The sequence below is a fragment of the Pseudomonas sp. BF-B-15 genome (assembly GCF_019946675.1).
GTDB lineage: Bacteria > Pseudomonadota > Gammaproteobacteria > Pseudomonadales > Pseudomonadaceae > Aquipseudomonas > Aquipseudomonas migulae.
In genome coordinates this window covers 1-50,164 of sequence record NZ_JAGYFZ010000038.1, presented here as the reverse complement: position 1 = coordinate 50,164, position 50,164 = coordinate 1, and the positions used below count along the sequence as shown (strand labels likewise).

The following is a 50,164-nucleotide window of genomic DNA, read 5'->3' as shown; positions in this document are numbered from 1 at the left end:
TTCAAACATCTTTGGGTTTTTAAGAAACCCTAAACTTGGCTCAGCAATCGTTGGTTACATCTTTGATTTCTCGCGGAGTAACTTGTGATGCTGATAATCTTGTTGACTATCAGTCTGACTCCACAAGCACCCACACGAATTGCTTGATTCAGTTGTTAAAGAGCGGTTGGTTAAGATCTTTCGTCTCAACCGAGGCGCGCATTCTACAGCGCCTTTCATCAAACTGCAACCTTAAAAGTTGATGATTTTTCTTAACTAAATCAACAACTTAAACCAGAACCAGCAGCGAACTGCTCGTTAGCGGGAGGCGAATAGTACAGTATTAAAATACGTGGTCAACCCCTGAGTGGAAATTCTTTTTCCACACCAAAGATCCCTGGCTGCCACCGTCAGCCCTGGCCCGATAATCGTCTTATATAAGAAGCAGGAAGGTTCAGTCACCCGTGAACAACAGGGGGCCTCCTGATCGGTTACAACGCACCGCATCGGAACGACTAAGCTTTTTCGAATGAACCTCGTCTTTCAAGGGTGACTCCATGAGCAGCGCCCCCCTGTCTGAACTCGATGCCGCTCTACCCGGTCTGGCTCGCAAGATCCGCGTACTGAATGCCCTGTCCTGGCCGGATGGCGTCGAGGACGTTTTCCTGGCGCATTGGCGTAACGGGAAAGCCGAATTGCCCAAAGTCGAATTGTGCCCCCGCGACCACAGCGCCGACATCGCCGCTATGGAAGCCTTTATAGGACGCTGCGATCAGGGGCACCCAGCCGGGCACTATCTCGCCATGACTGCGCGCAGTTATGCCACGGCCGGACGCATGCTGGGGGCGATTGGCACTCCCGCCTTCACTCAATACTCATCCGCGTTGTACCGACGCCCGGATTTCTATTATCCGAGCCAGAAACTCAGCATGCTGGACGCGGCCAATTTTTTTCTCACCACCACCGACGCCCTATTGGGTGGCGCCCGGATTCCACCGACTCAGGCTGAGATCCCGGCCGAGGTCTTCGCCGCCTGGATGCAGCCGGAGCTGGACCGTTTCTTCGGTGAGGGCCGGGTCACGGTCGTGCTCGACCCGACGCTGGCTGCCAAGGCAATCGCCGGGGCAAGCCGTATACGCCTGCGTACCGGTGCCCTGTTCTCTGAACTGGACAAGAATCAGTTATTGCAGCATGAGGCCTTCGTGCATGTTGCTACCGCACAAAATGGCGCGCTCCAGCCCAACCTCAAAAGCCTGGGTTTGGGGGCTCCACGCACGACCCAAACCCAGGAAGGCATTGCCACACTGGCAGAACTGTTCACTGGCAGCATGGACATCAACCGCCTGCGCCGCCTGGCCCTGCGCGTGCTTGCGGTCCAGCAGGCTTTGGACGGCGCCGATTTCATACAGGTATTCGAGGGGTTTCTCGCCGCAGGCCAGTCACAAGAGGAGTCCTTCCGCTCAACCCAACGGGTCTTCCGTGGCGCCGACCTGCGTGGTGGCTCGGCGTTTACCAAGGATGCCGCTTACCTGACGGGATTGCTGGGCGTCCATACCCTATTGCGCATCGCGATCCGCGACAATCGACCGGAACTGGTGGGTCATTTGTTTGCCGGACGCCTCAGTCTGGCCGATACCGTACGCCTGGCGCCTCTATTTGAATCTGGCTGGCTCCAGGGCCCCACCCATCTACCGGCCTGGGCCTGCGATTTACGTCTGCTCGCCGCCAACCTGGCCTTCTCCGCTTTTATTGCCCAGATAAAACTGGATGTGCTCGATCTGGAGGTGCTCATGACATTTGCAGACGAACACGAAAACGATGCCAGCGCCCTGTGATCATGGGGCACCTGCCAATTGACTCGATTGAGTTTCACGAAAATATCCTGACCGCGGCGCAGCAATCGGCCAGAAGCGGCCGGTGGTCGTTGCACTTCGCCAGTCGCCGGCGTGTGGCTAAGCTTAATTAATCGGGGTGAATTGAAACCTGAGAGATAGCGGCCATCAGCGAATCTGGACAGGCATCAAGACGGCGCCCCATAGGAGACGACTATGTATGCGGTGATAAGAACCTACTTGGGTACTGGAGCAAAACAGCTTTTCGAGCTTTTGGAAGAGCGCAAGACCGACGTTGAAGCGACCCTGCGGACAGTGCCGGGCCTCGTAAGCTACACGCTGCTGAATACGGGTGATGGTGGTACGTCGGTAACGGTTTGCACGGACAAGGCCGGCAGCGATGCGAGCTTGAAAGTCGCAAGCGAGTGGATCAAGAAAAACGCATCAAGTATCCACGCGTCCCCGCCGATCGTAACGGAAGGTCCGGTCATCGTGCAGATCAAATAACGCGCCCTTGCGATTGATCTCGCGACACCGTCGCTGTCGCGGGGTTTGTATGCTTGCCTGGCGCAAATGTGATCGTCCGCAAACCATCAGATTGGGTTTGATTGCGGTGCAAGCCCCTGCCTCACCCCTAGGCTTCTTACGCAAACCTCTGCCATCATTCAGGCATTCACAAGCCGAGTAGAAATACATGAATCGTCAGAAAAAAATAAAGCAGCTATTAAAGGCTCACGCCAAAAAGGCCAGTGCCAAACTGGCACCGCAAAACAAGTCTAAATACATCAGCAAAGCCGACCGATTGAAACTGGCCGCTGAATCCGCTCAAGACGCAATCACGCCCTCTGAGGGCTGATCCAGCCCCTAACGAACCATCAACGAACTCGCCAACAACGCCTCCAACCCCATCGGCTTCGCAAAGTAATAACCCTGAGCCTGCCCTGCGCCCATTTCGCGTAGCAAGACCAGCGTTGCTTCATCCTCGACACCTTCGGCCACAACGCTGAGGTCCAGCGATTCGGCCATCCGCACAATCGCCCGGACGATCGCGCGACTGCGAGGGCTGGTGGTCAGTTCGAGGATGAACGATTTGTCGATCTTCAAACCGCTGAAGCGGTACTGATGCACGTAGCTCAGGGATGAAAACCCGGCACCGAAGTCATCGAGCACCACCGACATGCCGTTGTCGGCCAATTGCTGCATGGTCAGTCGGGCAATCGCCGGCTCCGCCACCAGTGCCCCTTCGGTCAACTCCAGGCAGATCCGCGAGGGCTCGACCCCGTATCGCGCCAACAGCGCAAGCACATCATTGGCAAAGTCCGGGCGCGTCATGCTGTAGCTGGAGCAATTGACGTGCACCGCAGGCCAATTGGCGTGTTCGGGTTGGGCGAGGATCGCGGCGATGCTGGTCAGCATGTACAGGTCCAGTCGGCCAATCAGGCGCAGACCCTCGACATCCGGCAGAAACTCGCCCGGTGCGATCACCCGGCCGCCCGGCTGATGCCAGCGGATCAGTGCTTCAAGGGCCAACAGCTCACCGCTTTCGACGCTGACAATCGGCTGGAAATACGGCAACAGTTCGTCGGTACGTTTGAGCGCGTTGCGCAAGGCCCCTTCCCGCTCAACCTGGTCCGAGACTTCACGGCGCACTTCCTGATTGAACACTGCGTAGCTGTCGCGCCCGGCACTCTTGACCCGGTACATCGCCGCATCGGCATCACGCAGCAAGTCGGCGGGTTCCTGATGGAACTGACTGTCTGCGCTGACAATACCGATACTGCAGGACGAAAACACTTCATAGCCATTGATCAGGAACGGCAAGTCGAACGCCACCAGAATCCGTTCGGCGATGTCGATTACCACCTCCAGCGGCGCCTCGGGAGCCAGCACGGAAAACTCATCGCCCCCCAGGCGCGCGAGCATGTCGCTGTCGCGCAGACAACCGCGCAAACGGTGGGCGGCCTGCATCAACAGCAGGTCGCCAAAATGGTGGCCGAGGCTGTCGTTGACCATCTTGAAACGGTCGAGGTCGATGAACATCACTGCCAGGTGCCCGCCTTCGCTGCCGAACTGCGACCAGGCCAGATTGAGGCGCTGTTGCAGGTAGGTACGATTGGGTAGCCCGGTCAGCGCATCGTGGGAGTTTTCGTGTTGCAACTTGGCATTGGCGTGATCGAGCTCGCGGGTGCGGTTCTGCACCCGGGCTTCCAGCTTGAGGTTGGCGGCATGGATCGCTTCGGCGGCCGTGCGGCGCGACAACGCGGTGTCGATGTGCCGGGACACGAACGTCAGCAGTTCCTGGTCGCGCAGGGTATAGCGCACTTGCGAGGTATAGCTTTGCACCGCGAGTACGCCACGCACCACATCGCCATCGAACAATGGAATGCCCAGCCAGGAGTAGGATCGGAAGTACGCTTCGGCCAGTTCGATGTCGCCGTGCGCAGACAATCGCTCAGCTTCGTCGGCGTCAATCAGGCAAGGTCGACGCTGACGGATAACGTACTCGGTCAAGCCCCGGCGCCCTCGCCGTGCCACCGGGCAGGCCGTCTGCCGCTCATCGACATAATACGGAAAGGTCACTTCAGTGGTCGCGTCGTCGAACAGCGCAATATAGAAGTTCCGCGCGAACAGCAGATCACCGACGATGCCATGCAAGGTTTGAAACAATTCAGCCATGTCGCCAGGCCGACTGGAAAGTTCAGCGATCTGAAACAGCGCGCTCTGCAGATGTTCGGCGCGCTCTCGCTCTGCCACTTCCTGCCTCAAGGCGTCGTTGAGCGCCGAGAGCTCCAGGGTACGACGCATCACCGTCGCTTCCAGATCCTCGCGGTGCAGAATCCGGTCCAGCGCCATGGCCACGTGGCGGGCCACCACCAGAAACAGCGCGCGGTCTTCAGCGCTGTAGGTACGAGAAACGTCGTAGACCTGCATGGCAAGCATGCCAAACACCTCGTCCGAGGCATTTTTCAACGGTGCGCCCATCCAGAATTCGGGACGATCACCCACGCAGTAAAAACGGTCTTCGGCCTGAGCCGCGAGGATGCCGGCGGCGTCGATCAGCAACGGCTGGCCGCTGGTCAATACCTGGCCGGTCAACGAAAGATGCGAAGGGTCAAGGTATTCGTAGTGCGAGGACTCCACGGCATCAACGTCAATGATGTCGACGTAATACGGGTAGTCGATCTTGCCGCTGTGCGGGTCATACAGCGCGAGATAGAAGTTCTCGGCGTCGATCAGGCTCGCCAGTAACTGGTGAACCCCCACCAGGAACACTGACCGGTCACGGGTCGAACTGGCCAGGTAGGTAATTTCATACAGCACACGTTGAGTAATCTGCGCGCGGGCCAGGGTATTGGTCTGCACCTGAAGGCCCAGGCGCTGGGCAAAACCGGCGAGCGCCGGTTCTTCGGCCTCGGCGATTGGCGCAAGCAGCCAACCCAGCACACTTTCGCCGCTGCCGGTCGGCCAGCGGTGCAAGTGCCGGGTCTGGCAAAAGGCATCGAACTGTTCATTCGCAACACTTGACGGCCACTGCGCCTGAGGGTCGCCCTGCCCGACCAAATGCATCTGTTCACCGGCACGGTAAACGACCCACGCGGTGGTGTGCGTCCAGTTGCGCGCCGAGTTCAGTAAGTGTTCGATCGTATCCTCGTTGCCAGCGCAGGTCATGCCGACAGTATCCGAATTCCCTTTAAGCTCAGAGGCGACAATATCGCAATCGTTCGATTGCCGCGGGAAGTCGGTCAAAGGACGAAAACTCATCAACGCTCCCTGAGCCAGAAACTGGCGATACTCACTTACTGGTTACTAGCAATGCGCCAGTGAGCTTCCCGTTTATAGAGTTTTTATTCAATAGGTTTTTTCGAATTGTGAGTTGCTTGCTCAACAGGTCATTCTGTAAGGGCGCCAACTCGGCAAACGACTGACAAGTGTGCCTCTGCACCCTTATCCAAGTAGTTCCACCAGGAAAAGGAGCGTCCTTATGGAGACCGTCACAATTCGTACCCTGCAAAACACTGATGCTGAGGCATTGCTGACGTTTGAAAGGGACAATCGCGAGTGGTTCGAGCGCCACATTGACGCACGTAATGCTGCTTTCTATTCGGTGCAGGGTGTCACCGAGCACATTGCAGCCTATTTATCCGATTATGCCGCTGGCACCTGGCACCCCTTTGTCATCGTAGACGCTGACGGAAAAATAGTGGGCCGGGCGAACCTCAAAGACATCGACACGTCCGCGCGGTCGGCAGAAGTCGGCTATCGGATCGCTCAAAGTGCTTGCGCAAAAGGACTGGCAACGCGGGCGGTGAGGCATTTGATCGAGCAAGCGCAGTTGCGTTGGGACCTTAATCAACTGGTTGCCAACGTTTACGTCGACAATATCGGCTCGGCAAAAGTGCTCGAACGCTGTGGCTTTGTAATTGAACAGACATCTCTGCAAGCAGGCGCAAATCAGGAGTATCGGTTTGGCCTTTCGATTCAGACGAGTGAATGATGGGTCAATAAAAGTCCCGAAAACGTCTCAAGATTCAGGCCGCAAGGCGAGCTAACGCTCGACCTCGTTGTTTGAGGGTGTATGCGTTCCCCTGTAGGAGCCGGCTTGCCGGCGATGGACTCAAGTACCCCGCGTTTAACCAACTCTTACGCGTTATCGTTAACGACCATCGCCAGCAAGCCGGCTCCTACAGGTTTTGCGCTTATCCCAAATCCAGTTCAGCTAAACGACGTCGAATTTGCGGGAACTAGTATTTCGCCGTTCTTGTTTCTGTCCCCGGGATTTCGTGTAGAACAAAAAAAGCCCCGCAACCAAATGGGCTGCGGGGTAAAAAATTGGTTGGTTGCGGCCAACCAAAGGAGCTCTGTAGAAAGCGTTACGGGCCGGGGTCAGATGCAATCCTGTGCGGCGCGTTCAAAACTTGAAGGCAGCAGGTTTGAGGCCAGCAAGTGTCGCTCGTAGATGAACACCTTGCCGCCATTCCCGGCCTTGTAGGCTTCCAGCACGTTGTCGGCCGAGACTTTGCTCGGCACCACGATCCGGTAGCTGCGCTGGGTTTGCGAGACGGTCGGGTTCAACGCATGGCTCTGCAATTTCGGTACGACGCAATCGGCGTATTGGGCTGGGGTCTTGCTGGTCTGCAAGGTCAGGGTCGGGTCGTTCGGCGCGGAGGAGCAACCGGCCAGCAACAAAGAGCCAATCGCCATGGCGGGTAAAAATAAAGAGCGCATCGGTCTTATCCAGAAAATAAAAGCTTCGGTTTATCCAGCAGCGGGACTATGTCGCTGTGCGTGTTCGTTGGAGGTGATTTTCCGCCTATAACCAACAAAGCAGAACTTGTGTTTCGTAATGGTCACTATTACCTCTAGCAATAGTTGCGCGCCGTGCAGATGGGTACACACTCTGAATCACCACTAAAAAAATTGATGAGGACCTATCCTTGAGAACTTTTGACCTGATCCGCGATGCCGTTTTGCCCGATTTCCGCGACCGGGTGGCCGAGTACCTGGTCCAATACGAAACCGTATTGTTGGGCGAACACGCGCCCGACCCGGAACTTGTGCGGGCCACCGCCAATCAGTTGCGCGGTTATTTACGCGGGTTGAACACCACGCGGGTGCTGGGCATGGCGGACTGGGAGGAACTGGATCGACGGGTGGTGAACACGTGGCTTTAGCGCCGCACGCCTCGACCGGCGGATCGGCATCCATCGAATGACTTTCTATACTGCTGTCGAATCCGGAAAGACGCAGGATTTGCCGTCATCGTAGTCGTGGTTCTCTCTGGGTAATGTCTCCCGATAGTTCTCAAGCAAAAAAGGAGTTTGCGTCATGACCGACGATCCAAAAGTAAAAGGACCCGCGTCGTACTTTCCCTCTATTGAAAAAAAGTATGGGCAGCCAATCACCCACTGGCTAACCCTGCTCAAGACAGTCAACGGCAAGAAGCATATGGAGATGGTTGCGTTGCTCAAAACTGAACACGGCATGGGCCATGGCCATGCCAACGCGTTGGTTGCGTACTTTTTAGCGAGCACTAAAACCGACTGACTAGACTGATGTAGCACAGGGCGCTCGATGCACCCGCTTGCGGCTCAAGCCAACCGGGCGCCATACACCTGACTGTTGCTATCAAATCCACCTCCACTGTATCTGCTTCAACCCAATGACTACGGTTAGCCTTGTTTCTCATCCAGGGGAGTTTGCGCTATGCCGGACGCCACCAACCTTTACCTGTTCACTGTCGCCGCCCTGCTGTTGCTGATCGTGCCTGGCCCGAACATGGCCATCGTCACCAGCCATGCCGTTGCCCATGGCTGGCGTGCCGGTTTCGCCGCCGCATTGGGAATAACCCTGGCCGACGTGCTGATGACCGCCATGGTCAGCGCGGGGCTCGGTGCGCTGGTGATGAGTTGGGCGCCGGCATTTGATTTGCTGCGGTGGGCCGGGGCTTGCTATCTGATGTGGCTGGCGTGGAAGGCATTGAGCACTCCACCAGCGGACGCGGATGCTCAACCTGCATTGGCATCGCGGCGCAAGATCTTCATCCGGGCGACCCTCAACAGCCTGTTGAATCCCAAGGCGCTGTTGTTCTACATGGTATTCCTGCCGCAATTCGTCACCCTGGGAACCAGCAGCGTCACGGTGCAACTGATGGTATTAGGTGTGTTGCTTGCGCTGATCGCTTTGATCTTTCATTCCCTGCTCAGCGTCTGTGCCGGGCAGCTACATGGGCGCCTGCGTGGGGGCAAAATCTCCAGCCGCCTGGGTGCTTATGGCTTCGCTGTCGTAATGACGGCGCTGGCGGTACGTTTGCTGGTGCTGAACCGGACAGTCTGAAGCGGTCGCATCGAAATCGCTCAATAGTTGTCTCACTCGCCGAGGCCGCCTTTTACTGCGCCATCCAAAACCTGCACACTTGTCGGCTTTTTTCGCGACAGGAAGTCTCCCCCATGCAACGGATTGTCATTCTGGGCAATGCCGGTAGCGGCAAATCCACCCTCGCCCGCGCCCTCGGCAAGCACCTGAACCTGCCCGTGGTACACCTCGACACGCTGTTCTGGGAACCCGGCTGGGTCGAACCCGACGCCGAGCAGTTCCGCGCACGGGTCCGCAAAGCGCTCACACCAGAGGCCTGGATTTGTGAAGGCAACTATGCGCGGCGAACCTTCGACCTTCGCCTGCCCCGGACCGACCTGATCATCTGGCTCGATACCTCGCGGCTCACCTGTTTCACCCGGGTAATCAGGCGCAGCGTCATGAACCGCCCTCGCGCTGACCTTGCAGCAGGCTGCACAGAGAAGCTCGACCGGGCATTCCTGACCTTTCTCAACTTCGTGTGGAATTTTGATCGTGGCTACCACCCAGGAATCGAGGCGGTGCGCCTGGCCATCGGCCCGCAAATTCCTGTAGTGCACTTGCGCGGTTCCCGACAGATTCGCGCCTTTCTCGATAGCTTGCCCGTAGCGTCGGGCGTCTGCCTTGAATAAAGGGAGGGGGACTTTCGCTATCCCCGATTACGAACGTGAGCACAGGCAAACCTGACGGTGAATCAACCGACTCTTTCCAAAACGGAAAACAGGCTGACGAATGCCAATGAAAGTTTATGGCGTGGCGTCAGATGGATCACGGGCTCCGACGCCTTCATGGGGCTCACGCGCAAACCTCAAAGAGGCCGAACACTCAGGCCGTTGGCTAATTAAACAGCTGCGCTCTAGAACTTTTCCCTATTTACAGGTCTATGTGGACAGGCACATTCGCTCGGTAAGCGCTAACTCGCAGGCTTCCCGCAGCCAGATGGCTACACATCAACATGTCAATTCAGAGGTTGTCTTCGCTCATGAAATTCCATGACCTACGGATGGTGCTCTTCGGCCTGTTCGCGTTCGCGGCAGTGGGCTCGGCATCAGCAACACAGATGAAGACCTCAACCCCTGTTTTCGCAACTGAAGTGGCGGCCGTTCAGGCGCCGGTCCAGGCTGCCGGCAGCCCTTGGCCGACCGTGGCCAGTATGGCCGGCAACCAGCCAGGGTCGTTGCTTGCCCATGATGACCGATACTGGCATGACGACCGTTGGCATGATCGTAGAGACAATTGGCGCCGAGACGACTGGCGTAGAGAACAGTGGCGTAGAGAGCAGGCCCGCCGGGATGCCGAACGCCATCGTTATTGGGAGCGTCATCAGGATCGGTCCATGCGGCACCGCTACGAGGACGATCGCCGCTACTATCGTCGCTAAATCTGCCTGTAACACCAGGCTGTAGAAATCAAGCTGAGAACCTCGACGAGGTACGAATCGGATATTCGCTCAGTGCTTCCCAAGTGAAGCCTGAGCGTCCGCAACCAATGAAGGTTTCGACCAAGCGCATTCAATACTGACCTTTGAAATGACCGTTAAGCCCTGCGCGTGGAGCAATACTCCACGATGAGCTGAGTAACCGCCGCCACCATCGCCTGATCCGCTTCAGGCGAGGTAAACAGCCGAAACTCTGCATCCGGCAACTCCGGCAACCCTTGTTCAGCCCCAAGAACCACCAGCCCTTGCCCCAACTGACTGAGTGTCATGGGCGCAACCGCGAAGCCTGCAAGCGCCGCCGCCCGCAACCCGGCGGTGCTGCTGCATAACATCGCGGTGCGTTGGGCGATCCCCGCCTGAGCCAGTCGCTTCAACGCAACCTCGCGATAAGGGCACGGCTCGGGGAACAGGGCCAGCGGCAACGGCGTCGGTAACCGGGTGACGGGTTGCGCCGACCAGGCCCACACCAGCGGCTCTTGCCACAACAATTTCCCCGCTTCGCTGGTTTCGCACAGTGAGCCGATGACCAACTCCAGATGCCCTTGCTTCATCAGCGCCAGCAACGTACCGGGAATGCTCACCTGCACGTCGATCTCCATCCCTGGGTACTGCGCCGCGAATTCCTGAAAAGCGCGCAGTAGTCGGGATTCGACAAAATCCTCGGATATTCCGATCCGCAGCCGCCCGTGAAATGGCGTACGCGTCAGTTCCGCCCAGGCATCACGGTTCAGCACAAGGATCGTGCGCGCATAAGAGAGCAAGCGCTCGCCATCGGGCGTCAGTTGCTGGGAACGGGTGGTACGCGTCAACAGGGGTTTACCAATCTGTTCTTCCAATCGCCGCACATGGCCGCTGACCGCAGACTGAGTCAGGTGCAGCTTTTGCGCTGCACGGCTGAAGCCTTCTTCGTCGACCACAGCGACAAATGTTTTGAGTAGCAGCGAATCGAACATAGTTTTATACGTGATTAATCGACTAGTAATTTACGATTTATATTTCAAATATAACTATGTTGCAATGCCTCCCTACCCCACCACTCGAGGCGTGCCATGACTACCCTGCTCCATATCGAATGCTCCCCACGCAAGCAGCGCTCGGCGTCCCTTGAAGTCGCCCGCAGCTTCATTGCGCGTTATCGAGAAAACACCCCGGACACCGACATCATCACTCTCGACCTCTGGAACATGGCGTTGCCGGAATTCGATGACCTGGCAATGGAAGCCAAATACGCAGGACTCAGCGGCACTGCCTTGACCCCGGCGCAACAAGAGGCCTGGAACACCTTGAAGGACCTGGCTGCGCACCTGCATCGCGCGGATGTACTCGTGATGTCCGTACCGCTTTGGAATTTCAGCATCCCGTACAAGCTCAAGCATTTCATCGACCTGGTATCGCAGAAAGACATCCTGTTCAGCTTCGATCCGGAACGCGGTCTGGAAGGCATGCTGCACAACAAAATCGCCGTAGTGGCGTACGCCCGAGGCCTGGATTTTTCAGCGCAGTCGATCACACCGGCGGAACGCTTCGACTTCCAGAAGCCCTACGTAGAAGCCTGGCTGCAATTCATCGGCGTGACCGATGTGCATTCGGTGATTGTGGAGAAGACCATCCTGGGGGAAGACGTTGATCTTGGCGCGCGTGAGGCTGCGACTCAGCAGGCCAGAGGATTGGCAGATACTCTTTGTCGCTGACGGGTATTTATAAGGTACGGGCGCCCACTCAAACATGAGAGCCAGAGGCAGTTTTCGACCCAATGCTGCCGATAAAGGCCGGCAGAAATCGGTCAAAAAAAATCGCAAGCCCCGTGACACTTCAGGGCTTGCGACTTATTGCCAATACGTCCTTCAAACTCTCGGACGTTTGCTACGGGAATGCCTGCCATGTTCATTGCAGAACGTGCAGGCCTAGTTTTGTACCTCAACCGCGTCGATATCCGGCGCGTCTGGTGCGTCCGGGGCGTCCGCCACATCCTCTCTGGCGGCCCTCGCCTCGACTTTGGCAGCCTCTCTGGCTGCGTTTGCCTCAGCCTTGGCAGCGTCCCTGGCCGCATCTGCAGCAGCACGGGCGGCATCTCTGGCCGCATCGGCTTCTGCTTTGGCAGCGTCCCTGGCTGCGTCGGCAGCGGCCCGGGCAGCATCTCTGGCTGCATCTGCGCCCGGTATGCCAGCAGCTTTTGCAGCATCCCTGGCTGCATCCGCCTCAGCTCTGGCGGCATCTCTGGCTGCATTTGCAGTAGCCCTTGCAGCATCCCGGGCTGCATCTGCATCAGCTCTGGCAGCATCTCTGGCTGCATTTGCATCGTTTCTGGCAGCGTCCCTGGCTGCATCTGCGGCATCGTTGTCATGCGCGTTGCCTGAGCCTCTGTTCCCGGCAACACCACCATGACCGTCACCGTCATGGCCTGATGCACCATGACCACCACCATCTCCATGGCCGCTGCCACCGTGACCACTGCCTCCGGAGCCTCCACTACCGGAGCCACCGCCGCCGCCGTGACCACCACCGCCTCCGCTGTTACCGCCGCCACCACCGCTGCCATCTTTGGCATACACGCTGGAGAAACTACTGATGTAATCGGGCACTAGAACAGTCGATGCCGACAGGACCCCGCCAATTGCCAGAGCCAACAAACATTTCTTGATCAGCATGATGCACCTCCGCTTGGAGTTGCGCAGTCATGTCCCTATCGAACGCAATATCCAGTGAGTTCCCGGCCGCCCTTTGGAGCGGCCAGCCAACCGGCACGGCCATAAATCTGCAGCATTAACCAGCAACTGCGGTTTCCGCACGATCCCTGAGAGCCAGTCAGCATCTTTGTGTGGGACGTTACCCCACATTTTTAGATAGGTGCTGTCAGCCCGAGTTCAACAAACAAATATCTGGACTGAAGCATGCGTTGAGCAAAAACCTCTAAACCTTCCGGACGCCAACAGTTCACCGCGAGCTGAATGCCTGAAATCCCCTGACCACGCTGGGTCGAACACCCACCCTTTCATACCAGCGGCGAAGCTTGGGCAAGCGATCCCACGGGATGTCTGCTTCCACTGACGACATGATGCTGTAGGCCGCGATATCCGCGATGGAGAAACAGCTTCCCGCCATATAAGCATCAGCACTGACGAACTGTTCAGCCAACTCAATTGACAAAAGCATGCGCTCGACCAGCCGCGCAGAGCCATCGTTGAGCCCTTGGCCGCGAAGGAAGAACGCCGAATGGCCCGGTGCGATGACATCGGTCAAAAAGAAGAAGAATCGCTCATACACCGTAGCTCTGTGGCCAGCGGCACTGGGCAAGAGCCGCTCTGGAGCCTTTTCGGCAGCGTAGAAAATGATCGCGTTCGACTGAGTGAGTACAAAGGCAGGCTCATCGCCCTTTCGTTCGACCAATACCGGGACTTTTCCGGCCGGATTCAGGGAGCGATGATCCGCCCCTGTTTGCTGGCCTTTTGAAAGATCCACCAGTCGAACCGTGTACGCCAGCCCCGCTTCTTCGAGGGCGATGGCTGCCCGGATGCAATTGCCTGTGGGCGCACCGTGTAATTCCAGTAAGGCGTTCATGACGTATTTCTTCCTCCTTGCGGGCTCAGTTCAGTCATCCGCTAAAGCGCGCCGACTGTCACACAAGCCAGGCCCGACGCTGCGAGTCATCACACATAGACGTCCCGTTTTTTTTCGATGAAAGCCTGCACAGACGCAGCTATCGACTAATTCTTTTGAAAAAGTCCGAACGGATTGACTCAACCTACACTGAGCTTGATAGGCGTCCGATTTACGCGTTGCAAGCCTTCCTGGCAGGGCAAGCGTATTGCGGTGAACGCTCCAGTCCGACCACTTATGCCTGAGTCGTTGATCATGGATGAAGTCACTACCGTGCCCTCGGATGATGTACCTGCTACTCAACACATCGTGCAGCGCAAGCTCGGACGCTGTCTGATGCGCGTGCAACAATACGAACGGCAGCTGAAAGCCATTGTCGCGCATTACGAACTGACCGGTCCTGCAGATCAGCTGTCTAGCATCCGCGACCAGAAGGTCGCATGTGCAAAGAAAAAGACGATGGGTACATTGATCGGGATGTTGACCGAAAGCTTTCTGACCCCGCCGCACCCAAATGAAGAAGAGTCACAGACCGAAGCCTATGTCGGTGACCAGATCTGGTTCAGGCATCAATACCAGTTGGAAATGACAGCCGAGGACTATGAGGCAATGAAGGCCGACCTCAAGGAGCTGGTTGACCTGCGAAATAACCTGGTCCACCACTTCATTGAGCGTTTCGATCTCTGGTCTGAATCGGGCTGCCAGGCGGCGGATGGTTTTCTGGAGGAAAGCTACGAAACCATCAATCGGCATTGCCTGAGTCTGCAACGTTGGGCCAAAAACATGATTGAGGCACGAGCTAAAATGGCTTCGTTTATACAAAGCCAAGCATTTGAAGATGCGCTCGACGGTATCCGAGTGGATGGCTCAGTTGATTGGCCTGATAGTGGGATTTGCTGCTGCTTACGTGAAGCAGAAACCAAGCTTGCCGAAGGTGGCTGGACTCGATTGGAAGCATCCATTCGCTGGATTGGTGGTACCTATCCAGCGCAGACGCCCAAGCGCTACGGCTGCAGCAGCTGGAGGCATGTCCTGCACGAATCAATGCAGTTCGAAATACGAAAAATCCAGGCTGATAATGAACGTACTACCGTCTGGTATCGCAGCAAGGTCAGTTGAATGGGCAACTGAATCCTCCCTCCTTTTGTAAGCGCACTGAGTGACTGCTCCTGGCCGTTTTCTGCCTGTGGTGACCGGCTGAAAACGACCCAAAGCAGCCAGTCGGCATAACAGTTTTCAACCAATCGCCTGAACAATGTGGCTGCTTCACCCAACCTCTTCTCGTATCATCAGCGCCTTTGCATCTGGAACGAACTGTGTGAAATCGCCAACTGGAAAAGCCTCGGCTGCCCCTGATGGGACGAAGTGGGACGTCGGCGAGGCTGTCAATCAGCTCTCGTGGGACGACTTGCGCATCATCAAGACGCTCAGTGATTGCGGCAATCGTTCGGCTACGGCCAAGAAGCTTGGCATCAATGTATCCACCGTTTCGCGCCGAGTTGCTCAAGTTGAGCGAACGCTCGGCATCGCGCTGTTCGATCACCGCAAATCAGGGTATCTGCTCACCGCCGAGGGTGCTGAATTGCGAGCACTCGCCGAGCGAGTGGAGCTGGATATTGTCAGCGTCACGCGGCGTGTTTCACGTTCAGGCCAAGGCCCCCTCGGGAAACTTCGAATTACCACCAGCGACTCGCTGCTGCTGTACTTCTTCACCCCCATCATCGCGGACTTCAAGGCCCTGAACGAGGGGATCAGCATCGAGGTGCTGGTGGGCAATGAAACCCTTAGCCTCGCCCGGGATGAATCGGATATCGCGATTCGAGCGACGAGAAAACCTGCAGAAAGCCTGGTGGGCCGTAAACTGGCGAACATTGCCTGGGCACCTTACTGCTGTGCCAAGCAGATGACTGGCTTGCCCCTTTTCGAAGAGGGCCAGGCATGGGTGTCATACTCCTCTGCGCTTTGCGGTTTGAAGGCGACAAGCTATGTCGAAAGCAGAGTCGCTGCTGAGCGCATAGCGTACCGCACCGATTCTGTTGCAGCAGCAAGCGCTGCAATCGCGGCGGGTCTGGGATTTGGATTCCTTCCCTGCATGTTGGGCGACATAACCCCAGGGTTGGTACGCGCCGGCCCGGTGGTGCCAGAGCTTCAGGATGAGTTGTGGTTGCTGACTCACCAGGACATTCGAAAATCGTGGCGAGTCAAAGCATTCATGACCTTCTGCGCCGCTGCCGTGGCCAGTCAAAAGCCCTTGGTCGAGGGGCAATTGATACTCCCGGTCACCTAAATCGAGACCGGGAGTGCAGCTCAGATGTCTCGGGCGCCAATCACGGCCTTGCACACGATCTCAATCAGCTGCGGACGCTGGGCAAGTCTCGACACCCCAATGATATTGCTCGCGCACTGAGGCCGCTCAGTGCCATAGGTCGCCTTGCGCACTTTGCCGACTACCGCGAACGCAGCGTCCATGTCCAGCACATAAAGCGTTTCCTCGACAACATCTTGCATAGTTGCGCCATACAAGGCGAGCAGCTTCGAAATGTTGTCGTAAGAGACCCGCATCTGCTCTCCCATCGAAGAGAAATCACTGGGCTTACCGTCGGCGTTCAGCGGCGCCGGGGCTACCAGATTACCTGCCTCATCATGGTTGAATTGACCTGATACGTAGATCTCGTTTCCTACCCGCCGTGCCTGCGGATAGCCATACGCCTCCTCCCAGGAAACGCCCCAGTAGGCGGTCTGCTTGTTGAACGGTTGTGAAGCTGTCATTGCATTCTCCTGCACATGAGGGACCGACTTGATCCGAATAGGTGGGCGAATGCTAGCAGCGCGATCGCGCATTTTATGGCGCATAAATGAGCCGGCAGGAGCGCAAAAATGCGCCACCGAAAGGCGCCTTGTTTCGTTATCTTTTGCTCGTCCTCAAGCACTGACGCTGAGGAGTGCACTCGTGGCTACGGTAATGCCTGCAAGGTGCGGGCCCCGAGACTTGTGCGACTGAACATCATCAAGCCGAAAGGAAACAAAAATGAGCAATCCTAAAACTGAAGTCCTGACTCCGCTGAATAGCCAACTGATCTTCATCGATCAGCAGCCACAGATGGCCTTCGGCGTTCAGAGCATTGACCGGCAAACGCTGAAAAACAATACCGTTGCCTTGGCCAAGGCAGCGAAGATTTTTAATGTCCCCACCACCTTCACCACGGTTGAGACAGAAAGCTTCTCAGGTCACACCTACCCCGAGCTACTCGCTGTGTTCCCGGACGCCCCGCTGCTGGAGCGCACCTCCATGAACTCCTGGGATGATCAGAAGGTACGCGACGCACTCAAGAGAAATGGTCGCAACAAGATCATCGTCTCCGGCTTGTGGACCGAGGTATGCAATGCCACCTTCGCTCTGTCGGCAATGAACGATGCCGGCTATGAAATCTATATGGTTGCAGACGCCTCCGGCGGCACCACCAAAGAAGCCCACGATTACGCCATGCAGCGCATGATCCAGGCCGGCGTGGTACCGGTAACCTGGCAGCAGGTGCTGCTGGAATGGCAGCGGGACTGGAAGAACCGCGACACCTACGACGCCGTAATGGAACTGGTAAAGGAACATTCTGGTGCATATGGCATGGGCGTCGACTACGCCTACACCATGGTGCACAAGGCGCCTGAGCGCGTTCAGCATGGCCCCACCTTGGCGCCTGTCGCTGCATCTGTCTGAGCCATCGCCAGCCCCTGCCCTGGGGGCTGTTCACAGACTTGCGAAGGGTGCGCAGTCGACTGAACCGAGTCAACGAGCCTGGCCTGGAACCTCTGAGGATTTCCAATGCCCAGCGCTGTTCGAGTCAGGCACTCGCATCCTGTTACCTGGATTAATGGATGTGTATGAACAAGGACAAATCTACCGTGCTGGCGACTCTCACACTGGCTTCGACAGGGCAGCTCAAATCCTGGCAGATAAGAACTGCCAAACAACTGATGCTGGACAGGCTGGATACCGGCATTTCAGTGACTGAACTAGCCGAAGCTTGCGCATTGTCGCGTAGTCACTTCTCACGCAGATTCAAGGAAAGCACCCGAATTTCCCCGCAGCGATGGCTGCGTGAACAGCGGGTCATGAAGAGCAGAGAGTTAATGAAGGCTTCCACGAAGTTGCTCACAGAGATCGCTCTGGAATGCGGCTTCAGCGATCAATCTCACTTCTGCCGTACATTCGTGAAGGCTGAAGGCATGACACCGAAGGCTTGGCAGCAACAAGCAATCTGCCCGATTCCGGTCGTTGCTTGAGACGGTAAGGCACCATCAACGCGCGGGCGAGCCCAAGCGGACTGAGGTTTACCCCCTTGAAAATCAAATTGTTACAGCTACAGACGATTTTTTAAAAAATTTGCGCGCTAAATTTTTTAGCGGCAATTTATTGCGCATTGTTATAACGCAAACATTTAAATCGCTAACAGAATCCCCCCGAAGACATTCAAAAGTGAGGAAAGCCATGAAAGTTCTCTACACCGCAGTCGCAACCGCAACCGGTGGTCGTGATGGCCGAGCCATCTCCAGCGACAAGAACCTCGACGTGAAACTGGCCACTCCGAAGGAATTGGGCGGTGTCGGTGGTGATGCCACCAACCCTGAGCAACTGTTCGCCGCTGGTTACTCGGCCTGCTTCATCGGTGCACTGAAGTTCGTCGCCAGCCAGAGCAAACGCAGCATTCCAGCCGACGCCTCGATCACTGCGCGGGTCGGCATTGGCCAGATCCCAGGCGGCTTTGGCCTGGATATCGACCTGAACATCAACCTGCCAGGCCTGGAGCAAGTCGATGCACAAGCGTTGGTGGAGGCGGCCCACCAAGTGTGCCCGTACTCCAACGCAACCCGTGGCAACGTCGATGTCCGTCTGCACGTCACCGTCTAACTTCCCGCCTCACCAGAAACAGGAGATATGAAATGAACGTCTTGACCAAAACACTCGTTGGCTCGCTCCTTGCCTTGTCGATCGGTAACGCATTCGCTGACTCTGGCGTCGAACACAACACCCAGGCATTCCTCGATGCATTGAACTCAGGCAGTGGTAAACCCATCGAGCAGCTTTCGCCGAAGGACGCCCGCGCGGTACTGACCGGCGCTCAGGCCGGGGTAAAACTGACACTGCCCAAGGCGGATGTCAGCGAGAAGACCATCACCGTCGACGGCCAGAACATCAGCTTGACCATCGTGCGTCCGGCGGGTGTGAAGGGGACCTTGCCTGTGTTCATGTACTTCCACGGCGGTGGCTGGGTGCTCGGCGACTTCCCGACCCATGAGCGCCTGGTGCGCGATCTGGTCGTCGGGTCCGGGGCGGTGGCGGTGTTCGTCAATTACACCCCGTCCCCTGAAGCGCACTACCCGACGGCGATCAACCAGGCCTACGGTGCAACCAAATGGGTGGCCGAGCACGGCAAGGAAATCAATGTCGACGGTAAGCGCCTGGCGGTAGCGGGCAACAGCGTCGGCGGCAACATGGCAGCCGTGGTCAGCCTGATGGCCAAGGATAAAGGTACCCCGGCCATTAAGTACCAGGTGCTGCTGTGGCCAGTGACCGACGCCAACTTCGAGACAGCGTCGTACAACCAGTACGCCGAGGGACACTTCCTCACCAAGAACATGATGAAGTGGTTCTGGGACAACTACACCACCGACCCCAAGCAACGTGCCGAGATCTACGCCTCGCCGCTGCGCGCTACCACTGAGCAGTTGAAAGGCCTGCCGCCAGCGCTGGTCCAGACCGCGAGTGCCGATGTGCTGCGTGACAAAGGGGAAGCCTATGCTCGCAAACTGGACCAAGCCGGCGTGCCGGTCACTGCGGTGCGCTACAACGGCATGATCCATGACTACGGCTTGCTGAACGTGGTCAGCCAGGTTCCGGCGGTACGCTCTGCAATGCTGCAGGCTTGCGAAGAGCTGAAAGTTCATTTGAAGTGCCCCCCACTCAAGACCGGAGATGTATGCTATGAACTGGTAATCACCGCCGGAAACGAAAAACCCGCTAAACAGCGGGCTTTTTCGTTTCCGGTGTAGCGTTAGCAGCCCTCTGCCAAGGGCACCTTTGGGTCGTAAGCGCTCCTTCTGGAGGGGCAGCTTTTGGCTGTGAATTCAGCAGGTCGATGCAACACAACTAAATTCTGTGTAAGCGACATGCAGACGGCCTCAGCGATTGAGCCTGGTAATTTTTGAACCCTGCAATCCCAGCCCGGCCATTAAGCCCTTTTGATCAAAGATGAACGCATAGACATCGGATTGAGCCGTCGAGGTAGTTATCGATTTGGCCATGCCTGAATCTACGACCACGATGCTTGGGCCCACGCCGACCTCAAATCCATTAACATTTTTCAGATCATTCATCGCTGAATAGGTCATGAAAAACATCACGTATCCAAACCGCTGCACGCCCGCCTGAAGGCCGTATGAGGCTGCTGTGGTCGCGTAGTACCCCGTCACTTTTCCGTTCTCAATCAATTCGCCTTCGCCATGGTGTGCGCCGGCGATGAGGCCCGCTTTCAGCACATCAGGGAAAACGAGGATACCCTTGGCTCGCTGCGCGAGGGCGCGCGCTTGCGGCGTTTTGGTATACAAACTCTGTAACGCCGCTTTCGCCTCGCGGTCCATTTCCGCGTTAGCAGCCATCGCATCAGAGGCGGAAGTTGATTGACCCATTTGGCAGCCCGCCGTGATCGCGAGGATTGAAATCATTGCCATCATTCGAAGGTATTTGATCATGAGCAATACTCCGTTTCTGTACCTGCCATTGAGGAACCTGCGTGGCGATAGCCGTTGCGGATCAAAGACTGACGGGGTCGATCTTTCCCTTAGACTTTAATCCTAATAAGCAGTTGGTCAAATGCTATGCACATGCATGCTCCTCAGACGAAATCGACAGTCAGCTGTTGGCCGATAACACTCGCCCACGAAAGAGGCATAACGCTCCCAGGACGCTATAAAAATTCCTACACAAACCTCGGAACGCCTCACCTTGCCCGCCGTTCCGATGAAGCTTATAGTCCGCCCCGTCGCCCAAAATGGCGATTCGTGTTTGGCGACATGCGAGGGCTCTACGCTTTGTTGCAGGGGTCGCCGCACCCGCAAGGCCGCTGTAATGGCGGCTGTGCGCGGGAGGCCTTCGGGTCTGCCGGTGTTCTCTGTGCCGGTTCGCCAACCTGCGCACAGCTGCCACCCAATCGTTTGGCGACGACTGAGTGACGGCCTTTGAGCCAATCAAACAGAGATCTTCAAATGAATCGATACATGCCCCTCACCGGAATCGACCTGGTTCCGGCTTCCCTGCTCATCGACACCGAAGCTCCACTCGACGTATTGCAAGCCGCCGCTGACTACCGAATTCGCGCAGTTACTCAGGTTCTGGAGAACATCGCCTTTCGTGCCGAGATTGGTTGCGACACGGTGGTGTTGTCGGACTTCTCCAAACTGCTGGCCATTCCGTTGCGCGACGGCTGTGACTTGATGGATGTGATTGGTCGGCGATTGCGGGCGCTGGCGAAGGAGTGAATGAAAACGGGCGCAGAAGGCGCCCGTTTTTTTTCAACTATAAAAAGATCTGGCATCGCTATTCTGCGGCATGACTCTTGCCTGTTATCGGCCAAAAGCCGCCACCCACATTACCTGAGCAAACATAGGCAACTCAGTGTCGCGCAGAAGAAACCCGCAACCCGGCCTACATGGAATTGCGCTTGCGCCGCGCCTCTTCATTCTCCTGCAACGCCTGTCGAACAAGCGCCCTCGCCGCCCACGCAGCGGTGTCGAGTGATTCTTCAACGCTCGCGCCACTGATGTCGCGCACGGCGATCAACGCCTCGGTGCCGATAACGATCGACAGCGCCTGCTTCAGTCGTTTGCGTGCGCGGGGCGAGAGCACGTCCTTCAGCGAGTCGACGATCGGTTCGATGTAGCTCATCCGGCGGCCTGGTCGCAGGGGCTCGTGGGTCTCGCTGTCGAGCCACACCGACATGAACGAACGTTCCATCACGTGCAGGCCGATCTCGTCGTCGATCAAGAGTTTGTTCAACGCGTTCGCGGCCAGGCCGATGCCCTTGACCGGATCGTCGCCCGGCCGCCAGAAGCTCTCCAGCGGCTTCATTTCACGATCCGCTGCCGTCTCGCTGATCAAGGCCTCGGTCGAGGGAAAGTAGCGATAGGCCGTGGCGCGCGAGACCATCGCGCGCTCGGCCACTTGCGCCACCGTCGGGTTTTGGCCCTCGTCGCGCAGGGCGATGGCGGCATCGATCAGCGCCTGACGCGTTCGCAGTTTCTGGTTGGCGCGGCCTTGCAAATCGCCACCGGGTTCAGACGGGATTGACTTCGGGATCGACATGGAATATATGAGACTCTGTCTATTCATGAGACTTGAGTCTCATAATAGGCACGCAACAATCAACCGACAAGAGGTCGCCCGTTATATTTCAGCAACTGAGCGCGCCACTGGGCGCATGAGGTGAATGCCATGAATCACAACCCCCGTTCACGGACCTGGTTTCGGCTCGCTGCCCTCTACTTCGCCATTGGCGTGATGCTGGGCGTGGCGATGGGCGCTTCCGGCGACCACTCGCTTTTCGCGGTACATGCTCATGTCAATCTGTTGGGATGGGTGTCGATGGCCCTGTTCGGCATCATCGGCACAGCGTACCCGTCAATCACCGAAGGACGCGCGGCTACCGCACAGTTCTGGATGTACAACATTGGCGTCCCGGTAATGCTTGGCGCACTGACGCTGCGGCTCAAGGGCTTTGCTGCCATCGAGCCGTTGATTGGCGTCGCGTCCATTTTCGTTGGTTGCAGTGTGCTGTTGTTTGTGTGGCTGGTGTTCTCGCGCATCGGTGTAACGGCTATGGGTTTGAGCAGCGCAACACGAGAGTCGCGCACGTCTTGAAGTCAGCTGTCCTTACGACCGGCACACAAAATGTGCCGGCCACTTGCACCACCGCTGCCCTATTTTTTGATTGAAACAATCGTCGCGCTGCCACCCTCGACCCGGAAAGCAAACGAGACACGGTCTCCGGCCGACAGCCCGGCGAGTTGATCATCCGTCACGGAAAAGGCCATGGTCATCGGCGGCCATTGCACGGCGGGTACTGCGCCGTGGGAGATGGTCACCGTGTGCCTGGCAGCATCGATAGCCTTGATCGTTCCATTGGCATTAGCGACGGACGCCTGCTTTGTCTCCTTTGTCTGCATGCCCTCCATACCGTCCATTTTCATACCCGGCATGTCCTCTGCACGAGCCAAGAAAGACAACGCAACCAAGGTTCCTGCCACTGCAATATGGGTCAGTTTCATACGACTTTTCCTTTAAGGTGAGTGGATTCAATGACGAGATGTCGGCGGCGCATCAGGCGATAGGCTGCCGGAATGACAAACAGGGAAAGCAAGGGAGCCGTGATCATGCCGCCGACCATGGGCGCGGTAATGCGGCTCATCACTTCACTGCCGGTTCCGCTGCCCAACAGGATGGGTAACAGGCCGGCAATGATCACGGCCACGGTCATGGCCTTGGGGCGAACCCGCTGCACAGCGCCTTCACGAATCGCCGCACTCAGGCCGCGCTCAGTGCTGTCGCCGAGGTCTTCACGTTCTGCCCAGGCGCTTTTCAGATAGAGCAGCATGATCACGCCAAACTCGGCAGAAACACCGGCCAGGGCGATAAAGCCGACACCAGTGGCGACCGACAGATTGAATCCCAACAGATAGATGAACCATGCCCCGCCAGTCAGCGCGAATGGCAGCGTGGCCATGATCAGCAACGCCTCATCGAAGCGCGCAAACGTCAGGTAGAGCAGCACGAAGATGATCAACAGCGTGGCTGGCACCACCAGTTTGAGTCGTGCATTGGCTCTGTCGAGAAACTCGAACTGCCCTGAGTAGCTCAGGCTCATGCCAGGCTGCAACTTGACCTGCTCGTTTACGGCATGGCGCAAATCAGCGACCACCGAGGCAATGTCCCGGCCACGCACATCGATATAGACCCAGCCTGAAGGCCTGGCGTTTTCACTTTTGAGCATCGCCGGGCCGTCGCTGATTTTGACGTTGGCCACTGTCCCCAGGGTGATCTGGATGCCTGACGGCGTGTAGATCGGCAATTGCTCCAGGGCACCGAGCGAGTCACGCCACTCCCGCGGGTAACGTACGTTGATCGGAAAACGTGCGAGCCCTTCAATAGTCTCCCCGACATTTTCACCACCGATAGCGCCGGCCACGATGGACTGCACATCAGCGATATTCAGCCCGTAGCGAGCGGCGGCCTTGCGGTCGATATCCACGTCGATATAGCGGCCGCCGGTCAAGCGTTCGGCCAGCGCTGAACTGACACCGGGTACGCCTTTGGCCACCCGCTCGACCGCCTGGGTGACAGCATCGATGTCCGTCAATTGGGTGCCGGCGACTTTCACTCCGATCGGACTTTTGATGCCGGTGGCAAGCATGTCGATACGGTTGCGAATCGGCGGTATCCAGATATTGGTCAGCCCTGGAACCCGAACCACGCGATCCAGTTCTTCCACCAGTTTTTCCTGGGTCATGCCTGGCCGCCATTGCTCGTGTGGCTTGAATTGAATGGTGGTCTCGAACATTTCCAACGGTGCCGGGTCGGTGGCAGTTTCGGCACGCCCCGCTTTGCCGAACACGTGCTCGACTTCGGGCACCGTCTTGATCAGGCGGTCGGTCTGTTGCAGCAGCTGCGCAGCTTTCTGTGCCGACAACCCCGGGAGAGCGGAAGGCATATAGAGCAGATCACCTTCGTCCAAAGGCGGGAGAAACTCACCGCCCAGGCGCGACATTGGCCATAGCGCACTGACAAACACCACCAGTGCCACCAGCAGGGTGACTTTGGGACGGCGCAGCACCGCCTCCAGGGCCGGCTGGTAGATCCTGATCAACCAGCGGTTCAACGGGTTTTGTTGCTCACCGGGAATTCGCCCGCGAATCCAGTACCCCATCAGCACGGGCACCAAGGTCACCGACAACCCCGCCGCCGCGGCCATCGCATAGGTTTTGGTGAACGCCAACGGGCCGAACAGTCGCCCCTCCTGAGCTTCCAGGGTGAACACCGGAATGAACGATAACGTGATGATCAACAAACAGAAGAACAGCGCCGGGCCGACCTCTGCCGCTGCTTCGGTCATGACGTGCCAATGACGCTCGCCCTTCAGTTCCTCCCCCGGATTGGCCGCGTGCCAGGCCTCAATCTTCTTGTGGGCATTCTCGATCATCACCACGGCAGCATCGACCATGGCGCCGATGGCGATGGCAATCCCGCCCAAGGACATGATGTTGGCGTTGATCCCTTGGTAACGCATGATGATGAAGGCCATCAGCACGCCCACCGGCAGGGAGATGATCGCCACCAGTGATGAGCGCAAGTGCCAAAGGAAGATCCCGCAAACCAGCGCGACGACAATGAACTCTTCGATCAACTTATGGCTGAGGTTTTCCACCGCGCGGTCGATCAGTTTGCTGCGGTCGTAGGTGGTGACGATTTCCACTCCGGCCGGCAAACTGCTTTTCAGTTCGTTGAGTTTGGTCTTGACCGCCGCAATCGTCTCGCGAGCGTTCTTGCCGCTGCGCAAAATCACCACGCCACCGACGGTTTCGCCCTCGCCGTCGAGTTCGGTAATGCCCCGCCGCATTTCCGGTCCCAATTGAATAGTGGCGACATCGCCAAGGGTCACCGGCACACCATCCGCCCCCAACTTGAGCGGGATCGCCCGAAAGTCATTGAGCGTCTTCAGATAACCGGAAGCGCGCACGATGAACTCGGTCTCTGCCATCTCCAGTACCGCGCCACCCGTTTCCTGATTGGCCTTGCCGATAGCCTCGGTCACCGCTGTCTGAGTGATGCCGAAGCTGGCCAGTTTCAGCGGATCGAGTTGCACCTGGTATTGCTTGACCATGCCCCCCACCGTGGCCACTTCCGCGACGTTGGGCAGGGTCTTGAGTTCGAACTTGAGGAACCAGTCTTGAAGCGCGCGCAGTTGCGCCAGGTCGTGTCCACCGCTGCGATCCACCAGTGCGTACTGATAGATCCAGCCCACCCCCGTCGCATCGGGTCCCAACGCCGGTTTGGCGCTGGCCGGCAACCGGCTTTGTATCTGACTCAGATATTCCAGCACCCTCGAACGGGCCCAGTACACGTCAGTGCCGTCTTCAAACAGCACGTAAACGAAGCTGTCACCGAAGAAGGAATAACCACGCACCGTCTTGGCTCCCGGCACTGAGAGCATGGTGGTGGCCAACGGATAGGTCACCTGGTTCTCGACAATCTGCGGCGCTTGGCCCGCAAATGGAGTGCGGATAATCACCTGAACATCCGAGAGATCCGGCAGCGCATCGATGGGTGTGCTCTGCACTGACCATATGCCCCACGCCGTGACGAACAGTGTCGCCAGTAACACCAGGAACCGGTTGGCGACTGACCAACGAATCAGGGCCGCAATCATGGCTGGCTCCCCGATTTTTCCTCATCCGCCTCATGAATACCGGAGGCTGCTGCGCTGGGTGGCGACTCGTCCTCAGTGCTGGCAACAATGCCCTTGAGACTGGCCTCCGAGTCCAGCAGGAACTGGCCAGACGTAACCACCTTCCAGCCTTCTTCCAGACCTTTCAAAATGGCCGTCTTGCCATCACTTTCCTGCCCGGGTTGCACCTCTACCGGGCGGTAGTGGCCAGTGTCTTCGGCGAGCATCACCAAGGCCCGTCGCCCCGTGCGAATAACCGCCTCGCTCGGCACCCACAACACACTGTGTTCGCTCGAACGGTTCAGGCGCACCTGCGCCGTCAAACCCGGCCTGAGGTGTCCGTCCGGATTGGGCAGTTCCACCCGCACACGCAGGGTGCGACTGTCCGCACTGGTCTCGGGCAAAATAGCGCTGACCTCGCCGTTGAGCACGGTCCCCGGAAAGGCTGGCAGCCGTGCTTCGACCGTCTGCCCCACTGTGATCGATCCGGTCTGCGACTCTGGAACGGCCACGGCCAGCCAGACACTGCTCAAGCCATTGACGCGTGCCAGCGTGTCGCCCGTCGCCACGGTCATGCCCGTGCGTACGTTCAAGGCTTGCAGCACACCGGCGATGGGACTGGTCAGCGTCAGGTATGGCTGAACCTTACCGCTACGCTCTATCTGAGTGATCAGCGCTGCCGGCATTCCGGTGAGCTGCAGTCGCTGGCGGGCTGCAGCCAACAGCTCAGCGTCGCCGTTACGCTTCAGGGCAAGGAACTCCGTCTGAGCCGCAGCCCATTCCGGCACCAGAATATCCGCCAACGCTGCGTTGGCGTTCAGCACATCTCCGGGAGCATGGGCATAGACTCGCTCCACAAAGCCAGCGGTGCGTGCCTGAATCACCGCAACATCACGTTCGTTGAGCGCCAGGACACCTGTCACGTCGAGACTGGAATGAAAGGCTCCACGGGTGACAGTCGCAAAACGCAGCCCGAGATTCTGTGTCACCCCCGGGTCGATACTGACAGTCGCCCGGTCTCCTGCGCCGCTGGCGTATTGGGGAACCAGTTGCATGTCCATGAAGGGGGACTTGCCCGGTTTGTCGAACTTTTGCTGCGGGTACATCGGGTCGTACCAATACAGGGCTTTGCGTTCGGGCACAGCATTGATGTCTTGCTCCGCCACGGCATTTGGCGCTGCGCTCATACGCTGGTGCGCGACCCCATAACCACCGGCAACACCTAATGCCAGCGAAAGGCTAACCAGCAATGCCCCATTCCATTTTTCAAGTTTCATTGGCTGGCCTCCCCGTAAGCAAAATACAAACGCGCACTGGTCAGCGCGCGCTGCTCCTCCACGTCGATCTGTTTGAGCCGGGCTTCGATGAGTTCACGTCGGGCGGTCACAACGGTGTCTAAATCGCCTTTGCCGGCCCGGTAGCTGGCCATGCTGAGTTCGACCTTTTCCTTGGCCAGCGGCAACAGGCTTTCCTGGTTTCGGTGCACGGCACGATTCAGGCGCTCGTAGTCAGCCAGTTGGTTTTCCAGTTGCTGGGTGTGCTCGCGTGACAAGGCTTCGCGCTCGGCCTCAAGCTGGTTGAGCTCAGCGTGTCTGGCTGCGATTTTCGGGTTTTGGCGAGCGTCAGGAAACAACGGCAGATCCCAGGAAAACTGCACGCTGACCATGTCGCCGAACTCTCGGCCACGATGCTGATAGTCAAGCTCCCAACTCCAATCCGATTGCTTCTCCGACTCGGCTTCACGAACCTTGGCTTGCGCTTCGCGGGTCATCGGCGCAAACGCTGCCAGCTCCGGGTGGTGTTGCAGTTGATGGGAGTAGCTTGAGCTATCGACGGGCCATTCAGGCAGGCTGCCCACAGGCTTGTCGTTGGCGGCTGAGCCAATCCAGCGTTTGAGGGCGGCTCGGGCCTGGGCTCGCTGCAGAATCAGATCGTCCTGCTGCTCTGCCAACTGAGCGGCTTCCTGTTTGGGTGTCACCGCATCGGCGGGCTGGGCGCGGCCGCCAGCAATCCGGGCCCGGACGGTATCGCTCAGCAGGCGGTTTTCTTTGTAGAAGTCCTGGAACAACGCATCTTTACGTTCGATTGAATAGCTGCTGATCCAGGCCAGTGCGGTGGACTGGCGGACCTTCAGACGTTCGACCCGACGCTCAGCGGCGGCGCGGTCGACAGCCGCATCGGCGACCTCGATACGCGCTTTTCGCTTGTCGCTGTTCGGCATCTCCTGACGGACCCCGACCATTTGCATGGTCATGAAATCCTGGTCGAGGCTCCAGCGATCCGGACCGCCTATGGGGTAGTTCTGCACTCCCAGAAGCAACTTGGGATCAGGTAGTTCACCCGCCGGGATGGCAGCGCTGCTGGCAGCCTGAATCCTGGCGTCTTGTGCGGTCAGTGACGGCGCATTGTTTTCGGCCAGCCGCAACGCTTCATCGAGTGTCAGTGCGGCAGCGAAGCTCGGCAATGCCAGTACGCTTGCCGCCAGGCCGACCACGAGGGGCCAACCTGTGCAATAGCACTTGGAGTTCATGTCTACGATTCCTGTGATCATCAACTGCGCGCGTCAAAAGACATGCGCACAGCCAGGTCATCCCGCTAATGCGGAATGAGGTTCGATGTGGGACAGGAATCAAACGCGGGGCGGTCGCCATACCCCGGACGGGGTTTTCACGGGCAGGGAATCGCTAAAGAAGGAAAGCGCTACGGGGCTGAATGCGGTTATGGGAGGCTTGATAATCGAGACTTGCAGCATGCCGCCCGTCTTGCATTCTTGGCCTGGTTTGCAAGGCTTGCCATGCTCGGTGGGGCTTTTCATGTCGTTGCAGCAGTCCATTCCCATGCCGTCCATCATCGCCATGCCCATCGTCTTCATGGGGCACGGTTCTGTCGGTGCCTGAACGCCCGCCATCCCGCTGAGGGGAAGCGCCAGGCTGATCATGAAAATGATGCAAAACCGCAGATAGCGTTTCATGGGCTGGAGTGTAGTCGCTGCAATTGGCTCTTACGATGGGATTTGAGTTGTCAGCAACCTATCGTCAGGTTCCGACGCAGGCGATAACACCGGACATGAATTAAGCCAGCATTACGTCTTCTTCAGCAATCCTGAAATCCACGCGGGATCGTGTGCTTCCCATTGCCCGCCTCTCTCATCACAGGGGCAAAGGCCTGTCCTGCACCACCCGTTTCATGACCAGCGTCGACGTCAGCCGCTGCACATTGGGCAAGGTCGAAAGGCTTTCATCGTAGAGCCGTTGAAAGGCCGGCAAATCCTGAGTGATGACGTGCAGCAGATAATCCGGTTCGCCGAACAACCGCTGGGCATCGACCACCTGCGGGATGTCGACGAGCGCCGTCTCGAACGCCTCGACCGCTTTGCGGTCGCCCTCGCGCAACGTGGCAAACACCATTGCGGAAAAGTTAAGGCCCAATGCGCTTGGGTCCAGTTGTGCTCGGTAGCCGAGCAACACACCCGACTCTTCCAGGGCCCGGACGCGTCGGTGGCAAGGGGAAAGGCTCAGGCCCACGCGTTCGGCGAGCTCGGTGACCGACAGGCGACCGTCCTTTTGCAGCTCAGAAAGAATCTTGCGATCAATCCTGTCCATTTCGAATTTTCTCCCAACTCTGCGCATTCTGATGATCATCTTTGAAAGTAAATTCTAACAAGATTTCCTTATTCTTCCTCGCATCCATATTTTTCGGAGCGGGACGATGCAGAGCACGGTGTATCAGCAGCAGAAGTGGTTAGCGCCATGACCTTGAGTGTTTTCGTGGCTTTTTGGGCGGTGTCGATTCTGTTCGTCATCACGCCGGGTGCAGATTGGGCTTACGCGATTTCGGCGGGGTTGAAGGGCCGGGTCGTGATACCCGCCGTGGGCGGGCTGTTGTCCGGTCATTTGATTGCCACGATGATCGTTGCCGCGGGCGTCGGCACGCTGGTAGCCAACCATCCCGTTGCCTTGTCGGTGCTGACCGTTGCCGGGGCCGGTTATCTGCTGTGGTTGGGCATCAACATGCTCGCCCGCCCCGCTACACCGCACTCAGATGATGCTCAGGCGCCGGGCTCCTGGCAGCGTTGGGCGATCAAGGGGCTTTGTGTGAGCGGGCTGAATCCGAAAGTGTTTTTGCTGTTTTTGGCGCTGTTGCCGCAATTCACCGACGCGGCAGCGGCCTGGCCTGTGCCGATGCAGATGATTGCGCTGGGGCTCATCCACACGGTCAGTTGTGGCGTGATTTATTTGCTCGTGGGATTCGGCTCACAGGCCGTACTGCAAGCACGCCCCGCCGCGGCCCGGTGTGTCAGTCGTTTCTCCGGAACGGCCATGATCATCATCGCGGTCGTTTTGCTCGGCGAGCAGCTGTTGGGTTAAGTCCGTGACAAGGCCAGCATTGCACAGCGCTTTTGCCCCGCGCCAACACTCCCCGCCTCGTCGTACAGATCGCTCACGGTGTCGTAGTCCACTCGGGCGTCGGGCACCAGAAAATTGACCAGCTTCGATTTCAAAATCTCTTCGACCATCTTGGTGTCTCCCTGATATGAGTAGCAGTCCTGTCAATCAGACACCTGCTGTGCACTGGCGCTGAGTGCACGGGGTGATAATGTAGCGCGCCGAATGGAGAATCCAGACCATGCGCCAAGTTCTTCTCGTTGTGGATGTTCAATCCACCTTCTCGCCGCCTGAATGGCTCGTGAAGGGTATTCAAAAAATCGCGGACGTTGTCCCGGCGGTGGCGACCGTCGAGCTGCATGACGAGCAGCGCACGCCGTTCCATCAACAGCTCGGCTGGCACCCTGCGGCGCTCGACAGCAGCGCGGTAAAAACAGAGCAGGTTTTCGTCAAGCACGGCTATGCACCTTCGCCAGAGACCATGGACTATTTGAAGCGCCTGAAGCCGGACCGTGTCCTGGTTTGCGGTATCCAGACGGACACCTGTGTCCTGGCCGCAGGCTTTGCACTGTTTGACGCCGGCCTTTATCCGACGCTCGTCACCGACCTCACGGTGGGTTCATCCCTGGACCGCTCCGGGCAACTGGGTATCAGCCTCTGGACCCACCATTTTCGGCACACCACCACCTCAGCTGAAGTTCTTTCAGGATTGATCGCCGAGCAAAAGTGACGTGATCGCGAACAGGAAAGCCACCGCAGCAGGCATTCGTGGATAGGCGCACGTCGCTTGTGCGGCAGCCTGTCGGCGCAGGGTCAGGATGGCTGCACCGAAGCGGATGAACGTTGAGCTGGCAAAAAAGCAAAATTGCCATGTGTTCCACTCGTTAGTTCATACGTCGCAGTTCTCACTGCCCGTTTCTATCTGTCTGGAGTTCTCTCGATGCCCTCGCCCAAATCCCTGCCCGCTACGCTGCTGGGGCTGGCGCTTGCCTGTCCGGCCATGGCCGAGGAAGCCCAAGGCCTGGAGCTGGGACAGGTGCTGATTCAGGCTGAGGAGCAGCGCGGCGAAGACCAGACGATCGAGGATGCCGAGGCCCGGCTTGCCCAGGTGCCCGGCGGCACCAATGTGGTCGATATGCGCCGCCCCCTTCAGGGCCGCGTGGCCAGCAACCAGGATGTGCTGGCCTATCAGCCGGGGGTCTATGCCCAGTCTGCGGGCAATGAAGGGGTGAAGATTTCGATCCGTGGCTCGGGGATCAACCGTGCACCGGGCGCCCATGCCTCGGGGCTGTACGCCATGCTCGACGGTCTGCCGCTGACCGGCCCGGGCGGCACGCCCTACGAGTTGCTGGAGCCGCTGTGGCTCGATCATGTGGAAGTGCTGCGCGGCGCCAACGGTTTCGACAGGGGCGCGCTGGCCTTGGGCGGAGCCATCGATTACATCAGCCACACCGGCTACGACGCACCGCTGTTGCAGGTGCGCTACGCCATGGGCAGCCACGGTTATCAGCAGCGCCAGGTCAGTTCCGGGCAGGTGCTGGGGGATTTCGACTACTACGTGTCCACGACCGATGCGCGCGCCGACGGCTATCAGGATCACACGGCCAGCGAGAGCCAGGGCGTCATTGCCAACTTCGGCTATCGCTTCAACCCGAAGCTGGAAACGCGCTTTTATCTGCGCTATCGCCAGACCGACAACGACCTCGCCGGGCGGGTGACCAAGCACTCCATCGAGCACGACCCACGGGCCGCCAACCCCGCTTACGTGGCGCGGGACGACCGTCGCGAACAACCGGGCAGCACCTTCTTCGGCAACAAGACCACCTACTACATCGATGACGATTCGAGTATCCAGACCGGTCTTGTCTACCATGACTACCCGATGGACTTGCGTGAGGGCCCCAACCGCTTGAAGGTGGCGTACACGGACGTCAGCGGCACCTTCGACTATAAGCGTCGCGACACCCTCTGGGGCCTGGAAAGCCATAGCACGCTGGGCCTGCGCGTGACGAAGCACCTGCCCAATGCCGGCGCCAGCGAATCAGTGCGCATCCCCACCGGCAACACCGCCGGCTATGCGCCGGGCACGCCCATTCGCAACTTCACCTACCAGGGTTCAGACACGGTCTTGCATATGGGCAATGACCTGGAGATCGCCGACGACCTGTGGCTGACCACCGGCCTCGCAGCCATTTACACCCGCCGCGAAAGCGCCGTGACCTTCCCGGAAGGTGGCGGCAAAACCAGCCTCAACGACTGGGACTACGCACCACGCGTGGGCCTGCGCTACCAACTCACACCGGACTTGCAGCTGTTCGGCAATCTCAGCCGCTCGGTCGAAGCGCCGCACCCGTGGTCGCTGATCTACAGCTCCAACATTCGCTTCCCGGCAGGCAGCGGTGTCGCCACAGGCGCCCAGCGCGACCCGATCAAACTGCAGAACCAGACCGCGACCACCCTCGAACTCGGCGGCCGCGGCGACAGCACGATGGGGCAATGGAGCCTGGCCTGGTACTACGCTCAGGTGCAGCACGAATTGCTTTCGGTGTTGCCGGATGCCAATGCCGTGACGCCTTACGAACTCAACGCCAGCCCGACCGTGCACCAAGGCGTGGAAGCCAGCCAGCAAAGCAACCTGTGGTCGTCCGGCGATGGCGGCCAACTGAGCTTGCGCCAGAGCTACACCTTCAGCGACTTCCACTACCGCGATGACGACCGCTTCGGCGACAACCGCCTGCCGGGCTTGCCGATGCACTACTACCAGGGCGAACTGCGCTACGACTGGCCCCAGGGTTTCTTCGCCGGGCTCAATACGCAGTGGGTGTCGAAAACTGCGGTCGATTACGCCAACAGCTATTACGCCGATCCTTACGCACTGTTCGGCGCGACGGTGGGCTACAACGCCCCCAAGGGCGACTGGCAGACCTGGCTGGACCTGCGCAACTTGACCAACAAGCACTACGCCGCCACCGTCACACCGGGCTACGACGACAAAGGTCTGGACGCAGCACGGTCGACGCCGGGCGAAGGTATGGCGGCGTATGTCGGGGTGTCGTGGAGTTTGCGCTGAGGCCTGGGCATGCTTTTGAGTCGGTCCTGACTATGCCGACGACACTTTTGAGCTGAGACGTTTCAGCGGCTGCCGCGATAATCGAACGCTAAACCCATGAGACATCGAGGTTCAGCATGACAAGCGCCGCGACAGAGCAGGTCAGCCCGCAAACCCTGAGAAAAGTGATTGTCGCCGCCGGCATCGGCAATTTCGTCGAGTGGTTTGACTTTGCCGTCTACGGCTTTCTGGCGACGACCATCGCCCAGCAGTTTTTCCCCAGCGGCGATGCCAGCGCTGCGCTGCTGAAAACCTTTGCGGTATTCGCCGTGGCCTTTGCGTTTCGGCCCCTGGGCGGGATTTTCTTCGGCATGCTCGGTGACCGGATCGGTCGCAAGCGTACCCTGGCGATGACCATCCTGCTGATGGCGGGCGCGACGACCCTGATCGGTTTGTTGCCGACCTACGCCGCGATCGGTGTCACGGCACCGGTGCTGCTGAGCCTGATCCGCTGCGCCCAGGGTTTTTCCGCAGGGGGCGAATATGCCGGTGCCTGCGCCTATCTGATGGAACATGCTCCCAGCGATAAAAGAGCGTGGTATGGCAGTTTCATTCCGGTGTCGACCTTTGCAGCCTTTGCATCGGCAGCCGTGGTGGCTTACGCACTCGAGGCGTCATTGTCGGCCGAAGCCATGGGCAGCTGGGGCTGGCGCCTGCCGTTCCTGATTGCCGCGCCACTGGGCCTGGTCGGTCTTTACCTGCGCTGGAAGATGGATGAAACCCCGGCGTTCCAGGCCGTCACCCAACAACATGCTGTCGCGCACTCTCCGCTCAAGGAGACCCTGCGCAACCATGGTTCGGCCATCTGCTCCCTCGGTGCGTTCATCTCGTTGACGGCCCTGTCGTTCTACATGTTCACCACCTACTTCGCGACTTACTTGCAGGTCGCGGGCGGCCTGAGTCGCGCAACGGCGTTGCTGGTGTCGCTGATTGCACTGATCTTCGCCGCACTGATGTGCCCGTTGGCCGGTTTGTTTTCGGACCGGGTCGGGCGGCGCATGACGGTGATGACGGCCTGCGCGCTGTTGATCGTGGCGGTGTATCCATCGTTCATGATGGCCAGTTCCGGCTCGTTCGCAGCGTCCATCGTTGGCGTCATGCTCCTGGCGATTGGCGCCGTGTTGTGTAACGTGGTGACCGCCGCCCTGCTCTCGGAAACCTTCCCGACGCGCACTCGCTACACCGCATCGGCGATCACCTACAACATGGCCTACACCCTGTTCGGTGGCACCGCGCCGCTGATGGCGACCTGGCTGATCAGTACCACCGGCAGCAATCTCTCGCCAGCGTTCTACTTGATTGCCATTGCAGTGTTGGCGTTGGTTGGCGGCCTGGCGTTGCCGGAGACTTCGAAGATCTCCCTGCACGATGTTTCATCAGGTGAGAAGCCAACAGAGGTGCCAGCGGTGGCACGAGGGTGAAACTCACCCTCGTGGTTTGTTTAACCCGGCTAACCCCTGAGCGCCGCTTCAATCGCCGCGACGTCGATCTTGCCCATCTGCATCATCGCCTCAAATGCACGCTTGGCCGCGGCGGGATCGGGATCAGTGATCGCCGCCGTCAGCACCCGAGGGGTGATCTGCCAGAACAAACCCCACTTGTCCCGGCACCAGCCGCAGACGTTTTCTTCACCGCCGTTCCCCACTATCGCGTTCCACAAGCGGTCCGTCTCGGCCTGATCGTCGGTCGCCACCTGAAACGAGAAGGCCTCGTTGTGCTTGATCGACGGCCCGCCATTCAGCCCGAGACACGGGATGCCCATCACCGTGAACTCCACCGTCAGGACGTCGCCCTTCTTGCCCGCCGGATAGTCGCCGGGGGCGCGGTGGACAGCGTTCACCGCACTGTCCGGAAATGTTTCGGCGTAGAACGTCGCGGCGTCCAGCGCGGTGCCGTCATACCACAGGCAAATCGTGTTTTTGCTGACCATTTTTGTTCTCCAAATGAATGTGGCGGTTTTTCCTAGTCAACGTCTTCGAACGTTCCCGTATGTACTTCGCCGCTGCGTTCGTAGCGGCTGATCAATACACCCGCTGGCGTGGTGATCGAGTGCGCCAGGGTGAACGCCGACGCCAGCGCATCCTCGCCGAACAGGCGCTTGCCGCGCCCCAGGACCACGGGAAACGTCATCAGCCGCAGCTCGTCGACCAACCCGGCGGCCAGCAATTGGCGCACCAGATCACTGCTGCCCTGGGTCAACAAACGGGCGCCGTCCTGCTGCTTGAGCACGCGTATCGCGTCGGCAAGGTTGCCTTTCAGTGCATGGCTGTTCTGCCAGTCGAGCGTATCGGGTCGATGCGTGGCGACGTGCTTGGCCACGCGGTTGAACAGGTCGCCGATGGGATGGCCGTTTTTGTCGGGCCAATACGCCGCGAAAATGTCGTAGGTGCGGCGCCCCAGCAGCAACTCGAACGGCTGCGCGAACAGCTCGTTGATGGCCTGGCCGGAGGCTTCGTCGGCGTAAGGCACGATCCAGCCACCGAAACGGAAATCGCCGTCGGGATCCTCTTCGGGCCCGCCGGGTGCTTGAATAACGCCATCAAGACTGATGAAAGCGGCAACGGTGAGCGTGCGCATGGTCTTCTCCCGGTTGGTCTTCGTGACAGCGCTCTTGCAGGAAACACCGACGATCAGGCGCATTCCTTAACCGTAGTCGAACGAGACGCCGGGAAATCGACAGTGCGATATACGGATGACGAGCCCTGCGAAAAACAGTCTTGAACGCTACAATCACAGCCCTCTCCCGCAGATCAGGCAGACCCGTCCGGCTATGGCGCTCGACCCTCCAACGATGTTGACACTCTCTATCGCCCTCGCAGCAGCCGCCGCGCTGTATCTGGCGATCGAGTGGCGCAGCATTCGCGAACCCTCGCTGCTGTTCTGGAGCGCAGGATTTGCCACGATCACCGTGGGTTCGACCCTCGCCTTGCTGCGCATCAGCGGCCTGTTGCTGATCGGTATCTGGTTCGCCAACGGCCTGTTGGTGACGGCGCACTTCCTGTTCCTGTTGGGCGTCGCGCGTTTTACGCAGGTGCGCCTGTCTCGCGCCTGGTACCTGATTTTTGCAGCCTGGTTTGCCATGCTGTTGCTGCCGGACGAAGCGTCGTGGTCGAAGCTCATGCTGGTGGCCAATTCGCTGCTGGTCGCCCTGCCGACGCTCAGGGCCAGCTTCCTCCTGCGTCCTCATGGCAAGTCTTTGAGCGTGGGCGCGGTGCAACTGCGTTATGTGCTGCTGACCCACGGGCTGTTCTATCTGGCCAAGGCGATATCGGTGGTCGTGCCAGGCACGCTGATCGATCTGGCGGCCTTTCGTGGCGAGATCATCCAGATTTCGCTGGTTGAGGGCGCGATGGCGATCATGCTGATCGCACTCTCGATGACCGGCACCGAGCGCTACCGGCGGGAGAAACAGATTGAACGACTGGCGGCACGCGATCCGTTGACCGCCCTGTACAACCGCCGCGCCCTCGAAGTACGGGCACCGCGCCTGCTGGAGAACGTCTCGGGCACGCGACCGGGCGCGCTGCTGCTGATCGACATCGACAACTTCAAACTGGTCAACGACCTCTACGGCCACACGGCCGGCGATCGATTGCTGGTTTCGCTGAGCGAGATGATTCGCGCGGTTTTGCCCGGCGGTGCACTGGCGGCCCGGCTGGGCGGTGACGAGTTTGTCATCCTGCTGAATGACGCATCGAGTGAGCGAGTCGTTGGGTTGGGCAACGCGCTGCGGGACCGGTTTCACCAGGCCGCCGCACAGGCATTCACCACGCCTGAACCGGTCACCTTGAGCATCGGCGCCAACCTGTTCGACCAGCCGCCGTCGAGCCTGGCCGCCTTGATCGAGCAAGGCGACGCCGCGCTTTACGAATCCAAGCGCGGCGGACGCAACAGCCTGCGCCTGGTGGATCGGACCCTGGCCAGCGACGAGCTGTCACCTACCCGCTGACTCGCCAGTTGTGTTGATACGCATGCATGAGTGATAGGTTCACAAATACTGCGTATCTTGTCCGATACAAAGCGATCCAACGCGGCCATTTGCGAGCCTCTCTCGTCAAGGAAGAACAATGATCACTGCTTCAACTTCGACTTCAACGAATGCGGCGATGTCGGCCTACACCTCTGCCGCCGAGGCGAAGGCTGCGGCGGCTGCGCAACAGCAACGCGTGGCTCAGGATGATCCGGCCAAGACACCGAACGACGATTCGGTGAGCCTGTCCAGCACCTCCACCGCCTACAGCAATTCGATCGCCGGCAACGCGCCGTTCTTCCCGGTGCGTTCGGGCATGAACGCCGACGCCCTCGTCCTCGGTGCCTCCAAGCCTGGCGCGATCTCCAGTTCCAAGGACAAGACGTTTGCCGAAGTGGCCACCGATGCCCGCAAGCGCATGGATGAAAAATACGCGCTGATGAAAGCCAGCGGCAAACCGTATACCGGCAGCGATGAAGACCGGAATGCGTTGATGGGCGATCTGGATCGACGTTCGCTGAACGCCGTCGCCACCAATCAGGGCGGGACCTTCACCGCAGAGGAACAAGCCTCGGCACAAGCCTTGATGCGCCAACAGGCGCGCCTCGCCACCGGTTACTACAGTGGCCCGGCGGACCAGCAAAAAAACTGGAAAGACCCGTTTATCAACGACCCTTACGGCCGGGCCCGCGCCGCCCTGGATTTCATGGACAACATGAGCCCCGAAGAGAAAGCCAAGCCTGAGTGGCTGTCCCAGCATTTGTCGCTGGAAGCGGCGCTGAATCAAAGCTCGAGCCTGGACCCCGCCGAGAAGAAGACCGGGCATTTCCACAACCTGGCTGAAATCCTCGCGGGTATCGTGACGGACGGATCTGACAGCGAAAAATCCAGCTCAGCCAAAAACACAGATCCGAGCGTCGGGATCATGAAAAAGCTGCAATCCCTGGTTTCGTGACACCGCCGATCCTGTAGGAGCCAGCTTGCTGGCGATTGGGCCTTGAACATTGCGTTGATTTCATGGGCCTCATCGCTGGCAAGCCAGCTCCTACAGGTTCCGGGGTGCCTGGTCGATTGCATTCACAACGCTGATGCCGCTGGTAGAACACCCCCCCTGTAGGAGCCGGCTTGCTGGCGATTGGGCCTTGAATATTGCGTTGATTGCGAGGGCCTCATCGCTAGCAAGCCAGCTCTTACAGGTTCCGGGGTGCCTGGTCGATTGCATTCACAACGCTGATGCCGCTGGAAGAACACAACCCCTGTAGGAGCCAGCTTGCTGGCGATTGGGCCTTGAACATTGCGTTGATTTCGTGGGCCTCATCGCTGGCAAGCCAGCTCCTACAGGTTTCGGGGTGTCTGGCCGGTGGCATTCACAACGCTGATGCCGCTGGTAGAACACAACCCCTGTAGGAGCCGGCTTGCTGGCGATTGGGCCTTGAACATTGCGTTGATTGCGTGGGTCTCATCGCTGGCAAGCCAGCTCCTACAGGTTCCGGGGTGTCTGGTCGGTGGCATTCACAACGCTGATGCCTGCCGAAGCACACAGCCCCTGTAGGAGCCAGCTTGCTGGCGATTGGGCCTTGAATATTGCGTTGATTTCATGGGCCTCATCGCTGGCAGGCCAGCTCCCACAGGTTCCGGGGTGTCTGGCCGGAGGCATTCGCAACGCTGATGCCGCTGGTAGAACACAACCCCTGTAGGAGCCAGCCTGCTGGCGATTGGGCCTTGAATATTGCGTTGATTTCATGGGCCTCATCGCTGGCAAGCCAGCTCCCACAGGTTTGGGGCTACCCTTCAAAACGTCCCGTGCCTTCGCGGTCGTGCTTGTATCGGCGGGTCAACGGAAACGGCGGCAACCACTGCTCGCGGCGAATGATCCAGCTTTCATAGGTGGGCGTCAGTTGGTCAGGGGCATCCAGCGATCCCAGGTTCACTTCAACTTCGTCGTCGGTGCGGGCGAAAACCGAGGAGCCACAGCGCGGACAAAAAAAACGCCCGGCATAGTCGCGGGTTTCGCCGGTGATCGTCACCGCACTCTCGGGGAATATCGCGGAAGCGTGAAACAGCGCGCCATGATGCTTGCGGCAGTCGAGACAGTGACAGAGGCCGACCCGGTATGGCCGCCCGGATGCCACAATTCGCACGTTGCCGCACAGGCAACCGCCGGTAAAAGAGTCCATGGTGCGCCTCCTCTGAATTCGTGTGACCGGAAGGCTTATTACGATAGCAGCCACCACTGGTCGCAACGAACTTGCTCTACAGATGCTTTTTACCTAATTTTGAATCTATAGATTCAATTTGAGGTCATGAACATGGCCGTTGCCCTCCAGCAACAAGCCTTCACCAAAAGCCAGTGCGTAACCGGCCTGCGCGCCGCTGTCGGCATTCTCGATAAATGGCGCGCCTCCAGCGATCAGGCCTGCCGTATCCTGCGCATCTCCCGCAGCACCTACACCCGCGCCCGCCAACGTGATCCCGACTGGGCCGTGGCACTGGACGCGGACCAGATGCAGCGCATCAGTTTCGTGCTCAACATACACGCGGCGCTGCGCCTGGTGTTCGATAACCCGGAAAACGTCTACGGCTTCCCGTCGATGGCTAACGACAACGAATTCTTCAACGGCCGCTCCCCGCTCGAGATCATGGCTCAGGGCGATATGATCTCCCTGTATGAGACCTTCCGGCGCATCGACGTGCTGCGGGGTGCGCAATGGTGAGGCTGAGCGAACTGGCAGCACTTGCCGGCGAGCCATTGCAAGCCTATCGACTGGTCAATTCCAAGTTCCCCCCGGTGGCCTTGTTTGATGACGTGGCGGACGCGGACGAGTTTGAAGTGCTGTATCAGATCCAGGAGCTCACCAACCCGAGGCTGAAAAATGAAGTGGGTCGCCTTGAGCTGATTCGCCGCAGTGAAATCCCGTTCGGCATTCCGGGCTGCTCCTATGCGACGGCGCCCTTTACTCACGTCAACCCGGCAGGCTCGCGGTTCAGCGATGGCAGTTTTGGGGTGTTGTATCTGGCGGATACCCTGGAAACGGCACTGGCAGAAGTGAAGCATCATCAGAGCCTGTATTGGTCGAATGTCCCGAGCCTCAACTACGAGCGGTTCGTCTTCCGCGGGTTGTCCTGCTCTTTTGTGGAGGCCGGGATGAAAGATGCGACCTCCCTTTCGATGACGGACCCTGTTTATGATCCAGACGATTACACGCACTCCCGTCGCTTGGGGAAGTCAGTCAAAGAGGCAGGTTGTCCCGGGCTTCGTTACCACTCGGTGCGAATGCACGGCAGTGATTGCTGGGCGCTGATGACGCCAAAACCGGTTTTATCGGTGATTCAGGCGGCGCATTACGAGATGGTCTGGAATGGGCAGGTGACGAGTGTCAGTCAGATTAGTGAGGCTTGAATGCGTTATGCCGAAATGAAAACGGGCGTCTTGATAAGCGCCCGTTTTTGTTTGTGTGGGGGGTTACCAACTGCCGTACGGGATGCCGAATTGTTCGATGTAGCGCTTCGCCTTTTCACTGACTGGATAGGCATACTTTCCTTCACTCTTCCCCTGACTCGGTCCTAACGGTTCTATCTCAGCCTGGGCCCGTGCGACCTTGATCGTTTTCAGGCATTTATCCTCTACCCACACTTGCACAATGCCGCCGGGAGCCAATCCGACATACATCGCCGCCCGGTAATTGGCAGCCTCCTGCGGTCTTGTCGCGCAACGCTCGTTCACAGAGGCGTGCATGATTTGACGCGCCTCTTCGGGGATATCCACCCACGCATGATAGGTTTGTGGCTCGACGATGGACTGCCAACGTACGTATATGCGCTTTGGCAAGTCAGCGCCGACCACTCCCCGAATACTGCCGCCGATATGCTCACCCCATCCACGCGCCGCTTCGGTTCCATTCTCGGGTTCTCCCCCCGATGCACGACCTCCGCCCGTGCGGTTGAACAGCTTGCCATTGATGTCTTCAACAGCGCTGTCCTCTACCCAAACCTTCATGTAGAACGGCTCGTTGAAACTGAGACTCCACCAAGGATTTTTCGGATCGTCCTTGCCCGACAATGGCTCGGTTGCCTGACAACCTGTCGCCAGCAATGCGCACAACAAAATGACGATTGCTCGCATCAAAATAATCTCCAGCTTGGGTCAGCAATATGTGGGTGGCGAACACGGACTCCGTCATCCGTTGGAGCATTGGTGTAGCGGATTTTCATCCCACGTTCACGGCTGCCGCCAATCGGGTTGTTCCAGTTAGCAGACATGTGGATGTACTTAAGCCTAAGCAACCTTTCTTCTTCAGGTGATGGTTTGTACTGACCTGCGAGGACGTTGTCACAGAACGATTGAAGCTCTGCCGGGACAGCGTACTCAGGAGTTTGCGGAACATCATCAAACTGGACGCCTTTCTCCTTCGCCAACTTGTGCATCAAGCGCAGAGATACCACCGACAACTTTCCACTCACCGATCTTTTTAGTTGCAAGCCCGCATAGGCTCGGACTTTTTTGCCCCCCAAACGATCTTGTTCCGCCACCGGTAACTCAGATGGCGCGGGAGTAACAACCTCCAGCATTGCATCTGGCCAGCCGTTGGCAATCCACTTGGCTTTCTCTTGAAGGGCGTCTCGATAAATGGAGGTGGTACGGATGTCTTCACCTTTACTGATTGTGAGGGCCTGCATTGGGCTCACCAATACACACTCTTCCACTTCCTCGCGATAACCACCACCAATGTCGGAATGCACACCAGGCAGGGGAATTTCCGGATGCGCAGGAACGACACTACTCAACGCAAAATTCGCACGATGTTCATCACGAGCCGTCAGTTGCACGACATCGGTGAAGTATTTACGGTCCAGGTACAGGTTAATGCCAGGAGCCACCGGGCTTTTGATATCGCCCATATTTGTAAAGCCCGCGACAGAGGGAACAGTATCAAACAGGCCGACAAAACCCATGATGATTTCGCTGTTGTATTGGCTGCCAAAGCTGGAGCTGAAACCCTTAGGGTTACTTCGAAGCACTTCTCCCAATGGCCCTTGTTTGCAACGGACGATTTCGTTTGCAAAATGCCGTGCCGCAGCGGCGCCTCTACTGAAACCAAACGTGTCAAAGGTGAGCGAGGTGATTTCGCTGTCAGGATTACTCTCGATTACTCGCTTGACCAATGTTTTCAGGTCCGCGAACGCTTGCTGCACCTTACTCGCTACACCTGTTGTTCCCCGCCCACTGGCCGCATTCAGGAGGCTGTCTTCGGTGCCGGCACTTGTGCCTATCCCATCAACGTAAAGGCTTCGCAGCGCTAGTTTGACCGAGCCTGCGCCCTGTACGTCTTTCGATTCCGGATAGAGGTCAAACAACTTCGAAACATTACTCACATCATTCCCATAACTCCCCTCCGGATCCGCCATATACGGCTTGCAGCTCGCATCTACATCCGCAGGCAAAATCGGATGATGGGCGCCACACAGCAATCCTGAAGCCGAGTTGCTCGCATTGTTCAGCGTCCCGTCGAAGAACACGCCAATGCGCAATGCGACGCGGACTTTCTCCTTCGCTGCCGCCGGTGCCTTGCCGTATTTCTCGTACTCGGCCCAGCGTCTGGCGTGGATGTCGACGGGTTTGGCTTCGTCGTATCGGAAGTTTTTCGGGGGGTTGGGTACGTATCCACTCATTCCTTGATCACCTGGCTCCTTGGTGCAACGGGCGCTGAGGGTGCCACTGTGGATCCAATCAAGCAACGCGTAGCCAGATGCCATCACTGGGACAACATGGACCTTCTTCCATGTATTGGTTTCGTCAATGGTCACCATTAATTCAATGAAGTTCTCTTAAAAATTGTGCGGCGTAACATCGCCTCCATACCAAACAACTACACCCCGGAGCACACCACCATGAAACGCCAACTCTTCCTCAGCATCGCTTTCTCGGTTTTTGCAGTTAACGCTTTTGCCGCTTCGTCCGCTCACCCGGTTGTCGCTGAAGGCGGCTCGGATCGGTTGATTGAAAGCCGTGTGGCTGAGGGTGGTTCGGATCGTTTGATCGAAAACCGTGTGGCCGAAGGTGGCTCCGATCGCCTGATCGAAAGCCGCGTCGCTGAAGGTGGCTCCGACCGTCTGATCGAAAACCGCGTTGCCGAAGGTGGCTCCGACCGCCTGATCGAAAATCGCGTCGCCGAAGGTGGCTCTGACCGTCTGATCGAAAACCGCGTCGCCGAAGGTGGCTCCGATCGCCTGATCGAAAACCGCGTTGCCGAAGGTGGTTCCGACCGTCTGATCGAAAGCCGCGCTGTATGAATGAATGGCTCTATCGCGGTACTCAACGAGAAGCCCGGCCTAATCAGCCGGGCTTTTTCTTGCGTCAAACAAATGAGTGGCCTTCATTGAGGTGACGCCGCAGCGCGCCGCTTCGCGTATCGCCCCAACCCGATTTTGATGCCGACCAGCATGGGCGCGGCGACTGCGAAAAGCAGCGTCACTGCAACAAATGCGCTGTCGAAGGCAATCACAGTGGACTGACCTGTAACGGTACGACCCAGAAGGCTCATCGCCGCCCGACCCGCAGCCACTGCATCCATTCCTTTGGCCGACAACATCGCTGTCGTGGTGGTCAGTCGTTCGATGACCGCGCCCCCGCCCGGAGTGACGCTGGCGCCAAGGACCACCGAGTTGGCGACAACGTTATGCTCAATCAGCGTCTGAAGCCCTGCGACGCCCATCAGGCCACCCAACTGGCGCCCCGTATTAAAAAGCCCTATGCCGCTGGCGAGATTGCGCCTGTTGAGGTCACTGAACGCGATCAGGGTGATCGACAGAAACAGAAAACCAAGACCCAACCCGCGCAACAGGATGGCCGCCATCATGTCGTCGGCGCCGCTTTCACGGGTGGAACCGGACAGCATCCACATCGCAACCATGATCATCAGGATGCCGAAGGGCACGGTGGCGAACGGCGGAACGCGGCGAGCCTGCATGAGCCAGGCCGAAATCAGCAACGCCCCGATAAAAAAGGCGCCACTGGGCAACAGCAGCTGGCCGGCATCGGTGGGTGTGAACGCGAGGACTGACAGTGCAAACGCCGGAATCAGGAACGCACTGCCGAACAAGGCCGCACCGGCGACAAAACTGACGATAAAGGCGAAGGTAAAATCGCTCGATTTGAACAGGGTGAAATCGAGCACACCCTGGCCGTTGCTCAACAGCTGCTGACCTAGAAAAGCCAGCAGCGCGGCGCCCCCGATCACGGTCAGCCACAGGATGCGCGGTTCCTCGAACCAGTCCCATCGGCTGCCCTGGCTGAGCACATAGGTAAAACACAACGAGGTGACGCAGATCAGGCAGAAGCCGACCCCGTCAAACGGACGATGCCGTGTCTTGGTCGGCATCGGGGCGTCGGCAGTCAGCAAAAGTCCACTGGCCGCCAGGGCGAGCGGAACAACGCTGAAGAAAATCCAGGCCCAGGACTGGCTATCGATCAACCATCCTTGAAGGGCCGGCGCAAGGGTGGCGGGCGCGACAACCGCGCCCATGGCGAACAGCGCCTGAAGGATGGGTTGATGTGATCGCGGCCAGGCGCGAAAGATGATCACCTGCCCCCCGACCAGCAGCGTGCCTCCGGCGAAGCCCTGGATAACTCGAAGCGCTACCAGCAGATCCAGCCGAGCCGTCATCGCGGCAACGGCGCACGCCAGGCCCATGACCAAAGTGGCGCTGATGAGGACCTGACGCGGCCCGAAGCGGTTCACCAACCAAGGAGCGGTCATGAATCCGATCAGCTTGAACGCGGTGTAGCCAATGTCCAGCCAGGCGAACTCATCGGGTGTTGCATAGGTATCGCCGATGATGTCGCTGCGGCCAAGCGACAGGACGGTGCCGGCGAGCGCTTCCGTCAGCGCGGCAAGCAGGATGCCCGCCATGAGCAGGAGGCCATTCGTCACGCTGGCATTGCCCGGCGTGGCGGTGGCCACCGTGCTCACGAGCCACTTCCTTGCGCAACCTCGACTCGCGCAGACAGGCCCGGGACGATGCGGCCCGGCAACGGGTTGTGGGCCAACAGGATTTTCACCGGCACTCGCTGGACGACACGAACAAAGTTGCCGGTCGCGTTATCCGTGGGCAGCAGGCTGAATGCCGAACCGCTGCCCGGTGCAAAGCTGTCGACCACGCCTTCAAGTGCCTCGTTCGGATAGCCGTCAACTGTGATGCGCACCCGTTGACCGGGGCGAATATGCTCGAGTTGGGTTTCCTTGAAGTTCGCCACGACCCACACATCATGGACCGGCACGATATCGAGCAACGACACGCCCGTCGTCACATACCGACCCACGCGAACCTGGCGATTACCGATAACGCCATCGACAGGCGCGCGGACCACGGTGCTGTCGAAATCGATCTGGGCGAGATCCCGCGCCGCCTGCGCCTGATTCACCGCCGCAACGGCTGCTTCGCGCTCGGTAACCAACACGGCGATGTGTTGCTGTTGCGCCTCGACCGATGCCGAGGCGGCCGATACCGTCGCCTCGGCTCTGGATTGTGCGGCGGCGGTTTCATCGACCAGGGCGTGGCTGACCGCGTTGCTGACGATCAGTTTGCGGTTGCGGTCATGGGTCTTGGTCGCCAGATTCATCTCGGCGGAAGCTGAACGCCTCTGGGCTTCGGCCTGGCGGATCAGGGCCCGTTGAAGCTGGGTCTGGGCATCGACATGACTCAGGCGAGCCTGGGCCACACTGACATTCGCCACGGCCTGCGCCAGCCGTGCGCGGTAGTCTCGATCATCAATGCGAAACAGGACATCTCCCGCCCGGACGGTCTGGTTATCCTCGACCTCTACCGACGTGATGTACCCGGCCACTTTGGCGGCGAGCGAGGTCACGTCACCGCGCACATAAGCGTTATCGGTGGAGGTCGCACCGCTGAAAACAGCCACGGCCCCTCCGGCGGCCAGGACCAGAACGGCGGCGACGCACAGCAATCGGCCGATGATTTTTTTCTTGCTGCGGCGCGTCACGGCGACAGGGATTTCGGCACTTGCGCCGGCGACAATGGCGGCCTTGTCCTGGAGCGAGTTCATTTCTCTCATTACCTGTTCAATGCCGGGAAACGCAGCAGCCAAAGGGCGGCAGTGGCCTGCCGCCCGGCTATCGCGCGTCGATCAGCGCGAGTGTGAGGTCACTTGCCGATGGGCGTGACGAGCACCTTTTCATCGGAGTCGAGGACGAACACCGCCAGCAAACGCGCAGGTTGGGTATCGCTGGCATTGGCGCTGACTTCGTGCACGGAGCCCGGCTCCTCTACGAAGTTTTCGCCGACGTTGTAGATCTTTTCCGGCTTGTCTTTGATTTTGATGCGAAACGAGCCTTCCAGGACCGTTGCATAAATGAAGGCCGTTTTCGGATGGGTGTGGGCCGGCGACGCGGCACCAGGCCCATATTCGACAACCACGCCTTTCATACTCTTGCCGGGGATATTGGGAATGGGCCGGTCGAACACGACCGTCACCTTGCCCGCGGGCTTGTCGTCGGCCGACGCGGTGATCGAGAGCGCTGCGAAAGCAGCGGCCAGAAGATATCGGGTGAACATGGCAAATCTCCTTATGCGTCTGTTTGATGAGGGCGCAACCCGGTGTCAGGACCGGGCGAGCCAGTCCTCGAAACGAATCGCGCCCAGGCGCGGGTGCTTGCCGGGGGTCAGCGACTGATCGTCGAGCACCGCGCCGAAGTAGCGTGCGTGCACGTCCGGAACGACTTTGCGGGAGTCCCCGGTTGCCCGCAGAAAGCGCCTGACCAGTTCGTCCAGCGGCATGGCCTCGGGCCCCGCGACTTCGAGCGTGCCGTTGACCGGTGTTTGCAGCGTGACCTCCGTCAGCGCCGCCACTACGTCGTCGGACGCCAGTGGCTGGATCAGCGCGGGCGAAAGGCAAATCTCCTCACCGACGGCGGCCGATTGCGCGATACCGCCGACAAATTCGAAGAACTGCGTAGCCCGCAGGATGGTGTAAGGAATGCTGGACGCCTTGATCAGGTTTTCCTGGGCGACCTTGGCCCGGAAATAGCCATTCTCGGGAAGCCGTTCGCTACCGACAATTGACAGGGCCACGTGATGACGAACGCCGGCGGCCGCTTCAGCCGCCAGCAGGTTGCGGCTCGAAGTTTCAAAGAAGTCGAGGACGGCCTGGTCTTCCCACGACGGTGCGTTCGCCACATCGACGACGATATCAGCGCCATCCATCGCTTCGGCCAGGCCTTCGCGGGTGATGCTGTTTATGCCCGTACTAGGGGCGGCAGCGAGCACGTCATGGCCGCGCTCGCGGAGGTTATTCACAAGTTTCGATCCGATGAGGCCAGTGCCTCCAATGACGACGATCTTCATGGGTTCTCTCCGCTTCACGACGGCAACCATTGCTGTCGGTGTGAGTAAAGAGTGCCCCCGTGCATAAGCGAAGTCCTTGCGCAGGCCTTGGATTTACCTTCGCTCACGCTTGGTTTTTCGTCCAAAAAAACCGCCGTTTGAATGTCATCCTGACTCGGCGGTGCAGCCGGTTACGCGCTGCCGTATTATCGACTGCTCGTACCCATTACCCGCTCGACCAGGGGATATTCACCTTGCCATTCGTGTTTGAAGACTACGTGCTCGATCAAGAGCGTCGGGAACTCACCTTGCGCGGGCAAGTCGTGCCCATCGGGCCACAGGTCTTCGATTTATTGCTGCAGCTCGTCAGCCAGCGCGATCGCGTCGTCAGCAAGGATGACTTGCTCAAGGCGGTGTGGAGCGGGCGGGTGGTTTCGGAATCGACGATCACCAGCCACATCAATGCGGTGCGCAAGGCCATCGGCGATACCGGTGAGGAACAGCGTCTGGTTCGCACGGTGCCGCGCAAGGGTTACCGCTTCATTGGCCTGGTCGAGGCAGGCGAGACCGCCGAGGCCCGGCAACCTGACGGACACGGTATCGGCGCAGGCGTGCCCGCCGAGCGGAATGAACCCCTCGTGCTGCCGGACAAACCCTCGATCACTGTCCTGCCCTTCCAGAACCTGAGCGGCGATCCGGAACAGGACTATTTCGCCGACGGCGTGGTTGAGGACATCATCGCTGCCCTGTCGCGGATCCGTTGGCTGTTCGTGATCGCGCGCAATTCGAGCTTCACGTACAAAGGCCGGGCGGTAGACGTCAAGGGTGTCAGCCAGGAGCTCGGCGTGCGTTACGTACTGGAAGGCAGCGTGCGCAGGTCCGGTGACAGGGTGCGCATCACCGGGCAACTGATTGATGCAACGACCGGAACCCATCTCTGGGCGGAGCGCTTCGAAGGCACACTCGACGATATCTTCGAGTTGCAGGATCAAATCACTGAAAGCGTCGTCGGTGCCATCGCGCCACAGCTCGAACGGGCGGAAATCGAACGGGCCAAGCGCAAGCCGACGGAAAGCCTTTGTGCCTACGACTATTACCTGCGGGGAATGGCGAAACTGCACAACGGCACACGGGAAGCCATCGAGGAGGCGCTGGTGATGTTCTACAAGGCCATCGAACTCGACCCGGAGTTTGCGTCGGCCTATGGCATGGCGGCGTGGTGTCATTTCTGGCGCAAGTTGAATGGCTGGATGACCGATCGACCTCAAGAGATCGCCGAAGGTGCGCGGCTGGCGCGCCTGGCCATGGCGCTCGGTCGGGACGATGCGGTGGCGTTGACGCGAAGCGGGCATGCGCTGGCCCATCTCACTGGTGATGTCGATGGCGGCATTGCCCTGCTCGACAGGGCGCGCCTGCTCAATCCGAACCTCGCTCCCGCCTGGTTTTTGGGCGGAATTTTGCGTGCACTGCGCGGTGAAACAGACGCCGCCATCGAGTTTTTGACCCATGCCGTGCGCTTGAGCCCGCTGGACCCGGAGATGTTCAGGATGCAGGTGGGGATGTCGCTCGCGCACTTCGTTGCCGGGCGCTATGACTGTGCGACTGACTGGGCGGATAAGGCATTGCGCAACCTGCCCACCCTGCTGCCTCCGGTCGCGCTGCTGGCGGCCAGTCATGCGCTGAGGGGACAAATGAATAAGGCGAAGCAGGCGATGCAGCGCTTGCGCGAGCTGGATCCTGCATTGCGTGTTTCCAATTTGAAAGAATGGCTGCCTATTCAGCGGCCAGAGGATCTTGCTCGTTTTGCGCAGGGGTTGCGGATTGCTGGGTTGCCTGAGTGAGTGTGGTGCGGGTCACTTCGCTTGGGTGTTTATCCGTTTCTGCGGTAACGGCGGCTGGCGGTTTCGCTCTTACAGCTAGTCACTTGGAAGAGCCCCAAGTAACCAAGGGCTTTTGCCCCTTTCGTTCGGTGCCTCGCTAATGCTCGGCATGCCCTCGCTCCGGTCCTGCTCCGTGGGCCCGCCGCCATCGGCCATCCATGGCCGGGGGCGGCTAACCCGGCATCCATGCCGGGTTGCCCACTGCGCAGAACCTGCGCTCGGCCTCTCGAGGGGGCGCTCAGATCAAAAGCTGAAGGCGAGCTAACGCTCGGCCTGATGAGTGGTGGAAA

General features: G+C 58.7%; 51 protein-coding genes and 1 pseudogene. 28 read left to right on the top strand and 24 right to left on the bottom strand.

Annotated elements, in window-relative coordinates; translation table 11 throughout:
• Positions 1–536 precede the first annotated feature (536 nt).
• The 3 genes from KGA97_RS14550 to KGA97_RS14540 all read left to right on the top strand — a co-directional run bounded on the left by KGA97_RS14550 (position 537) and on the right by KGA97_RS14540 (position 2,667).
• Positions 537–1,814, top strand: a complete 1,278-nt coding sequence (locus KGA97_RS14550; RefSeq protein ID WP_223480984.1) for a flavohemoglobin expression-modulating QEGLA motif protein — start codon at positions 537–539, stop codon at positions 1,812–1,814.
• 213 nt (positions 1,815–2,027) lie between these two features.
• Positions 2,028–2,318 carry a hypothetical protein gene (locus KGA97_RS14545; protein ID WP_008035503.1) on the top strand — a complete coding sequence of 97 codons (291 nt, stop codon included), beginning with the start codon at positions 2,028–2,030 and terminating at the stop codon, positions 2,316–2,318.
• 187 nt (positions 2,319–2,505) lie between these two features.
• Positions 2,506–2,667 (top strand): DUF2986 domain-containing protein, encoded by a 162-nt coding sequence (locus KGA97_RS14540; protein ID WP_008037782.1) that lies wholly within the window; start codon positions 2,506–2,508, stop codon positions 2,665–2,667.
• 8 nt (positions 2,668–2,675) lie between these two features.
• On the opposite strand, the gene KGA97_RS14535 is transcribed toward KGA97_RS14540, so the two are convergent.
• The gene (locus KGA97_RS14535) at positions 2,676–5,573 is read right to left on the bottom strand and encodes an EAL domain-containing protein (protein ID WP_223437807.1); all 2,898 of its coding nucleotides are present in this window, start codon (positions 5,571–5,573) and stop codon (positions 2,676–2,678) included.
• 220 nt (positions 5,574–5,793) lie between these two features.
• On the opposite strand from KGA97_RS14535, the gene KGA97_RS14530 reads away from it, so the two are divergent.
• Entirely contained in the window at positions 5,794–6,306 is a 513-nt protein-coding gene (locus KGA97_RS14530; RefSeq protein WP_008037787.1) for a GNAT family N-acetyltransferase, read from the top strand.
• Positions 6,307–6,695: 389 nt separating this feature from the next.
• On the opposite strand, the gene KGA97_RS14525 is transcribed toward KGA97_RS14530, so the two are convergent.
• A complete protein-coding gene (locus KGA97_RS14525; protein ID WP_223480983.1) occupies positions 6,696–7,037 on the bottom strand; it encodes a hypothetical protein in 342 nt (113 codons plus the stop codon).
• A gap of 209 nt (positions 7,038–7,246) precedes the next feature.
• On the opposite strand from KGA97_RS14525, the gene KGA97_RS14520 reads away from it, so the two are divergent.
• The 5 genes from KGA97_RS14520 (at position 7,247) to KGA97_RS14500 (ending at position 10,044) form a co-directional block, all read left to right on the top strand.
• The gene (locus KGA97_RS14520; RefSeq protein ID WP_192228829.1) at positions 7,247–7,483 is read left to right on the top strand and encodes a hypothetical protein; all 237 of its coding nucleotides are present in this window, start codon (positions 7,247–7,249) and stop codon (positions 7,481–7,483) included.
• Positions 7,484–7,637: 154 nt separating this feature from the next.
• Positions 7,638–7,856 carry a DUF4287 domain-containing protein gene (locus tag KGA97_RS14515; protein ID WP_192228828.1) on the top strand — a complete coding sequence of 73 codons (219 nt, stop codon included), beginning with the start codon at positions 7,638–7,640 and terminating at the stop codon, positions 7,854–7,856.
• A 159-nt stretch (positions 7,857–8,015) separates the two neighbouring features.
• Positions 8,016–8,645, top strand: a complete 630-nt coding sequence (locus KGA97_RS14510) for a LysE family translocator (protein WP_223480982.1) — start codon at positions 8,016–8,018, stop codon at positions 8,643–8,645.
• A 113-nt stretch (positions 8,646–8,758) separates the two neighbouring features.
• Positions 8,759–9,295 (top strand): AAA family ATPase, encoded by a 537-nt coding sequence (locus KGA97_RS14505; protein ID WP_223480981.1) that lies wholly within the window; start codon positions 8,759–8,761, stop codon positions 9,293–9,295.
• A 350-nt stretch (positions 9,296–9,645) separates the two neighbouring features.
• Positions 9,646–10,044, top strand: coding sequence for a hypothetical protein (locus KGA97_RS14500; RefSeq protein ID WP_081500185.1), 399 nt, complete (start codon positions 9,646–9,648; stop codon positions 10,042–10,044).
• Between the two features lie 155 nt (positions 10,045–10,199).
• On the opposite strand, the gene KGA97_RS14495 is transcribed toward KGA97_RS14500, so the two are convergent.
• Positions 10,200–11,054 (bottom strand): LysR family transcriptional regulator, encoded by an 855-nt coding sequence (locus KGA97_RS14495; RefSeq protein WP_223480980.1) that lies wholly within the window; start codon positions 11,052–11,054, stop codon positions 10,200–10,202.
• A 96-nt stretch (positions 11,055–11,150) separates the two neighbouring features.
• Between KGA97_RS14495 and KGA97_RS14490 the strand changes: the two genes are divergently transcribed.
• Complete coding sequence (locus KGA97_RS14490; protein WP_223480979.1) at positions 11,151–11,792, top strand: FMN-dependent NADH-azoreductase; 642 nt, start codon at positions 11,151–11,153, stop codon at positions 11,790–11,792.
• 213 nt (positions 11,793–12,005) lie between these two features.
• Here the strand turns inward: KGA97_RS14490 and KGA97_RS14485 are convergent, their stop codons facing one another.
• The gene (locus tag KGA97_RS14485; protein ID WP_223480978.1) at positions 12,006–12,749 is read right to left on the bottom strand and encodes a hypothetical protein; all 744 of its coding nucleotides are present in this window, start codon (positions 12,747–12,749) and stop codon (positions 12,006–12,008) included.
• Positions 12,750–13,035: 286 nt separating this feature from the next.
• Positions 13,036–13,659, bottom strand: coding sequence for a glutathione S-transferase family protein (locus KGA97_RS14480; protein ID WP_192420922.1), 624 nt, complete (start codon positions 13,657–13,659; stop codon positions 13,036–13,038).
• 294 nt (positions 13,660–13,953) lie between these two features.
• On the opposite strand from KGA97_RS14480, the gene KGA97_RS14475 reads away from it, so the two are divergent.
• Both KGA97_RS14475 and KGA97_RS14470 read left to right on the top strand, forming a co-directional pair.
• Entirely contained in the window at positions 13,954–14,817 is an 864-nt protein-coding gene (locus tag KGA97_RS14475) for an OST-HTH/LOTUS domain-containing protein (protein WP_223480977.1), read from the top strand.
• 199 nt (positions 14,818–15,016) lie between these two features.
• Entirely contained in the window at positions 15,017–15,985 is a 969-nt protein-coding gene (locus tag KGA97_RS14470) for a LysR family transcriptional regulator (RefSeq protein ID WP_223480976.1), read from the top strand.
• Between the two features lie 20 nt (positions 15,986–16,005).
• On the opposite strand, the gene KGA97_RS14465 is transcribed toward KGA97_RS14470, so the two are convergent.
• On the bottom strand, positions 16,006–16,467 hold the full coding sequence (locus tag KGA97_RS14465; protein WP_008037812.1) for a RidA family protein: 462 nt from the start codon (positions 16,465–16,467) through the stop codon (positions 16,006–16,008).
• A 259-nt stretch (positions 16,468–16,726) separates the two neighbouring features.
• On the opposite strand from KGA97_RS14465, the gene KGA97_RS14460 reads away from it, so the two are divergent.
• The 4 genes and pseudogenes from KGA97_RS14460 to KGA97_RS14445 all read left to right on the top strand — a co-directional run.
• The gene (locus tag KGA97_RS14460; RefSeq protein WP_008020170.1) at positions 16,727–17,413 is read left to right on the top strand and encodes a hydrolase; all 687 of its coding nucleotides are present in this window, start codon (positions 16,727–16,729) and stop codon (positions 17,411–17,413) included.
• A gap of 164 nt (positions 17,414–17,577) precedes the next feature.
• The gene (locus KGA97_RS14455) at positions 17,578–17,979 is read left to right on the top strand and encodes a helix-turn-helix domain-containing protein (protein ID WP_008037815.1); all 402 of its coding nucleotides are present in this window, start codon (positions 17,578–17,580) and stop codon (positions 17,977–17,979) included.
• Positions 17,980–18,184: 205 nt separating this feature from the next.
• Positions 18,185–18,604: an organic hydroperoxide resistance protein gene (locus KGA97_RS14450; protein ID WP_008037816.1), complete on the top strand. Its 420-nt coding sequence runs from the start codon at positions 18,185–18,187 to the stop codon at positions 18,602–18,604.
• Between the two features lie 32 nt (positions 18,605–18,636).
• A pseudogene (locus KGA97_RS14445) lies at positions 18,637–19,647 on the top strand (alpha/beta hydrolase); the annotation flags it as partial.
• Between the two features lie 228 nt (positions 19,648–19,875).
• Here the strand turns inward: KGA97_RS14445 and KGA97_RS14440 are convergent.
• A complete protein-coding gene (locus KGA97_RS14440) occupies positions 19,876–20,445 on the bottom strand; it encodes a YSC84-related protein (RefSeq protein WP_008024532.1) in 570 nt (189 codons plus the stop codon).
• A 513-nt stretch (positions 20,446–20,958) separates the two neighbouring features.
• Here KGA97_RS14440 and KGA97_RS14435 point away from each other — a divergent pair.
• Positions 20,959–21,231 carry a hypothetical protein gene (locus KGA97_RS14435; protein ID WP_008035545.1) on the top strand — a complete coding sequence of 91 codons (273 nt, stop codon included), beginning with the start codon at positions 20,959–20,961 and terminating at the stop codon, positions 21,229–21,231.
• Between the two features lie 166 nt (positions 21,232–21,397).
• Here the strand turns inward: KGA97_RS14435 and KGA97_RS14430 are convergent, their stop codons facing one another.
• The gene (locus KGA97_RS14430; protein ID WP_223480975.1) at positions 21,398–22,054 is read right to left on the bottom strand and encodes a TetR/AcrR family transcriptional regulator; all 657 of its coding nucleotides are present in this window, start codon (positions 22,052–22,054) and stop codon (positions 21,398–21,400) included.
• Between the two features lie 129 nt (positions 22,055–22,183).
• Between KGA97_RS14430 and KGA97_RS14425 the strand changes: the two genes are divergently transcribed.
• Positions 22,184–22,609 (top strand): hypothetical protein, encoded by a 426-nt coding sequence (locus tag KGA97_RS14425; RefSeq protein ID WP_223480974.1) that lies wholly within the window; start codon positions 22,184–22,186, stop codon positions 22,607–22,609.
• 59 nt (positions 22,610–22,668) lie between these two features.
• Here KGA97_RS14425 and KGA97_RS14420 read toward each other — a convergent pair whose 3' ends face one another.
• The 6 genes from KGA97_RS14420 to KGA97_RS14395 all read right to left on the bottom strand — a co-directional run bounded on the left by KGA97_RS14420 (position 22,669) and on the right by KGA97_RS14395 (position 29,791).
• The gene (locus KGA97_RS14420; RefSeq protein ID WP_223480973.1) at positions 22,669–23,016 is read right to left on the bottom strand and encodes a copper-binding protein; all 348 of its coding nucleotides are present in this window, start codon (positions 23,014–23,016) and stop codon (positions 22,669–22,671) included.
• Positions 23,013–26,171 carry an efflux RND transporter permease subunit gene (locus KGA97_RS14415; protein WP_223480972.1) on the bottom strand — a complete coding sequence of 1,053 codons (3,159 nt, stop codon included), beginning with the start codon at positions 26,169–26,171 and terminating at the stop codon, positions 23,013–23,015. The genes KGA97_RS14420 and KGA97_RS14415 overlap by 4 nt, the downstream gene beginning before the upstream one ends.
• Positions 26,168–27,466: an efflux RND transporter periplasmic adaptor subunit gene (locus tag KGA97_RS14410; RefSeq protein WP_223480971.1), complete on the bottom strand. Its 1,299-nt coding sequence runs from the start codon at positions 27,464–27,466 to the stop codon at positions 26,168–26,170. The genes KGA97_RS14415 and KGA97_RS14410 overlap by 4 nt, the downstream gene beginning before the upstream one ends.
• Positions 27,463–28,719 carry a TolC family protein gene (locus KGA97_RS14405; protein WP_223480970.1) on the bottom strand — a complete coding sequence of 419 codons (1,257 nt, stop codon included), beginning with the start codon at positions 28,717–28,719 and terminating at the stop codon, positions 27,463–27,465. Before KGA97_RS14405 ends, KGA97_RS14410 begins: the two co-directional genes overlap by 4 nt.
• Before the next feature lie 99 nt (positions 28,720–28,818).
• Positions 28,819–29,160 (bottom strand): hypothetical protein, encoded by a 342-nt coding sequence (locus KGA97_RS14400; protein ID WP_207286569.1) that lies wholly within the window; start codon positions 29,158–29,160, stop codon positions 28,819–28,821.
• A 178-nt stretch (positions 29,161–29,338) separates the two neighbouring features.
• Positions 29,339–29,791: an Lrp/AsnC family transcriptional regulator gene (locus KGA97_RS14395; protein WP_008035574.1), complete on the bottom strand. Its 453-nt coding sequence runs from the start codon at positions 29,789–29,791 to the stop codon at positions 29,339–29,341.
• Between the two features lie 147 nt (positions 29,792–29,938).
• Here KGA97_RS14395 and KGA97_RS14390 point away from each other — a divergent pair, with 147 nt between their 5' ends.
• Entirely contained in the window at positions 29,939–30,556 is a 618-nt protein-coding gene (locus KGA97_RS14390) for a LysE family translocator (RefSeq protein ID WP_008035576.1), read from the top strand.
• Here the strand turns inward: KGA97_RS14390 and KGA97_RS14385 are convergent.
• Entirely contained in the window at positions 30,553–30,705 is a 153-nt protein-coding gene (locus tag KGA97_RS14385) for a hypothetical protein (protein ID WP_192228847.1), read from the bottom strand. The two genes, KGA97_RS14390 and KGA97_RS14385, sit on opposite strands and share 4 nt — an antisense overlap.
• Positions 30,706–30,815: 110 nt before the next feature.
• Between KGA97_RS14385 and KGA97_RS14380 the strand changes: the two genes are divergently transcribed.
• The 3 genes from KGA97_RS14380 to KGA97_RS14370 all read left to right on the top strand — a co-directional run bounded on the left by KGA97_RS14380 (position 30,816) and on the right by KGA97_RS14370 (position 35,104).
• Positions 30,816–31,304, top strand: coding sequence for an isochorismatase family protein (locus tag KGA97_RS14380; RefSeq protein ID WP_223451910.1), 489 nt, complete (start codon positions 30,816–30,818; stop codon positions 31,302–31,304).
• A gap of 210 nt (positions 31,305–31,514) precedes the next feature.
• Positions 31,515–33,644, top strand: coding sequence for a TonB-dependent receptor family protein (locus tag KGA97_RS14375; RefSeq protein WP_223480969.1), 2,130 nt, complete (start codon positions 31,515–31,517; stop codon positions 33,642–33,644).
• A 116-nt stretch (positions 33,645–33,760) separates the two neighbouring features.
• Positions 33,761–35,104, top strand: a complete 1,344-nt coding sequence (locus tag KGA97_RS14370) for an MFS transporter (RefSeq protein ID WP_008037839.1) — start codon at positions 33,761–33,763, stop codon at positions 35,102–35,104.
• 29 nt (positions 35,105–35,133) lie between these two features.
• Here the strand turns inward: KGA97_RS14370 and KGA97_RS14365 are convergent, their stop codons facing one another.
• Both KGA97_RS14365 and KGA97_RS14360 read right to left on the bottom strand, forming a co-directional pair.
• Positions 35,134–35,613: a VOC family protein gene (locus KGA97_RS14365; protein ID WP_008035586.1), complete on the bottom strand. Its 480-nt coding sequence runs from the start codon at positions 35,611–35,613 to the stop codon at positions 35,134–35,136.
• A gap of 32 nt (positions 35,614–35,645) precedes the next feature.
• A complete protein-coding gene (locus KGA97_RS14360) occupies positions 35,646–36,260 on the bottom strand; it encodes a dihydrofolate reductase family protein (protein ID WP_008037842.1) in 615 nt (204 codons plus the stop codon).
• 193 nt (positions 36,261–36,453) lie between these two features.
• On the opposite strand from KGA97_RS14360, the gene KGA97_RS14355 reads away from it, so the two are divergent.
• Both KGA97_RS14355 and KGA97_RS14350 read left to right on the top strand, forming a co-directional pair.
• Positions 36,454–37,632 (top strand): GGDEF domain-containing protein, encoded by a 1,179-nt coding sequence (locus KGA97_RS14355; protein ID WP_223480968.1) that lies wholly within the window; start codon positions 36,454–36,456, stop codon positions 37,630–37,632.
• A gap of 118 nt (positions 37,633–37,750) precedes the next feature.
• The gene (locus KGA97_RS14350; RefSeq protein WP_223480967.1) at positions 37,751–38,608 is read left to right on the top strand and encodes a hypothetical protein; all 858 of its coding nucleotides are present in this window, start codon (positions 37,751–37,753) and stop codon (positions 38,606–38,608) included.
• An 829-nt stretch (positions 38,609–39,437) separates the two neighbouring features.
• On the opposite strand, the gene KGA97_RS14345 is transcribed toward KGA97_RS14350, so the two are convergent.
• Positions 39,438–39,830, bottom strand: a complete 393-nt coding sequence (locus tag KGA97_RS14345) for a GFA family protein (protein WP_223451917.1) — start codon at positions 39,828–39,830, stop codon at positions 39,438–39,440.
• 132 nt (positions 39,831–39,962) lie between these two features.
• Between KGA97_RS14345 and KGA97_RS14340 the strand changes: the two genes are divergently transcribed.
• Positions 39,963–40,367: an antitoxin Xre-like helix-turn-helix domain-containing protein gene (locus tag KGA97_RS14340; protein WP_008037849.1), complete on the top strand. Its 405-nt coding sequence runs from the start codon at positions 39,963–39,965 to the stop codon at positions 40,365–40,367.
• Positions 40,361–41,053 carry an RES family NAD+ phosphorylase gene (locus KGA97_RS14335; RefSeq protein WP_192228799.1) on the top strand — a complete coding sequence of 231 codons (693 nt, stop codon included), beginning with the start codon at positions 40,361–40,363 and terminating at the stop codon, positions 41,051–41,053. Before KGA97_RS14340 ends, KGA97_RS14335 begins: the two co-directional genes overlap by 7 nt.
• 63 nt (positions 41,054–41,116) lie before the next feature.
• Here the strand turns inward: KGA97_RS14335 and KGA97_RS14330 are convergent, their stop codons facing one another.
• Positions 41,117–41,776 (bottom strand): DUF2931 family protein, encoded by a 660-nt coding sequence (locus KGA97_RS14330; protein ID WP_223480966.1) that lies wholly within the window; start codon positions 41,774–41,776, stop codon positions 41,117–41,119.
• A complete protein-coding gene (locus KGA97_RS14325) occupies positions 41,776–43,323 on the bottom strand; it encodes a T6SS phospholipase effector Tle1-like catalytic domain-containing protein (RefSeq protein WP_223480985.1) in 1,548 nt (515 codons plus the stop codon). Before KGA97_RS14325 ends, KGA97_RS14330 begins: the two co-directional genes overlap by 1 nt.
• A 219-nt stretch (positions 43,324–43,542) precedes the next feature.
• On the opposite strand from KGA97_RS14325, the gene KGA97_RS14320 reads away from it, so the two are divergent.
• Positions 43,543–43,944, top strand: coding sequence for a hypothetical protein (locus KGA97_RS14320; protein WP_223480965.1), 402 nt, complete (start codon positions 43,543–43,545; stop codon positions 43,942–43,944).
• Between the two features lie 83 nt (positions 43,945–44,027).
• Here KGA97_RS14320 and KGA97_RS14315 read toward each other — a convergent pair whose 3' ends face one another.
• The 4 genes from KGA97_RS14315 to KGA97_RS14300 form a co-directional block, all read right to left on the bottom strand.
• Positions 44,028–45,623, bottom strand: a complete 1,596-nt coding sequence (locus KGA97_RS14315) for a DHA2 family efflux MFS transporter permease subunit (protein ID WP_223480964.1) — start codon at positions 45,621–45,623, stop codon at positions 44,028–44,030.
• Entirely contained in the window at positions 45,620–46,717 is a 1,098-nt protein-coding gene (locus tag KGA97_RS14310; RefSeq protein ID WP_223480963.1) for an HlyD family secretion protein, read from the bottom strand. The genes KGA97_RS14315 and KGA97_RS14310 overlap by 4 nt, the downstream gene beginning before the upstream one ends.
• A 98-nt stretch (positions 46,718–46,815) precedes the next feature.
• On the bottom strand, positions 46,816–47,226 hold the full coding sequence (locus KGA97_RS14305) for a cupin domain-containing protein (RefSeq protein ID WP_008042324.1): 411 nt from the start codon (positions 47,224–47,226) through the stop codon (positions 46,816–46,818).
• A 45-nt stretch (positions 47,227–47,271) separates the two neighbouring features.
• On the bottom strand, positions 47,272–48,015 hold the full coding sequence (locus KGA97_RS14300; RefSeq protein ID WP_207286580.1) for an SDR family oxidoreductase: 744 nt from the start codon (positions 48,013–48,015) through the stop codon (positions 47,272–47,274).
• A gap of 233 nt (positions 48,016–48,248) precedes the next feature.
• On the opposite strand from KGA97_RS14300, the gene KGA97_RS14295 reads away from it, so the two are divergent.
• Complete coding sequence (locus tag KGA97_RS14295; RefSeq protein ID WP_223480962.1) at positions 48,249–49,835, top strand: winged helix-turn-helix domain-containing protein; 1,587 nt, start codon at positions 48,249–48,251, stop codon at positions 49,833–49,835.
• Positions 49,836–50,164 lie beyond the last annotated feature (329 nt).

Bases quoted from the DNA above. Each gene is read 5' to 3' on its own strand.
- KGA97_RS14550 (WP_223480984.1), top strand. From the start codon at position 537: ATGAGCAGCGCCCCCCTGTCTGAACTCGATGCCGCTCTACCCGGTCTG.
- KGA97_RS14545 (WP_008035503.1), top strand. From the start codon at position 2,028: ATGTATGCGGTGATAAGAACCTACTTGGGTACTGGAGCAAAACAGCTT.
- KGA97_RS14540 (WP_008037782.1), top strand. From the start codon at position 2,506: ATGAATCGTCAGAAAAAAATAAAGCAGCTATTAAAGGCTCACGCCAAA.
- KGA97_RS14535 (WP_223437807.1), bottom strand. From the start codon at position 5,573: ATGAGTTTTCGTCCTTTGACCGACTTCCCGCGGCAATCGAACGATTGC.
- KGA97_RS14530 (WP_008037787.1), top strand. From the start codon at position 5,794: ATGGAGACCGTCACAATTCGTACCCTGCAAAACACTGATGCTGAGGCA.
- KGA97_RS14525 (WP_223480983.1), bottom strand. From the start codon at position 7,037: ATGCGCTCTTTATTTTTACCCGCCATGGCGATTGGCTCTTTGTTGCTG.
- KGA97_RS14515 (WP_192228828.1), top strand. From the start codon at position 7,638: ATGACCGACGATCCAAAAGTAAAAGGACCCGCGTCGTACTTTCCCTCT.
- KGA97_RS14510 (WP_223480982.1), top strand. From the start codon at position 8,016: ATGCCGGACGCCACCAACCTTTACCTGTTCACTGTCGCCGCCCTGCTG.
- KGA97_RS14505 (WP_223480981.1), top strand. From the start codon at position 8,759: ATGCAACGGATTGTCATTCTGGGCAATGCCGGTAGCGGCAAATCCACC.
- KGA97_RS14500 (WP_081500185.1), top strand. From the start codon at position 9,646: ATGAAATTCCATGACCTACGGATGGTGCTCTTCGGCCTGTTCGCGTTC.
- KGA97_RS14495 (WP_223480980.1), bottom strand. From the start codon at position 11,054: ATGTTCGATTCGCTGCTACTCAAAACATTTGTCGCTGTGGTCGACGAA.
- KGA97_RS14490 (WP_223480979.1), top strand. From the start codon at position 11,151: ATGACTACCCTGCTCCATATCGAATGCTCCCCACGCAAGCAGCGCTCG.
- KGA97_RS14485 (WP_223480978.1), bottom strand. From the start codon at position 12,749: ATGCTGATCAAGAAATGTTTGTTGGCTCTGGCAATTGGCGGGGTCCTG.
- KGA97_RS14480 (WP_192420922.1), bottom strand. From the start codon at position 13,659: ATGAACGCCTTACTGGAATTACACGGTGCGCCCACAGGCAATTGCATC.
- KGA97_RS14475 (WP_223480977.1), top strand. From the start codon at position 13,954: ATGGATGAAGTCACTACCGTGCCCTCGGATGATGTACCTGCTACTCAA.
- KGA97_RS14465 (WP_008037812.1), bottom strand. From the start codon at position 16,467: ATGACAGCTTCACAACCGTTCAACAAGCAGACCGCCTACTGGGGCGTT.
- KGA97_RS14460 (WP_008020170.1), top strand. From the start codon at position 16,727: ATGAGCAATCCTAAAACTGAAGTCCTGACTCCGCTGAATAGCCAACTG.
- KGA97_RS14455 (WP_008037815.1), top strand. From the start codon at position 17,578: ATGAACAAGGACAAATCTACCGTGCTGGCGACTCTCACACTGGCTTCG.
- KGA97_RS14450 (WP_008037816.1), top strand. From the start codon at position 18,185: ATGAAAGTTCTCTACACCGCAGTCGCAACCGCAACCGGTGGTCGTGAT.
- KGA97_RS14440 (WP_008024532.1), bottom strand. From the start codon at position 20,445: ATGATCAAATACCTTCGAATGATGGCAATGATTTCAATCCTCGCGATC.
- KGA97_RS14435 (WP_008035545.1), top strand. From the start codon at position 20,959: ATGAATCGATACATGCCCCTCACCGGAATCGACCTGGTTCCGGCTTCC.
- KGA97_RS14430 (WP_223480975.1), bottom strand. From the start codon at position 22,054: ATGTCGATCCCGAAGTCAATCCCGTCTGAACCCGGTGGCGATTTGCAA.
- KGA97_RS14425 (WP_223480974.1), top strand. From the start codon at position 22,184: ATGAATCACAACCCCCGTTCACGGACCTGGTTTCGGCTCGCTGCCCTC.
- KGA97_RS14420 (WP_223480973.1), bottom strand. From the start codon at position 23,016: ATGAAACTGACCCATATTGCAGTGGCAGGAACCTTGGTTGCGTTGTCT.
- KGA97_RS14415 (WP_223480972.1), bottom strand. From the start codon at position 26,171: ATGATTGCGGCCCTGATTCGTTGGTCAGTCGCCAACCGGTTCCTGGTG.
- KGA97_RS14410 (WP_223480971.1), bottom strand. From the start codon at position 27,466: ATGAAACTTGAAAAATGGAATGGGGCATTGCTGGTTAGCCTTTCGCTG.
- KGA97_RS14405 (WP_223480970.1), bottom strand. From the start codon at position 28,719: ATGAACTCCAAGTGCTATTGCACAGGTTGGCCCCTCGTGGTCGGCCTG.
- KGA97_RS14400 (WP_207286569.1), bottom strand. From the start codon at position 29,160: ATGAAACGCTATCTGCGGTTTTGCATCATTTTCATGATCAGCCTGGCG.
- KGA97_RS14395 (WP_008035574.1), bottom strand. From the start codon at position 29,791: ATGGACAGGATTGATCGCAAGATTCTTTCTGAGCTGCAAAAGGACGGT.
- KGA97_RS14390 (WP_008035576.1), top strand. From the start codon at position 29,939: ATGACCTTGAGTGTTTTCGTGGCTTTTTGGGCGGTGTCGATTCTGTTC.
- KGA97_RS14385 (WP_192228847.1), bottom strand. From the start codon at position 30,705: ATGGTCGAAGAGATTTTGAAATCGAAGCTGGTCAATTTTCTGGTGCCC.
- KGA97_RS14380 (WP_223451910.1), top strand. From the start codon at position 30,816: ATGCGCCAAGTTCTTCTCGTTGTGGATGTTCAATCCACCTTCTCGCCG.
- KGA97_RS14375 (WP_223480969.1), top strand. From the start codon at position 31,515: ATGCCCTCGCCCAAATCCCTGCCCGCTACGCTGCTGGGGCTGGCGCTT.
- KGA97_RS14370 (WP_008037839.1), top strand. From the start codon at position 33,761: ATGACAAGCGCCGCGACAGAGCAGGTCAGCCCGCAAACCCTGAGAAAA.
- KGA97_RS14365 (WP_008035586.1), bottom strand. From the start codon at position 35,613: ATGGTCAGCAAAAACACGATTTGCCTGTGGTATGACGGCACCGCGCTG.
- KGA97_RS14360 (WP_008037842.1), bottom strand. From the start codon at position 36,260: ATGCGCACGCTCACCGTTGCCGCTTTCATCAGTCTTGATGGCGTTATT.
- KGA97_RS14355 (WP_223480968.1), top strand. From the start codon at position 36,454: ATGGCGCTCGACCCTCCAACGATGTTGACACTCTCTATCGCCCTCGCA.
- KGA97_RS14350 (WP_223480967.1), top strand. From the start codon at position 37,751: ATGATCACTGCTTCAACTTCGACTTCAACGAATGCGGCGATGTCGGCC.
- KGA97_RS14345 (WP_223451917.1), bottom strand. From the start codon at position 39,830: ATGGACTCTTTTACCGGCGGTTGCCTGTGCGGCAACGTGCGAATTGTG.
- KGA97_RS14340 (WP_008037849.1), top strand. From the start codon at position 39,963: ATGGCCGTTGCCCTCCAGCAACAAGCCTTCACCAAAAGCCAGTGCGTA.
- KGA97_RS14335 (WP_192228799.1), top strand. From the start codon at position 40,361: ATGGTGAGGCTGAGCGAACTGGCAGCACTTGCCGGCGAGCCATTGCAA.
- KGA97_RS14330 (WP_223480966.1), bottom strand. From the start codon at position 41,776: ATGCGAGCAATCGTCATTTTGTTGTGCGCATTGCTGGCGACAGGTTGT.
- KGA97_RS14325 (WP_223480985.1), bottom strand. From the start codon at position 43,323: ATGAGTGGATACGTACCCAACCCCCCGAAAAACTTCCGATACGACGAA.
- KGA97_RS14320 (WP_223480965.1), top strand. From the start codon at position 43,543: ATGAAACGCCAACTCTTCCTCAGCATCGCTTTCTCGGTTTTTGCAGTT.
- KGA97_RS14310 (WP_223480963.1), bottom strand. From the start codon at position 46,717: ATGAACTCGCTCCAGGACAAGGCCGCCATTGTCGCCGGCGCAAGTGCC.
- KGA97_RS14305 (WP_008042324.1), bottom strand. From the start codon at position 47,226: ATGTTCACCCGATATCTTCTGGCCGCTGCTTTCGCAGCGCTCTCGATC.
- KGA97_RS14300 (WP_207286580.1), bottom strand. From the start codon at position 48,015: ATGAAGATCGTCGTCATTGGAGGCACTGGCCTCATCGGATCGAAACTT.